57 protein-coding genes (1 of these 57 running past the window's edge) are annotated in these 57,671 nt (G+C 38.5%); 29 read left to right on the top strand and 28 right to left on the bottom strand.

Features of this window, described 5'->3' with window-relative positions; translation table 11 throughout:
* Together K5G00_RS08900 and K5G00_RS08895 are read left to right on the top strand one after the other, a co-directional pair.
* Positions 1 to 363 carry the 3' portion of a 3-keto-disaccharide hydrolase gene (locus K5G00_RS08900; RefSeq protein ID WP_238765787.1) on the top strand. The gene continues 351 nt to the left of window position 1, outside the view, so 363 of the gene's 714 nt are visible here — the last part of the coding sequence; its start codon lies beyond the left edge, outside the window; it ends in the stop codon at positions 361 to 363.
* A 122-nt stretch (positions 364 to 485) separates the two neighbouring features.
* Entirely contained in the window at positions 486 to 1,433 is a 948-nt protein-coding gene (locus tag K5G00_RS08895; RefSeq protein WP_238765786.1) for a CPBP family intramembrane glutamic endopeptidase, read from the top strand.
* 497 nt (positions 1,434 to 1,930) lie between these two features.
* On the opposite strand, the gene K5G00_RS08890 is transcribed toward K5G00_RS08895, so the two are convergent.
* The 5 genes from K5G00_RS08890 to K5G00_RS08870 form a co-directional block, all read right to left on the bottom strand.
* Positions 1,931 to 2,671 (bottom strand): hypothetical protein, encoded by a 741-nt coding sequence (locus K5G00_RS08890; protein ID WP_238765785.1) that lies wholly within the window; start codon positions 2,669 to 2,671, stop codon positions 1,931 to 1,933.
* A gap of 143 nt (positions 2,672 to 2,814) precedes the next feature.
* Positions 2,815 to 3,576: a succinate dehydrogenase/fumarate reductase iron-sulfur subunit gene (locus tag K5G00_RS08885; RefSeq protein ID WP_238765784.1), complete on the bottom strand. Its 762-nt coding sequence runs from the start codon at positions 3,574 to 3,576 to the stop codon at positions 2,815 to 2,817.
* Positions 3,577 to 3,613: 37 nt separating this feature from the next.
* Positions 3,614 to 5,554 (bottom strand): fumarate reductase/succinate dehydrogenase flavoprotein subunit, encoded by a 1,941-nt coding sequence (locus K5G00_RS08880; protein ID WP_238765783.1) that lies wholly within the window; start codon positions 5,552 to 5,554, stop codon positions 3,614 to 3,616.
* A gap of 20 nt (positions 5,555 to 5,574) precedes the next feature.
* Complete coding sequence (locus K5G00_RS08875) at positions 5,575 to 6,255, bottom strand: succinate dehydrogenase cytochrome b subunit (protein ID WP_158867756.1); 681 nt, start codon at positions 6,253 to 6,255, stop codon at positions 5,575 to 5,577.
* A gap of 239 nt (positions 6,256 to 6,494) precedes the next feature.
* Positions 6,495 to 7,394: a CobW family GTP-binding protein gene (locus K5G00_RS08870; RefSeq protein ID WP_238765781.1), complete on the bottom strand. Its 900-nt coding sequence runs from the start codon at positions 7,392 to 7,394 to the stop codon at positions 6,495 to 6,497.
* 170 nt (positions 7,395 to 7,564) lie between these two features.
* Between K5G00_RS08870 and K5G00_RS08865 the strand changes: the two genes are divergently transcribed.
* From K5G00_RS08865 to K5G00_RS08840, 6 genes are all read left to right on the top strand, one after another.
* Positions 7,565 to 8,053 (top strand): hypothetical protein, encoded by a 489-nt coding sequence (locus tag K5G00_RS08865; RefSeq protein WP_238765780.1) that lies wholly within the window; start codon positions 7,565 to 7,567, stop codon positions 8,051 to 8,053.
* Between the two features lie 64 nt (positions 8,054 to 8,117).
* A complete protein-coding gene (locus K5G00_RS08860) occupies positions 8,118 to 8,804 on the top strand; it encodes a hypothetical protein (RefSeq protein WP_238765779.1) in 687 nt (228 codons plus the stop codon).
* Entirely contained in the window at positions 8,770 to 9,216 is a 447-nt protein-coding gene (yidD, locus tag K5G00_RS08855) for a membrane protein insertion efficiency factor YidD (protein ID WP_238765778.1), read from the top strand. Before K5G00_RS08860 ends, yidD begins: the two co-directional genes overlap by 35 nt.
* The gene (locus K5G00_RS08850; RefSeq protein WP_238765777.1) at positions 9,164 to 10,036 is read left to right on the top strand and encodes a hypothetical protein; all 873 of its coding nucleotides are present in this window, start codon (positions 9,164 to 9,166) and stop codon (positions 10,034 to 10,036) included. The genes yidD and K5G00_RS08850 overlap by 53 nt, the downstream gene beginning before the upstream one ends.
* Positions 10,002 to 10,856 carry a tetratricopeptide repeat protein gene (locus K5G00_RS08845; protein ID WP_238765776.1) on the top strand — a complete coding sequence of 285 codons (855 nt, stop codon included), beginning with the start codon at positions 10,002 to 10,004 and terminating at the stop codon, positions 10,854 to 10,856. The genes K5G00_RS08850 and K5G00_RS08845 overlap by 35 nt, the downstream gene beginning before the upstream one ends.
* Positions 10,853 to 11,590, top strand: coding sequence for a hypothetical protein (locus K5G00_RS08840; RefSeq protein WP_238765775.1), 738 nt, complete (start codon positions 10,853 to 10,855; stop codon positions 11,588 to 11,590). Before K5G00_RS08845 ends, K5G00_RS08840 begins: the two co-directional genes overlap by 4 nt.
* Positions 11,591 to 11,632: 42 nt before the next feature.
* On the opposite strand, the gene K5G00_RS08835 is transcribed toward K5G00_RS08840, so the two are convergent.
* Positions 11,633 to 12,514 (bottom strand): homocysteine S-methyltransferase family protein, encoded by an 882-nt coding sequence (locus K5G00_RS08835; protein ID WP_238765774.1) that lies wholly within the window; start codon positions 12,512 to 12,514, stop codon positions 11,633 to 11,635.
* Positions 12,515 to 12,528: 14 nt separating this feature from the next.
* Positions 12,529 to 13,197 carry a cobalamin B12-binding domain-containing protein gene (locus K5G00_RS08830; RefSeq protein WP_238765773.1) on the bottom strand — a complete coding sequence of 223 codons (669 nt, stop codon included), beginning with the start codon at positions 13,195 to 13,197 and terminating at the stop codon, positions 12,529 to 12,531.
* 191 nt (positions 13,198 to 13,388) lie between these two features.
* On the opposite strand from K5G00_RS08830, the gene K5G00_RS08825 reads away from it, so the two are divergent.
* The 4 genes from K5G00_RS08825 (at position 13,389) to K5G00_RS08810 (ending at position 16,798) form a co-directional block, all read left to right on the top strand.
* Entirely contained in the window at positions 13,389 to 14,747 is a 1,359-nt protein-coding gene (locus K5G00_RS08825; protein ID WP_238765772.1) for a GntP family permease, read from the top strand.
* A gap of 9 nt (positions 14,748 to 14,756) precedes the next feature.
* Positions 14,757 to 15,218, top strand: coding sequence for a GNAT family N-acetyltransferase (locus K5G00_RS08820; protein ID WP_238765771.1), 462 nt, complete (start codon positions 14,757 to 14,759; stop codon positions 15,216 to 15,218).
* Positions 15,219 to 15,792: 574 nt separating this feature from the next.
* Positions 15,793 to 16,356, top strand: a complete 564-nt coding sequence (locus K5G00_RS08815; RefSeq protein WP_238765770.1) for a peroxiredoxin — start codon at positions 15,793 to 15,795, stop codon at positions 16,354 to 16,356.
* A 34-nt stretch (positions 16,357 to 16,390) separates the two neighbouring features.
* Complete coding sequence (locus K5G00_RS08810) at positions 16,391 to 16,798, top strand: hypothetical protein (protein WP_238765769.1); 408 nt, start codon at positions 16,391 to 16,393, stop codon at positions 16,796 to 16,798.
* On the opposite strand, the gene rmuC is transcribed toward K5G00_RS08810, so the two are convergent.
* From rmuC to K5G00_RS08790, 4 genes are all read right to left on the bottom strand, one after another.
* Positions 16,795 to 18,156, bottom strand: coding sequence for a DNA recombination protein RmuC (rmuC, locus tag K5G00_RS08805; protein WP_238765768.1), 1,362 nt, complete (start codon positions 18,154 to 18,156; stop codon positions 16,795 to 16,797). The two genes, K5G00_RS08810 and rmuC, sit on opposite strands and share 4 nt — an antisense overlap.
* A gap of 85 nt (positions 18,157 to 18,241) precedes the next feature.
* Complete coding sequence (locus tag K5G00_RS08800; protein WP_238765767.1) at positions 18,242 to 19,324, bottom strand: 3-oxoacyl-ACP synthase III family protein; 1,083 nt, start codon at positions 19,322 to 19,324, stop codon at positions 18,242 to 18,244.
* Between the two features lie 22 nt (positions 19,325 to 19,346).
* Positions 19,347 to 20,102, bottom strand: a complete 756-nt coding sequence (locus K5G00_RS08795) for a UDP-2,3-diacylglucosamine diphosphatase (RefSeq protein WP_238765766.1) — start codon at positions 20,100 to 20,102, stop codon at positions 19,347 to 19,349.
* Positions 20,103 to 20,154: 52 nt separating this feature from the next.
* Positions 20,155 to 21,312, bottom strand: a complete 1,158-nt coding sequence (locus tag K5G00_RS08790; protein WP_238765765.1) for a TlpA disulfide reductase family protein — start codon at positions 21,310 to 21,312, stop codon at positions 20,155 to 20,157.
* Positions 21,313 to 21,482: 170 nt separating this feature from the next.
* Here K5G00_RS08790 and K5G00_RS08785 point away from each other — a divergent pair, with 170 nt between their 5' ends.
* Positions 21,483 to 22,427 (top strand): bifunctional riboflavin kinase/FAD synthetase, encoded by a 945-nt coding sequence (locus tag K5G00_RS08785; RefSeq protein ID WP_238765764.1) that lies wholly within the window; start codon positions 21,483 to 21,485, stop codon positions 22,425 to 22,427.
* Here the strand turns inward: K5G00_RS08785 and K5G00_RS08780 are convergent.
* Positions 22,417 to 23,475, bottom strand: coding sequence for an endonuclease/exonuclease/phosphatase family protein (locus K5G00_RS08780; RefSeq protein ID WP_238765763.1), 1,059 nt, complete (start codon positions 23,473 to 23,475; stop codon positions 22,417 to 22,419). The two genes, K5G00_RS08785 and K5G00_RS08780, sit on opposite strands and share 11 nt — an antisense overlap.
* Positions 23,476 to 23,589: 114 nt before the next feature.
* Positions 23,590 to 24,429 (bottom strand): peptide chain release factor N(5)-glutamine methyltransferase, encoded by an 840-nt coding sequence (gene prmC, locus K5G00_RS08775; RefSeq protein WP_238765762.1) that lies wholly within the window; start codon positions 24,427 to 24,429, stop codon positions 23,590 to 23,592.
* Between the two features lie 41 nt (positions 24,430 to 24,470).
* On the opposite strand from prmC, the gene ribD reads away from it, so the two are divergent.
* Positions 24,471 to 25,517, top strand: a complete 1,047-nt coding sequence (gene ribD / locus K5G00_RS08770) for a bifunctional diaminohydroxyphosphoribosylaminopyrimidine deaminase/5-amino-6-(5-phosphoribosylamino)uracil reductase RibD (protein ID WP_238765761.1) — start codon at positions 24,471 to 24,473, stop codon at positions 25,515 to 25,517.
* On the opposite strand, the gene K5G00_RS08765 is transcribed toward ribD, so the two are convergent.
* On the bottom strand, positions 25,514 to 25,975 hold the full coding sequence (locus tag K5G00_RS08765; RefSeq protein ID WP_238765760.1) for a DUF6146 family protein: 462 nt from the start codon (positions 25,973 to 25,975) through the stop codon (positions 25,514 to 25,516). The two genes, ribD and K5G00_RS08765, sit on opposite strands and share 4 nt — an antisense overlap.
* 66 nt (positions 25,976 to 26,041) lie before the next feature.
* Here K5G00_RS08765 and cls point away from each other — a divergent pair, with 66 nt between their 5' ends.
* On the top strand, positions 26,042 to 27,493 hold the full coding sequence (gene cls, locus K5G00_RS08760) for a cardiolipin synthase (protein ID WP_238765759.1): 1,452 nt from the start codon (positions 26,042 to 26,044) through the stop codon (positions 27,491 to 27,493).
* 139 nt (positions 27,494 to 27,632) lie between these two features.
* Here cls and K5G00_RS08755 read toward each other — a convergent pair whose 3' ends face one another.
* The 6 genes from K5G00_RS08755 to lpxK all read right to left on the bottom strand — a co-directional run bounded on the left by K5G00_RS08755 (position 27,633) and on the right by lpxK (position 32,781).
* A complete protein-coding gene (locus K5G00_RS08755) occupies positions 27,633 to 28,577 on the bottom strand; it encodes a pyridoxal-phosphate dependent enzyme (RefSeq protein WP_238765758.1) in 945 nt (314 codons plus the stop codon).
* The gene (locus K5G00_RS08750) at positions 28,577 to 29,281 is read right to left on the bottom strand and encodes a PrsW family glutamic-type intramembrane protease (protein ID WP_238765757.1); all 705 of its coding nucleotides are present in this window, start codon (positions 29,279 to 29,281) and stop codon (positions 28,577 to 28,579) included. The genes K5G00_RS08755 and K5G00_RS08750 overlap by 1 nt, the downstream gene beginning before the upstream one ends.
* Positions 29,278 to 29,892, bottom strand: a complete 615-nt coding sequence (locus K5G00_RS08745) for a hypothetical protein (RefSeq protein ID WP_238765756.1) — start codon at positions 29,890 to 29,892, stop codon at positions 29,278 to 29,280. Before K5G00_RS08745 ends, K5G00_RS08750 begins: the two co-directional genes overlap by 4 nt.
* Positions 29,893 to 29,909: 17 nt before the next feature.
* Entirely contained in the window at positions 29,910 to 30,854 is a 945-nt protein-coding gene (locus K5G00_RS08740; RefSeq protein WP_238765755.1) for an SMP-30/gluconolactonase/LRE family protein, read from the bottom strand.
* Positions 30,855 to 30,923: 69 nt separating this feature from the next.
* Positions 30,924 to 31,736, bottom strand: coding sequence for a purine-nucleoside phosphorylase (locus K5G00_RS08735; RefSeq protein WP_238765754.1), 813 nt, complete (start codon positions 31,734 to 31,736; stop codon positions 30,924 to 30,926).
* The gene (lpxK, locus tag K5G00_RS08730) at positions 31,681 to 32,781 is read right to left on the bottom strand and encodes a tetraacyldisaccharide 4'-kinase (protein ID WP_238765753.1); all 1,101 of its coding nucleotides are present in this window, start codon (positions 32,779 to 32,781) and stop codon (positions 31,681 to 31,683) included. The genes K5G00_RS08735 and lpxK overlap by 56 nt, the downstream gene beginning before the upstream one ends.
* Positions 32,782 to 33,175: 394 nt before the next feature.
* Here lpxK and K5G00_RS08725 point away from each other — a divergent pair, with 394 nt between their 5' ends.
* The 4 genes from K5G00_RS08725 to K5G00_RS08710 are packed head-to-tail and all read left to right on the top strand — an operon-like array spanning position 33,176 to position 37,344.
* Positions 33,176 to 34,324, top strand: a complete 1,149-nt coding sequence (locus K5G00_RS08725; RefSeq protein WP_238765752.1) for a hypothetical protein — start codon at positions 33,176 to 33,178, stop codon at positions 34,322 to 34,324.
* Positions 34,325 to 34,341: 17 nt separating this feature from the next.
* Positions 34,342 to 35,586: a quaternary amine ABC transporter ATP-binding protein gene (locus K5G00_RS08720; RefSeq protein WP_238765751.1), complete on the top strand. Its 1,245-nt coding sequence runs from the start codon at positions 34,342 to 34,344 to the stop codon at positions 35,584 to 35,586.
* 1 nt (position 35,587) lies between these two features.
* Positions 35,588 to 36,448, top strand: a complete 861-nt coding sequence (locus K5G00_RS08715; protein ID WP_238765750.1) for an ABC transporter permease — start codon at positions 35,588 to 35,590, stop codon at positions 36,446 to 36,448.
* Between the two features lie 23 nt (positions 36,449 to 36,471).
* Positions 36,472 to 37,344, top strand: a complete 873-nt coding sequence (locus K5G00_RS08710; protein ID WP_238765749.1) for a glycine betaine ABC transporter substrate-binding protein — start codon at positions 36,472 to 36,474, stop codon at positions 37,342 to 37,344.
* 83 nt (positions 37,345 to 37,427) lie between these two features.
* Here K5G00_RS08710 and sppA read toward each other — a convergent pair whose 3' ends face one another.
* Positions 37,428 to 39,206: a signal peptide peptidase SppA gene (sppA, locus tag K5G00_RS08705; protein WP_238765748.1), complete on the bottom strand. Its 1,779-nt coding sequence runs from the start codon at positions 39,204 to 39,206 to the stop codon at positions 37,428 to 37,430.
* Between the two features lie 299 nt (positions 39,207 to 39,505).
* Between sppA and folK the strand changes: the two genes are divergently transcribed.
* From folK to K5G00_RS08665, 8 genes are all read left to right on the top strand, one after another.
* Entirely contained in the window at positions 39,506 to 39,991 is a 486-nt protein-coding gene (folK, locus tag K5G00_RS08700; protein WP_238765747.1) for a 2-amino-4-hydroxy-6-hydroxymethyldihydropteridine diphosphokinase, read from the top strand.
* A gap of 104 nt (positions 39,992 to 40,095) precedes the next feature.
* On the top strand, positions 40,096 to 41,472 hold the full coding sequence (locus K5G00_RS08695; protein ID WP_238765746.1) for a hypothetical protein: 1,377 nt from the start codon (positions 40,096 to 40,098) through the stop codon (positions 41,470 to 41,472).
* 46 nt (positions 41,473 to 41,518) lie between these two features.
* On the top strand, positions 41,519 to 42,349 hold the full coding sequence (locus K5G00_RS08690) for a sugar phosphate isomerase/epimerase family protein (protein ID WP_238765745.1): 831 nt from the start codon (positions 41,519 to 41,521) through the stop codon (positions 42,347 to 42,349).
* A gap of 1 nt (position 42,350) precedes the next feature.
* The gene (locus tag K5G00_RS08685) at positions 42,351 to 44,030 is read left to right on the top strand and encodes a rhamnogalacturonan lyase family protein (protein WP_238765744.1); all 1,680 of its coding nucleotides are present in this window, start codon (positions 42,351 to 42,353) and stop codon (positions 44,028 to 44,030) included.
* A 37-nt stretch (positions 44,031 to 44,067) separates the two neighbouring features.
* Complete coding sequence (locus K5G00_RS08680; RefSeq protein WP_238765743.1) at positions 44,068 to 45,213, top strand: Gfo/Idh/MocA family protein; 1,146 nt, start codon at positions 44,068 to 44,070, stop codon at positions 45,211 to 45,213.
* A 59-nt stretch (positions 45,214 to 45,272) separates the two neighbouring features.
* On the top strand, positions 45,273 to 46,043 hold the full coding sequence (locus K5G00_RS08675; protein ID WP_238765742.1) for a 3-ketoacyl-ACP reductase: 771 nt from the start codon (positions 45,273 to 45,275) through the stop codon (positions 46,041 to 46,043).
* A gap of 32 nt (positions 46,044 to 46,075) precedes the next feature.
* On the top strand, positions 46,076 to 46,291 hold the full coding sequence (locus K5G00_RS08670) for a hypothetical protein (RefSeq protein ID WP_238765741.1): 216 nt from the start codon (positions 46,076 to 46,078) through the stop codon (positions 46,289 to 46,291).
* Between the two features lie 100 nt (positions 46,292 to 46,391).
* A complete protein-coding gene (locus tag K5G00_RS08665) occupies positions 46,392 to 47,780 on the top strand; it encodes a sodium:solute symporter family protein (RefSeq protein WP_238765740.1) in 1,389 nt (462 codons plus the stop codon).
* Positions 47,781 to 47,788: 8 nt separating this feature from the next.
* On the opposite strand, the gene K5G00_RS08660 is transcribed toward K5G00_RS08665, so the two are convergent.
* The 7 genes from K5G00_RS08660 to K5G00_RS08625 all read right to left on the bottom strand — a co-directional run bounded on the left by K5G00_RS08660 (position 47,789) and on the right by K5G00_RS08625 (position 55,104).
* Positions 47,789 to 48,658 (bottom strand): CHAD domain-containing protein, encoded by an 870-nt coding sequence (locus tag K5G00_RS08660; RefSeq protein WP_238765739.1) that lies wholly within the window; start codon positions 48,656 to 48,658, stop codon positions 47,789 to 47,791.
* Between the two features lie 103 nt (positions 48,659 to 48,761).
* Positions 48,762 to 50,036 (bottom strand): serine--tRNA ligase, encoded by a 1,275-nt coding sequence (serS, locus tag K5G00_RS08655; protein WP_238765738.1) that lies wholly within the window; start codon positions 50,034 to 50,036, stop codon positions 48,762 to 48,764.
* Positions 50,037 to 50,165: 129 nt separating this feature from the next.
* Positions 50,166 to 52,433 (bottom strand): tetratricopeptide repeat-containing sensor histidine kinase, encoded by a 2,268-nt coding sequence (locus K5G00_RS08650; RefSeq protein WP_238765737.1) that lies wholly within the window; start codon positions 52,431 to 52,433, stop codon positions 50,166 to 50,168.
* Between the two features lie 265 nt (positions 52,434 to 52,698).
* The gene (rpmA, locus tag K5G00_RS30330; RefSeq protein ID WP_449566824.1) at positions 52,699 to 53,277 is read right to left on the bottom strand and encodes a 50S ribosomal protein L27; all 579 of its coding nucleotides are present in this window, start codon (positions 53,275 to 53,277) and stop codon (positions 52,699 to 52,701) included.
* A gap of 16 nt (positions 53,278 to 53,293) precedes the next feature.
* The gene (gene rplU / locus K5G00_RS08635) at positions 53,294 to 53,680 is read right to left on the bottom strand and encodes a 50S ribosomal protein L21 (RefSeq protein ID WP_238765736.1); all 387 of its coding nucleotides are present in this window, start codon (positions 53,678 to 53,680) and stop codon (positions 53,294 to 53,296) included.
* A 180-nt stretch (positions 53,681 to 53,860) separates the two neighbouring features.
* Positions 53,861 to 54,598 (bottom strand): hypothetical protein, encoded by a 738-nt coding sequence (locus tag K5G00_RS08630; RefSeq protein WP_238765735.1) that lies wholly within the window; start codon positions 54,596 to 54,598, stop codon positions 53,861 to 53,863.
* Positions 54,599 to 54,606: 8 nt separating this feature from the next.
* On the bottom strand, positions 54,607 to 55,104 hold the full coding sequence (locus tag K5G00_RS08625; protein ID WP_238765734.1) for an RNA polymerase sigma factor: 498 nt from the start codon (positions 55,102 to 55,104) through the stop codon (positions 54,607 to 54,609).
* 226 nt (positions 55,105 to 55,330) lie between these two features.
* Between K5G00_RS08625 and K5G00_RS08620 the strand changes: the two genes are divergently transcribed.
* The gene (locus tag K5G00_RS08620; RefSeq protein ID WP_238765733.1) at positions 55,331 to 55,972 is read left to right on the top strand and encodes a bifunctional nuclease family protein; all 642 of its coding nucleotides are present in this window, start codon (positions 55,331 to 55,333) and stop codon (positions 55,970 to 55,972) included.
* A gap of 11 nt (positions 55,973 to 55,983) precedes the next feature.
* On the top strand, positions 55,984 to 57,444 hold the full coding sequence (locus K5G00_RS08615; protein ID WP_238765732.1) for a NupC/NupG family nucleoside CNT transporter: 1,461 nt from the start codon (positions 55,984 to 55,986) through the stop codon (positions 57,442 to 57,444).
* Positions 57,445 to 57,671 lie beyond the last annotated feature (227 nt).

Below are 57,671 nucleotides of genomic sequence, written 5' to 3'. Positions count from 1 at the left end.
GCGATTTCTGAATCAGGTCCGGAATACCAGTTGATAGATGATAAAGGATGGCCGGGAGAATTGGAAAATTGGCAAACTTCGGGGGCAAATTATGGTATGAATCCTCCGGAAGATGCAGAAGTAAAACCAATTGATGAATGGAATACGGCCCGGATTGTTGTTAAAAATCCACATGTAGAGCACTGGTTAAATGGCAAAAAAGTAGTTGAATACGAACTGTGGAATGACAATTGGAAAGCCAATAAAGCTGAAGGGAAGTGGGCAGAAGCGCCACATTACGGAGAAGCGAAAGCCGGCCACATCGGCTTACAGGATCATGGTGGCCTTACGATGTTCAGAAATATTAAAATAAGGGAATTGTAAACATTAAAACTTTGGTTTCTCCAAAGAAAACCTCATCGATCTTAAAGGGCTCTCACCTCAACGGGGAATGACAATCAGAATTATTCAAAAAAACTATCTTTGTCGGAAAAATAGATAGAAGCATGGCTTTTTCTGCATTTCGGGGAATGAAACCCTTTCCGCAATTGATGTTCTCAATTTTTGTAGTTGTTGTTAGTTTTCTTGCTTTTTTTGTATTATCACTAATCATAGCTGTCCCGGTTTTTGGCATCGACTCAGTGTTAAATATGCCAGGTGTAAATGATTTAAACAATCCTCAAAGCATTACCATTTTAAAATATTTTCAGATTGTTCAGTCATTGGGTTTGTTTATTGTTCCTCCAATTATTTTAGGCTGGCTTTATTTGGGAAATATCTCAGAATATTTGTTTTTGAATAAATCCACCACATTATCGTCAGCTTTAATAGTGTTGATTTTGATGTTTATTGCTACACCGGCAATAAATTTAACGGGTGAACTAAACGCAAAAATGCAACTGCCTGACTGGTTAAGCGGGATTGAACGATGGATGAAGCAAACGGAAGAAAGCGCGGCGCAGTTAACGGAAGCCTTTTTGAATGTAAAAACAACAGCCGGACTAGTGTTTAATATTTTTATGGTTGCCTTTTTACCTGCCATTGGTGAAGAATTTCTTTTCCGGGGTGTTATTCAACGCTCTTTTACACGAATGACAAAAAGCCACCACTGGGGTATTTGGATTTCAGCAATTTTTTTTAGCGCTTTACATATGCAGTTTTATGGTTTCCTGCCACGCTTACTTCTAGGAGCACTTTTCGGGTATTTGCTGGTTTGGAGTGGTTCGATGTGGATTCCAATTTTGGCTCATTTTTTTAACAACGCTTTTGCGGTTATTTCTTTGTATATGATTGACAACAATTTGATGAGTCCGGAAGTTGAAAACTTTGGTTCCGCTGCCGACAGCATATACTATGCATTTATTAGTCTTGCAATTATCGTTTTATTGCTATTTCTATTCAGAAAACAAAATAAAAAGAATACACTTCCTTCCCCACAAAAAACTGTACACTGAAGATAAAACATCAGCCCCATCGCTTATTCCCAAAACGTTAAGAATCGACAAGCTGATTAAACGACAATGTTGCCAGTAATCCCAGCGTAACTAAAAAACAATAGTTCCATTGTCCCCGGGGACTTAAACTGTAGCAGACGAAGCATAGCATTTGTCAGAGTTTTCGATGGGCACCTATCCTTAATTGTGGAACTTATTCACTTTCTTGCAAATTTTATCTCCCGGGGTAAAACCACTTTCCCTTTTTTCGTGGATTTCGTTCAATATAAATCACTCAAAAAGAATTTGTCATTTATCACTTTTTACCATTATTTGACGGAGATTATTCAATTGGATATTCCGACTTTACAGGCACTTGGCAGAAAACACTGGTAACCATGCCGGGTTTGAGTCTCAGACAATCAGCCTTCATCTCAAATAATTTCTGAAGCGACACAAAATTCAGGTGGTAATTTAATTCCAATTAAGTGGAATGAATCCTATATTAATTAAATAGCCTAAGCGTACTCGAACAGCAAATCAACCTGCAAGTCGACGGCTCTGAGTTTTTTCTTCTCCTTTCGTCTGAAAACATAAACAATCCCATATTCCTGTGCTTGTTGGCGTTTATGTTTTGGAGAATCTGAATTTACATGTTCCTCAATTTCATTCCATAGCTTGCTAATAAAATCATTGGTTGAAATACGAATTTCTTTCATTCGCTCGAAAGAACGGTTTGATATCCTTCTCATATTTTGCATAAAAATTGCAATGTCCTTAAAATCCTGCAGTCTTATCTTCACCAAAGCAATAGAAGGGCTATAAATTGGGCTTCCTCCGCTTTGAATCCTTTTTTGCTCACCACTAACTACTTTTTCTCCCCACTCTATGATGTCATTTTCAGTATTTAAGGGCGGAAGCTTACCATTTAGTGAATCCAGTTCATAAAATTTAAGCGTCTCTCTCTTAGTTTCTTCTCTTTCAACACTCATATACAAAGCCTGTACGAAGTGGGAAATATACATTACAGCTTTTTCCATTACAACTTTGTATTCCTTTTGTTTATTTGCCTGTTTCTGGAGGTCGGAATCGTACTGTAAAAGTGTACTTTCGAAAGCTATTTTTACCTGTTTTAGCTGTTGATATGTATAACGGGAAAAGGCCAGCTTTTCTTCACTGGTTTTATCTGCCAGTTTAAGGGCAGATTCCATTGCCCTGATTCGGGCTTTGTCTGTTGTTGGTAATCTTCTGTATGGCATAATCTTCAAATACTTTAGGCGAAGTTAATAAACAGGAAAGTAATTTGTGGTTGTTCGCAACCTGAATTATGCACAGCCTGTTGTGAATTAAAAAAGCCTTCTCATTTCTGAAAAGGCTTTTCCTATTCTTTTTGCAACTAATATTACCTGCTTAACCGTGATACTAAATATTCCCTGTTCAAACGTGCAATGTTTGTTATGGAAATACTTTTGGGACATTCTACCTCGCAGGCGCCGGTATTTGTGCAACCGCCAAAACCAAGTTCATCCATTTTGGCAACCATATTCCGGGCACGTTTTTTTGCTTCAACCTGCCCTTGCGGCAATTTTGCCAAGTGCGAAACCTTAGCCGAAACAAACAACATTGCGGATGAATTTTTACAGGCTGCCACGCAAGCACCACATCCAATACAAGCAGCGGCATCCATCGATTCCTCGGCATCTTCATATGCAACAGGAATTGTATTTGCATCAGGTACGCCTCCGGTATTTACCGAAACAAATCCACCGGCCTGTAGTATTTTCTCAAATGCAGTTCTGTCTACAATGAGATCTTTTATAACAGGAAAGGCTGCTGCACGCCATGGTTCAACAGTAATGGTTTCCCCGTCTTTAAATTTGCGCATGTGTAACTGGCAGGTGGTAACTTCAGTATCCGGTCCGTGTGGACGTCCATTAATGTAGAGACTACAAGTTCCGCAAATACCTTCGCGGCAGTCGTGATCGAAAGCAATTGGATCAATTCCTTTTTCAATCAGTTCATTATTTAAAATGTCCATCATTTCAAGAAAAGAAGATCCGGTAGAAATATTCTCAATTGTATAGGTTTCGAATTTACCTTTACTGGAAGCATTCTTCTGCCGCCAGACTTTTATATTTAGTTTTTTCAGAATTTTATCAGCCATAATCTTAAAGATTTATGATTTATAAATTTTCGATTGATTATTTGTAAGAACGTTGTGTCAGTTTAACATTCTCAAATACCAAATCTTCTTTATGCAGCGTTGGTTCTTCACTTTCTCCTTTATATTCCCAGCAAGAGACGTAGGTGAATTTTTCATCGTTACGTTTTGCTTCACCTTCTTCGGTTGCTGATTCTTCGCGGAAATGGCCACCACATGATTCATTTCTGTCGAGTGCGTCACGAGCCATCAGTTCTCCAATATCGAGAAAATCGGCAACACGGCCTGCTTTCTCCAATTCGGGATTAAGGTTATCCAGATCTCCCGGAACTTTAACATCTTTCCAGAAGTCTTCCCGAATTTCCTTAATCATTTCAATGGCTTTTTTCAGGCCTTCGGCGTTACGTGCCATTCCAACATAATCCCACATAACCTGGCCCAATTTCTTATGGAAATAATCCACCGATTTAGAACCTTTGATGTTATATAGTTTTTCCAGTCTGCCGGTAACTTCTTTTTCTGCTTCTTCAAATTCAGGTGCATTGGTATCGATTTTTGGTGTCATTATTTCGTCAGCCAAATAATCGCCAATCGTGTAAGGAAGCACGAAATAACCGTCCGCCAACCCCTGCATCAAAGCTGAAGCCCCCAAACGGTTTGCACCGTGGTCAGAGAAGTTTGCTTCTCCAATGGAATAAAGTCCCGGAACAGAAGTCATCAGGTTATAGTCGACCCAGGTTCCACCCATTGAATAATGGATAGCCGGGTAAATCATCATCGGATTTTTATATGGATCTACGTCCGTAATTTTTTCATACATCTGGAAAAGGTTTCCGTAGCGGGCTGCAATTACATCTTTTCCCAAACGATCGATGGCGTATTTAAAATCAAGGAACACTGCTTTTCCTTCCGCATTCACTCCAAATCCGGCATCACAACGTTCTTTAGCCGCACGTGAAGCTACATCACGCGGAACAAGGTTCCCGTATGAAGGATATCTTCTTTCCAGGTAAAAATCACGATCTTCGTCCGGAATATCATTCGGACCAATTTCACCTTTTTGTAATTTTACTGCATCTTCTTTTTTCTTGGGAACCCACACACGACCATCGTTACGCAATGATTCTGACATTAAAGTCAACTTTGATTGCTGATCACCATGAACCGGAATACAAGTCGGGTGAATTTGCACAAAACAAGGATTCGCCATAAAAGCACCTTTTTTGTAACATTGCCATGCGGCAGAACCATTACTTCCCATTGCGTTTGTCGACAAGAAGAAAACGTTTCCGTAGCCGCCGGTAGCTACAACTACAGCGTGTGCTCCATATCTTTTAATTTCTCCGCTTACTAAATCGCGGGCAATAATACCACGGGCTTTTCCGTCAATTTTTACAACATCCAGCATTTCATGGCGGCTGTACATTTCAACATTTCCTTTTGAAATTTGGCGGTTTAAAGCCTGATAAGCTCCCAGCAGCAACTGCTGTCCGGTTTGTCCGCGTGCGTAAAACGTACGACTAACCAGCACACCACCAAACGAACGGTTGGCTAACAAACCGCCGTACTCACGACCAAACGGTACACCTTGTGCCACACACTGGTCGATAATATTAGGAGATACTTCGGCCAACCGATACACATTTGCTTCCCGTGCACGATAGTCACCTCCTTTAATTGTATCATAGAATAAGCGGAAAACCGAGTCATTATCGTTCTGATAGTTTTTAGCAGCATTAATACCTCCCTGTGCGGCAATCGAGTGCGCACGACGTGGGCTGTCCTGATAACAAAATGCCTTAACATTATAACCCAGTTCAGCAAGAGAGGCAGCAGCGGAAGCGCCACCAAGTCCTGTTCCAACAACAATTACTTCTAACTTGCGTTTATTCGCCGGACTTACCACCTTTATATTTGCTTTGTGCTTACTCCACTTTTCAGCCAAAGGTCCTTCCGGTATTTTTGAATTCAATATACTCATAATCAACTCCTTTCTAACATTTAAAATTTAACGAGAAAATACAACGGGATTGCAGCAAAGCCAATAGCAACAATAATTGCGTACGCATAGCCAATAGCCTGCCATCTTTTCATCCAGTACTTATTGTTTAATCCCAATGTTTGAAAAGCCGACCAGAATCCGTGCGAAAGATGGAATCCCAGAAGCAAACCTCCCAAAATATAAAAGAAGCAATAAGCCACACTTCCTTTAAATAAATCGGCAACAAGGGTATAAGTATCTTCCATTTCTTCCCCCCCAATAACAATGGTACTCATGGTGTGGGGATCAAACTTAATTACCCAGAAAAAGTTGATAATGTGGATAATAAGGAAAACCATAACCAAAGCACCCAAAACGAGCATATTGCGCGACGCCCAACTACTGGCTCCGCTCATGTTCTTTTTGTCATACTTTACAGGTCGTGCTTTCCAGTTTTGAAACTCCAGATAAAATGACCATAAAATGTGGATTAAAAAACCTAATCCTAAAAGGGGCTCCATTATTTTAATGGCCGGGTTTGTTGCCATAAAATTTGCACCCAAATTAAAAAGCTCACCGCTGTCATCAAAGATCAGCAATAGATTCAAGGTCAAGTGAACTGCGATAAAAGCAACCAGGAAAAGCCCGGTGATACTCATCAGGAACTTCCGTCCAATTGACGCCGCTAAAAACTTACTCATAGATTTTCTATTTAATTTTGGTTTAATTCAAAAAAAATTTAAACGGCACAAAAGTAGATGAACCGATTTTACCCCCAAAAAGAGAAGCTCTAAATTTAGCTAATTTATATCGTTTCTACGAAGAATTTAATCCATTATTAACTTTTGAATCTTGCTTAATAGAAATCCTGTATTTTGGACTTTATGTAACACCGATTGTAAACCAGAACTCACAAAGCAGGAGAAAAGCTTATATTGGCTTATTTCAGTTTTTTGAATGCTTTGCTCCATTCATGTAAAGAAAACGCAGTAGTTAATGCAATCAGCTCACCCGGCTGCGACAGATTTTCGATATATTTCAACTCCACAGAACCAAAGGTACACTGAACTGCAACTGATTTTCTGTTGCTCAGATTAACAAAACCTTTTATTCTTAAAGCTTTTGGCGACCATTCATTTAAAAAGCTTAACAATGCCTGTTCCGACAGCTTTTTGTTGCTTTTTATTACCATGGAAGAAATATCAGGCCGGGGAAGTGCTTTTTGGTCTGAAAAATACAACTTATCTGTAGCAGCCCCGCCTAATTGAAAATCGACATTGCAAAAACTGGCCTCTTTTATTTCAGCAAAAGGATTAATACTCCTTATCTCCGTTTTTAATTCATCTGTTCCGTTTTTTATCAAATCGGTTTTATTAATTACAACCACATCCGCCATTCTCAGCTGATGGACTACGCGTTGTTTTTGCAATCCAACTTTTGAAAAATTTACGGCGTCGACAATACACCAGTTGGATGCCAAAAAAATTTTCTCCGACAAAGTACCGGAAGATACAACCTCCGCAACCGAGGTAGTATCCGAGAGACCGGAAGATTCAATTATTATGGCTTCCGGTTGCACTTCATCGACAAATTTCTCCAGTGAACGAACAAAACTCCCCATTAAACAAACACAAAAGACCGAACCATTTTTTATTTCGAGAAGGTGAATACTTTTTCCATCTTTTCTGAGGCCGGCTCCATCAATATTTGCAGGTGCAAATTCATTCTGGATAATTCCAATTTTGGTATTATCAGAATATTTTTCTATAATCTTTTTCAGAAGAGTAGTCTTCCCACTCCCCAAAAAACCGGAAATAATGTGAAACGGAATATTCTGCATATTGCCAACAAAAATATTTAAATATATTTTTCGATAAAACAGAAAAAGCAGTTAACAAACCAAAACCGGTTTCAGAATATAATTTATATTAAATATAAACTTACAGAAGGAAATCTTTTAGTACATTTACAACTTATTACAATCAATCTTTAACCTAAAAAATTTCAGAAATGAAAAAATTTATCCTCAAAAGTGCGAGTATAATTTTGGCTATTTCGCTGCTCTCTGCACAAAACTACAGCATATACGCCAGAGATATAACTACCGCAACTCCGGAACTCGATGAGTCAGTTTTCAATTACGATGAAGCTGAACTCAACGATGCTTTAAGTGAATTAAATGATCTGGATAATTATCTGGAAAGCAATACAGATGCTACTTTTGAATCACTCTCAGAACAAGAGAGCGACCTTATTACAAATATTGAAAGTACTGCTTCTCCAATGGGAATGTCGGGTCAGGATTCAGAACCTCCTCTCGGAATCCCGTCATTTTTATGGGGATGTGTATTTGGTATTCTCGGATTACTGGTAGTTTATATTGCCACCGACAATGACAAGGAAGAAGCCAAAAAAGCCATGTGGGGATGTTTGGCAGGAACAGCAGTTTCAGTTGTTATTTATGTCATTGCATTTGCCGCAGTTGAGTCGTCAAATTAAAACGATTTCGTAACAATAAAGTCAAAAGGCTGTTTAATTATTTAAGCAGCCTTTTTATCTGATTATGATTCAATATATAAACAGACTTTTATTCCTGGCTTTTTTTATTGCAGGCCTGAACTCATCAGCTCAGGACTATTACAGAATGCGTGCTGACTTCACCATTAAAATAAAAAGGGCAGAAGGTCAATCAAATTTGACAAAAGGAACGATATATTACGATAAATATGCCAAGGAACTCATTTACGACATTTCATTTCCTTCGAAAGAAAAATGGGTAGTACAGGATTCCAGAATTTACAAAATCAAATCAGGTGAAACATATTTTACAGAAGAAATTCCATCGGTAAATGAATTTACGGTATTTCATCTTGCCCTGAATTCAAGCCTCGAATACTTTGGTTTAAAAGAAGCAAATTTTGCTGTTGACAAAGTAGAGAAAAAAGGTGATTTGGTGATTTCGTACTGGAAAATCCCTATGCAAATTCAAAAAATGATTAGTAATATTGCGCTGGCTAAAAAAGGAAACCAACTTCACAGTGTGGTAATAATGGGCAAAAATAATCAGATAATTAACCGTCAGTTTTTTAAAGACTATATTAAAATTGATGGTTTTGAGTTTCCCGGCACAATCGTTCAGATCTTTTATGAAGAAAACCAGCAGGAGAATTACCAGGTTATGGAATTTGAAAACATTGTTTTAAACGATACGGAAAATGACTCGGAATACCATTATGAACTGGAGCGTTAGTAAAGTTGGAAATATTCTGATACTGCTGTTTGCCTTTCTGTTATTTGCAGGAAAATTAAACGCGCAAAATAACGACCCCTACGGTTTTAAAAACTTAAAGGGACTTTTTGAAGCGGGCGAACATGTGATACCTAAATATTCTTCAACCGGCGATAAACAAAAAAATGAACTGGAGTTTATTCTGGCAACCGGGTTTAATACTTACAAAGCTTTTTTTTCATCGCAGGATAACCCCAGTTGTGTTTTCTACCCTTCATGCTCGGTATATTCTGTTGAAGCATTTCAGCAAAAAGGATTATTCCTGGGGACGCTTTATACATTTGACCGACTTTCCAGGTGCCATCGTTTAGTTAAAGCAAATGAGTATATTTATAATCCCGAGAAACAACGATTTTATGATCCGCTTAAATAAAACGACACTCCTTTTCTGCTTTATTCTTTTTTTTCATGTTGGAAATACACAAAACCTTTTCAATACCGAAAATCTGAAAAAATTTGCCGCTTATCTTCAGAACACACGCCAATACGATTTGGCGGCCAGCGAATATGAGCGAATTTTGAGCATAACTCCCTACGATGTAACGGTTTATCCTGAACTTTTAACCGCTTACCGATTGGGGAACAATTGTCAGAATTCGTTTCAAACGCTTGAAACATTGAAAGTCAATCGTTTTTTTGAGAATTCTCCGGTTGCTTCAGAATATTTAAAACTGACATTGACGTGTAACTGTTGTTACGAAAAACCATTATTCACGGAAGCTCTTTCGTCGCTCGATGCAACAGAGAGAGCTTTTTATCAGTTAGGACACTATATCTTTTCCAAAAAAGAAGACGCTTTGATTTCTTTTACTTCCAGCAATGCCGATATTTTAAACAACAATTTTCCTGATATCTTTTCGAATGCACTTGATATTCAAATGATGAAGGAGAAAAGCCCGTTTGTGGCAGCTTCAATGTCGGCAATAATTCCCGGAAGCGGGAAAGCCTATTCCGGATACTGGGGGGATGCAGTAATGTCATTGCTTTTTGTATCCACAAACGCATGGCTTTCCTACCAGGGATTTAAAAAGAAAGGAGTTAAAAGTATAACGGGATGGATTTTTGGATCAATTTCTTTTGGTTTTTATACAGGCAATATCTGGGGTTCGGCAAAAGCCGCTAAGAACCGTAACACAGCAGCATACAACAAACTTTACAATGAAGCTAAAAATAATTATTATAAGCGTTTTTAGTTTGTTTGTGTATTCGTTTTCAGTGGCGCAAACCATTGATGAAACGTATGACTTTGCAAACCAGCAATTCAGGCTTGGAAATTATCAAAAGGCGCTGGTTGAATTTCAGCGTGTAGCTTTTTTTGATTCACAAGACAAGTATAACGATGTTTATCAAAAAATTGGAGACTCATTTTTTGCGTTGAATGATTACAATATGGCGGCACAAAACTATAGTGTGGCCATAAGAATAGCGCAAACTGACAGTTTACAAATCGAGCTGATTTTCAAAAAAACAAATTGTTTTTTTAAACAAAAGAATTTTTTGCTTGCACTAAACGAGCTATTTGTGATTTCCGAACCGGAATCGGCTTACCTCAAAAACAAATATCATCTGTACCTCGCTACCAGCTATTTCGGAATTGGCGATTATAACAGTGCCCTTAATTACTTCGGAGAACTCATCCCGCGGCAGATGAGCGAGGAACTTGCGGAAATTTTTGAGGATTTTGAGAATTACAACCAACGTTTCAGACCGGATAAAATTAAAACGATGAGCATGCTGTTGCCCGGGCTGGGACAATTTTACACCGGGAATATTTTAAAAGGATTAAACTCTTTTGTTCTTATTGGAGGAATTGCCGTTGCAACGGTTTTTATTTGGCAGGCCTATGGTTTTCTCAACGCTTTTTTATCAACAAGTTCATGGTATTACCGTTATTATACCGGCGGATATAAACACGCCAAAGACCTTGCGGTGCATAAACTGGAACATAAAAGAGAAGTGGTTTATCAGTCTGTTCTTCAACTTATAGAAGAAAATATCGATAAAGTGAAATGAAAATACTTCTTTTAGTAAATCTGTTATTTTTAACTACGCTTTCAAAACCGGTTTTTTCTTCAGAGAACGACAGTATTGTTACAAATGTATTTTCGCATATTTACAATGAACAATACGCAGAAGCGCATGCTACAATCTCAGCAAACAGGGCCAACCTGGAAAGTTTTTATACCGATGTGTTAACCATTGATTTGTTTTGGTGGGAATTTGTACAGGCAAAACAAAACAATGAAAAACAAAAAGTATTTTTATCATTCCTTGAGAAATTTGACAGCACCTATGTAAACGACGCAGAATTAAAACAGAGGCAGCTTATTAAAAATTCTTATCAGATTCGGTACGAATTCAAGCGGTTTAACATTATCGGTGCAATAAATACAAGGGCAACAATAAAAAAGTTGCTCGACGAAATTACCTCTGAAAATCTGGATTATCCTGAAAACCGAATGAAATTGCTCAGTCTCTACAGCTCCCTTTTCCAATATTTCGATAATCTGATAAACCCTCTTTTTAGTAAAAACAGAAGAGAAATCCGGGCAAAAGCTCTTGTTGAAGTTGAAGGTTTTACCGGAGAGAATGATATTATCGTAAAAACGCTCTCTCTGTATTTCCTCGGGAGAATATATTTGAATATCGAAAAGGACGATAAAAAAGGTATACGTTATTTTACTGAATTATCAGAATATTATCCCAAAAATAAATTATTCAAAGAGGTTTTGGAAAAACACAAATAAATATATCTTCCCCTCCGTGATATAAAATTTGGTATAAAAATATCATTTCCCATCCACTATTTCCCTCACCTTTTGAATATGCTCCGGTGTTGTGCCGCAACAACCTCCAATCATATTTGCTCCGGCGGAAATAATTTTGGGAATAAGCATAGCCATCTCCTCCGGGCTTTCAGGAAAAACTGTTTCTCCGTCTTTATACACCGGCATTCCCGCATTTGCATGTACCAAAACCGGAATATCTTTATTGATTCGACGAATTTCTTCAACAATCCCAATCATATTTGCGATTCCATTTCCACAGTTTGCGCCTATCAACTCAGCACCGGCGTCAATAATGGTAGTTACCATATCAGTTGGTGACACCCCCATCATCGAACGAAACGTACCATCCACTGTTTTTTCAAACGTCATTGTACAAAACACTTCCATTTTTGTGTTTTCTTTTGCAGCCCGAATGGCTAGTCGCGCTTCATCCAAATCGGTCATAGTTTCAATCATAATTGCATCGGCGCCGCCCGCTTCCAATCCTTTGGCCTGTTCTTTAAAAGCATCGTACAATTCTTCTTCGGTAACATCTCCCATCATCAGAATTTTACCCGTAGGGCCAACCGAACCCAATACAAACTTATCTCCGGCAGCTTTTCTGCTAATTTCTGCGGCTGCCTTGTTTAGTTCAAAAACTTTATCACCCAGACCATACTTTTCAAGCTTAAAACGAGTACCACCAAAACTGTTTGTCTCAATCAAATCAGAACCGGCATCAATATAACTCTGCGCAATTTCCAGCACTTTCTCAGGATATTTACTATTCCACTCTTCAGGACATTCTCCAGGCTGTAAACCCATTTGCTGAAGAAAAGTTCCCCAGGCACCATCGGAGACAAGTATTTCTCCTCTCTTTATCAGTTCTACTATTTTCCCCATTTTTTTAATTTCGGTTAAGCGACAAGTGAATTTAAATATTCCACCAGTCCTTGAGGATCAGGAGAGTAGGCGTCAGCGCCTATTCTTTGCCTGAAATCGTCGTTTACCGGTGCACCTCCAACTGCAATTTTTGCAAACGGCATAGCTTCTTTTATCGCTTTTGTAATTCGTTCCATACTTACCATCGTTGTTGTGAGCAACGCGGAAAGGCCAACAATTGCATTTTCATTTTCCCGGAGGGCTTCAACAAATTTATCAGCAGACACATCGGTGCCTAAATCCACGACCTTCCAACCGTTTCCTTCTACCATCATCGAAACCAGGTTTTTCCCAATGTCGTGCAAATCTCCTTCAACAGTACCAATAATTAAAGTACCTTTTTGTTTTACTTCCCCGGTAAGAAAATAAGGCTTTAAGTGTAGCAAAGCAGTACTCATTGCTTTTGCCGACATAAGAACCTGGGGAACAAACACTTTATTCTCTCTGAATTTGACACCAACTTTTTCCATCCCAGGCATCAATCCCTCTGAAAGTATTTTTTGGGCAGAAATACCGGAATCCAACGCCTGTCTGGTTAGTTCATCGGTTCCATCCATATCTTTCATTTGAGGCGGATAAGGTGCGGCCTTATTGATTTTACCAAATTCTATACAATCTGAAATTTTGGTTAGTAGATCACTCATATTTTGGTCTTTTAGGTTATTTAACAAAAATACCATTAAATATTTGCAGACAAAATAGTTATATTTCAATTCTTACAAACCGTTTTAGAAAAATTCACATCATATAAAAGTTTAGTCCAAAATAGACGTGCCGGTTTGTAATCCACAAGTTAAATTCTAACTTTAAAGCTGAAAATCCTAAACTAAATTAAATGTCAACACCGTTTCTGATTTTTATTGTTATTTCAGCAGTTGCGCTTTTACTTTTAATGGTTTTAAAATTAAAAATCAGCGCATTTATTTCTTTATTAATAACAGCCATTTATGTAGGAATTGTGGCAGGAATGCCGCTTAATGGGATAACACAGGCTATTCAGGATGGAATGGCAGGAACACTTGGTTTTGTTGCAACAGTGGTGGGGCTGGGAGCTATTTTTGGGCAAATGCTGGAAAGTTCAGGGGGAGCCGAATCGCTGGCGCATTACCTGGTGAAAAAATTTGGGACAGACAAAGCCTCATGGGCAATGGTAATCACAGGTTTTATTGTGGCCATCCCGGTGTTTCTCGATGTTGGATTTATTATATTGGTGCCCATTATTTATGCACTTTCCCGCGACACAAAAAAATCGCTGTTGTATTATGGAATTCCGCTGCTTGCAGGGCTGGCCGTAACCCACAGTTTTATTCCTCCCACGCCCGGCCCGGTAGCAGTGGCCGATATTATTAATGTTCAATTGGGGTGGGTCATTTTACTGGGTGTTATTTTGGGATTTCCAACTGCTGTAATTGCAGGCCCCATTTGGGGAAAATTTATTTCAAAAAAAATCTACATCGAACCTCCTTCGGAAATTGATATTCAGCAGAAAAAAGATTACGATGAAAACAACCTGCCTTCATTTCGTTTAATCGCCATAATCATCGCGGTTCCTTTATTTTTAATTTTAGTCAATACATTTACCGGTCTAGCTGTAAGTAAAGAAGTTGTTGAAAAATCAATCTGGACAGATATTTTTGAATTTGTAGGACACCCGTTTTCAGCGTTAATTATTGCAACTTTAATAGCTACATACTTTTTATGTATTCGCCGCGGATTAGAGAAACAAAAAATCCTTGACCTTAGTACAAAGGCACTTGGCCCGGCCGGAATTATCATTTTAATTACTGGCGCAGGTGGTGTACTAAAACAAATTTTGGTAGATAGCGGTATTGGAAAAATCATGGCAGAATCGATGGCCGGTTCAGCCCTCCCTCCAATTTTACTTGCATGGCTGCTGGCTGCTGTGGTAAGGGTAACTCAAGGTTCGGCAACCGTTGCCATGATTACTGCTGCCGGAATAATTGCTCCGGTTTTAGGAGAATTTGGGTTGAGCGACCCTGAAAGAGCGCTTGTGGTTTTGGCTATCGCTTCCGGGGCAACACTTCTTTCACATGTTAACGACAGTGGTTTCTGGCTGGTTGGGAAATATTTTGGGATGAATGAAAAACAAACCCTGCAATCGTGGACAGTTATGGAGTCGATAATTGCTATTTGCGGATTGGTATTTACACTGTTAGCCAGCCTTTTCTTTTGATTTTAGCCTATGAATTTTGAGTTTAAATATTTTAGTGAATTATCACTGGAAGAATTATACGAAATACTACAACTCAGAGCTGAAATTTTTGTTGTTGAACAAGATTGTATTTACAACGATTTGGATGGTTTGGACAAAAATGCTGTCCACCAATTTCTCCGGGAAGATGGAAAAATTGTTGCCTATTCGAGGTTACTAAAACCCGGAACACGTTTTTCTGAGTATTCCATTGGAAGAGTAATCGTCAAAAAATCGGAAAGGGGCAAGGGAATTGGTTGTCGTATGATGAAGGATGCAATGTCATTTATTTTAAATAACTGGAATGCCACTAAAATAAAAATCAGTGCACAAAAGTATCTGCAAAATTTTTATGAAAGCCTGGGATTTATAATTGTTACAGAAGAATACCTTGAAGACGGAATACCTCATTATGGAATGATATACCAAAAGAAAAACCGAAAGAATTCCTAAGCCCACAAGAGCTGAGCGGATTGATTCAACTGAAAAGTTTTTTTGTGACATTTTGGGCAAACGGCCATTTGCAGGCGATGAATATTTGTGCGTCGTAAACGTGCCTTGCAGGAGTTACACCTGAATTCGCTCCTATGAAGCAACTCCGTATCTTTTAAAATTTTCACTTCAACTTTATCCGATAATATTTTACACCTTGGACAAATATACACCTCAAAACCAGCCTTAATAAAAAGATGATTGTACTTTTTTGAAAGCTCTTTAATTAGTCGGTGTGTCTTATAGTGAAAATACCTGGTCTTTTGTTTTAAATATTCACTTGCAGGCTGAGAATGAATTAAAAACCCGTGACCGCGATTGAACTCTTCTTCATAGCCACAAAAAGTACAACGATATGCATGTGTGTGACCCATTTTAAATTGAATTATGGAATAATATACGGATTTTTAACCTGATTACTAGCTCCTTAAAGAAAGAATAAATTCACATCTTATCAACCAAATTGAAGCGTGGTTGTTTATGATGTACAGAATGTGTATAAAAAAAATTCAAACAAATATTAAAATTAATTAGAATGAAAACACTGGTTTTTACATTTGTCCTGTTTCTAGGATTTACAGCACAAATTTTCTCAAAAGATCTTCATGTGGGGGATAAAGCGCCGGATTTTACGGCAACATCGGTCGACGGCACGAAATGGAACCTGGGTGATCACCTTGGGAGCAAAAATATTGTAGTTTATTTTTACCCGGCTGCCATGACAGGAGGATGTACCAAACAGGCATGTGCTTACCGCGACTTTAGCAGCGATTTAGAATCTGCCGACGCTTTGGTTGTTGGAATTAGCGGAGATAATGTAGAAGGATTAAAAGTATTCAGAGATTCTTATGATTTAAATTTCCCGTTACTTTCTGATATGTCAGGTGAAATTGCAGGTAAATTTGGAGTACCAACCAGAGACGGAGGCACCATAGAACGTGAAATCGATGGAAAAAACGTTGAACTCACCCGAGGAGCAACAGCAAGCCGATGGACATTTATCATTGACAAAGAGGGAAAAGTAATTTATAAAAATGAAGATGTTGACGCAAGTGGTGATCCGAAAGATGTGCTTACTTTTTTAAAAAATAATTCTTAGGTTTGTCGCTGATTGAAAACCAAGAATTAAAAAAATGAAAAAATTAGCCTTATTAGTCCCTGTAACACTGCTATTTTGTCTTTTTTTATCTCCTTTTTCAGGTAGTGCAAAGGAAGATAAATCCGGAGCCCAACAGGAAAGGCTGGCTGTTTATATCGAAATAAAACTGGACAATGGCGAAACTGTCGGATTTTTTGGAGAAGGAACAACAGTTGAGACCTCAAGCTCTGTCTTCCTGAAGACGTACAAAATTAAGCTCCCCGGGGAAGCTATGGAGCAAATTGATTTTGGATATTTTGCCAACAAAATTATAGGAGCTGTAGTAACACTCAGCAACGAAGAAAAAATAGTTGGTGTCGGGTTTCTGAACAAAGCCGGATATCTCAATTTTACCGTTCATAAAAATGGTTCGGGAGGCTACTTCCCAAAAGGTTGGTTTTAATCATCCAACTCATTTTCAAGTAAATTACCCGGAATTTCTTTTGTAGTTTTTGCCCCCAACTTCTTAATGTTCTCGGCACGGCGAACTAGGTTTCCTGCACCGGTATGAAGTTTATTCATGGCCAGTTCATATGTTTTTCTGGTGGTTTCAAGGTTTTTACCCATATTTTCCATATCGCCTATAAAACCAACAAATTTATCATACAAAGCACCTCCCTGTCTTGCTATTTCCAGCGCATTTCGGTTTTGATTTTCCTGTTGCCAGATGGAAGCAATTGTACGCAGGGTTGCAAGCAGAGTTGACGGACTTACGATTACCACCTTCAAATCCCAGGCAAAAGAAAACAGTTCCTGATCTTCCTGAACAGCAACACTAAACGAGGCTTCAATGGGGATAAAGAGCAATACAAAATCAGGTGAGTTCAGATTTTTTGCAGTTTGATAATGCTTTTCGCTTAGTCCCTTTATATGTGTTTTTATACTCAAAAGATGTTCCTTGATAAACTTTTGCCTTTCGTCTTCGGCAGAAACATTTACTGCCCGTTCATAAGCTACCAAAGAAACTTTTGAGTCGACAATAATGTGCTTGTTATCAGGAAGATTAATTATAATATCAGGCTGAATACGTTTTCCATCCTCTGACGTATCACTAAATTGTTTCTGATATCCCTGTTCGCCTTCGTTTAAGCCCGAACGCTCAAGAATACGTTCCAAAACTACTTCTCCCCAGTTTCCCTGTTTTTTTACATCGCCTTTTAATGCTTTGGTCAGATTACTTGCTTCCTCGCTGATTTTTGTATTTAATTCATGTAATTTTTTTAGCTCTGCCCGCAAATCGGTCTGGTCTTTTAATCCTTTCTGATAAGTGTCTTCCACTTTCTTTTCAAAAAGCAGAATTTTTTCCTTTAGGGGATTTAATACCTCACCGATATTTTTTTGATTGGCTAACGTAAATTTTTCACTGTTCTTTTCCAAAATTTTATTGGCAATATTTTCAAATTCAGTCGTAAATTTTTTCTGAATTTCGTCAAGCTCAGCTTTTTGTTCCTGCAGTTTTTTCTCCTGATTCAAAAACTGAACCTTGGCATTCTCAAGCCTAACGTTTAGCTGTGTATTTTCCTCCCTGGTTTTTACCAAATCTGCTTTCCACTCTTCTGCTTCTGCTTTTAACGCTTGATATCGTTCTTCCCAAACCAAACTTTGTTTTTCAGCGGCTACCTTTTGTTCATCAATTAATTTTTCCTGATTCTGAAATTCAAGTTGAATCTGCGATTGTTTTTTCTGACTCTTCCAGTTCAAATACAAAAAAGCGATAACCAACCCAAGCGCTACTCCTGAAAACAAATAGATAAATTCCATTTAGATTTTAATTTAAGGCATAAAAAAACTGGTACAATTTAACTAAAACGTACCAGTTATAAGATATTTTTGCAGACAGAAAAGTTTACCACTTATAAACAATGGAATTTATATTCATTCCGGCTCCAACAGAACAAATAATACAGTGATCGCCCGGGTTTATTTCCTGTCCTTCCATTTTTCCTTTTAAAACCAAATCAATTACTGTTGGCACTGTAGCCGTTGAAGAGTTCCCCAGTTTACGGATACTCATCGGCATAATTCCCTCAGGTATATGCTTTTCACGATACAGTTTGAAAACGCCATTCAAAATCGCTTCATCCATTTTTTCATTGGCTTGATGGATAAATACTTTTTTGATGTCACTTAAATCCAGTCCGGCATTTTCGATACTTTCCCGAACTACTCCCGGGACATTGTTGATGGCGTAAATGTATAACTTATGCCCGGCCATTTTTATAAACAATTCATTTCCTTCAAAGTCAGGATTGCTTGAGGGACCTAGCGTGAGCAGGTTTGCATAACTCACCGAATCAGAACGACTTGAATGAGATAAAATACCTGTTGGTTCTTCACTTTCCACAGCCTCAACAATGGTTGCACCGGCGCCGTCTGCATAAATCATTGAATCGCGATCGTGAGGGTCAGAAATACGTGAAAGTACATCAGCACCCACGACAACTCCGCGTTTCATAAAACCACTTTTAATGTATGCATCGGCAATTATCATTCCCTGCGTCCACCCCGGGCAACCTGACACGACGTCGTGCGCTATACAGGAAGGGTTTTTAATGTGAAGTTTCATCTTCACTTTGTTTGCTAGAGCCGGCAAAACATCAGTTCTGATATTTCCTTCAAGAATATCGCCAAAATTATGTGCTACAATTATAAAATCAAGACTTTCCTCATTTATCTCAGCCGATTTGCAGGCATCCTTTATAGCCAAAGCTGCAACATCTGAAGTCACTTGGTCTTCCGCAACATAACGTCTTTCTTCAATATTGGTAATTTCCTTAAATTTTTGAATGATTTCTTCATTCGGTTTTTCAAGTAATTTCTTTGATGAAAGATCGTAAAATTTGTTGTTTAAAAAATGACTGTTTTTTATTATTCTGGGAGGAAGATAACTTCCTGTGCCAATAATTCTGGTATAAATTTCTTTTGTCATAATATCCTTCTTCAACTTCGCATTAAGCAAGTTCCTTGTATTTCTTTAATTCAAAAGTTTCGCCATCAAAAACCCCGTAGGAATAATTGTTAATCCAATCGCCCAATAATATAAACCGGGTTTTGCTGTCCATTTTTACATTCACCAGTTGATGACGATGCCCAAAGATAAAATAATCTGTGGACTCCTTCTGTAAAAATCTTTCTGCGAATTTATACATTTCGTCATTCTTAACCTTAAATTCTTCTTCCAAACCCATTTTTGCAAGCCTGCTCGATTTCGACCATTTATGTGCAAGTAAAAGGGCAAAATTGGGATGTATCCTGGAGAATAACCACTGCAGGGTTTTATTTGTAAATATTTTCTTCAGAATGTAATAACCTCTGTCTGTGTCATCTAGACCATCTCCATGTGCGAGATAGAATTTCTTTCCGTTGATTTGTGCTATAAATTCGTTTCTGTGTAAAATTATCCCCGTTTCTTCGGGCAGATAATCAAAAACCCAAACATCGTGGTTTCCGGTAAAAAAATGCACCGGGATTCCACGATCTGTCAAATCAGCTATCCGTCCCAGAACTCTTGTAAAACCGCGAGGAACAACCTTACTGTATTCATACCAGAAGTCAAAAATATCGCCAAGGAGATAAAGCTCTGAAACATCCTCCTTAATTTCATCCAGCCACCGGACAAAGATCATTTCACGTTCCCGGTTATTTTTCAAAGCCGGCGCCCCCAAATGGACATCAGACACAAAATATATTTTCTTTTTTCCCGGCAATCTTTTTGATTTTATGTTGAACCCCGTTGTTTGAACAGGTTGTCGGTTTGCATTAATTTAAAATTTTTGAAAGTGCCCTATCCAAGCCCGGGCCTTTTAAATTTTGTGCAATTACAACCCCATTTTTATCGAGTAAATAGTTGTAAGGAACAGTTTGAATATTATAGGTTTGCACAGCTTGTAGACATCCTTTCATATCTCCTACGTTTATCCAGTCTAAATTATCCTGATCGATGGCATCCACCCATTCAATGCGGTTGTTATCCAGACTTACCTGGTAAATCTCGAAGCCTTTATTTTTATATTTTCGGTATGCCTCAACCAGGGCGGGGTTTAAAACACGTGAAGCCCTATCTTCAGCCGCCCAGAAATGTAACAATACAACTTTTCCCTGAAGCGAAGAAAGTGCAATTTCTTTTCCATTCGGATCCGGTAAAATGATTTCAGGGCTGTTTTGTCCGTTTTCCTGGATAAAACGCTGCATTTTCCGGTTTTCCTCATTTTTAAGAATTTGCAGCGTATTGGCATAAAGCGCTTTTACATGCCCCGAGTTTGGATAAATAGAATTTAAGGCGGAGGCTGCCACACGCATGGTTTGTAAATCGTTGATTACAAAACTCTGCCTGTTGTCAAACGTTTGATATAAAGCCAAAACACTGGCCATTGAAAATGGGTTATCCATTACAAACTTCGTTGAATAATCAACTTGTTCCTGAACAACCTGACTATATTCTTCATCCCACTGTGCCTTTAGGTTTTCATAATCCGGGTTTCCAACATACATATCGTTTAACGAGCGCAATGAATCAAGTTTTTCAATCGTGCGGTTTAAATGTGTAGCTAAATCTTTAACTAACTTTGAACCGGGCGATCCCTCAACATTATATTCGTATGAGAAATTGGCAAAATCTGCTTCAACATTAATCTGTTCAGCGGAATCAATCAAAAGAGTAATGTGTTTTCCCACATCAAATTTTAATAAATAGTAAGTTGGTAAACTGGTTTCTCCTTTGAACTTAAATTCCCCGTTGCTTCCAATTTTCATCGAATCCACCGGTTTTGTACCAGATACCAGCAGTTCTTCCAGGTAAATTGTTCTATCTTCAGCATGTGTAATCTTCCCGCTAACAACAAATTCATTGCTCTTTTTACAAGCGTTAAAAACCAATGCTACTAAAACAATAATTACTAAAAATCTGAAAATCTTCATACTGTACAAATTAAAGCCCGTAAAATTAACATTTTCCGGTATACCTAAAATAACATTTGCAGAAAATAACATATTTTAAACAATTCCATTTTAATTCCTTTTTTTTATTCCATTTTTGCAGTCTTTTCAGGAAAAAAGTTTATGTTCGTCAGTATTCAATCTAAAAGCAGGTGAAAACATACGAGGAGCTATCAAAATTTAATGCTAAAAACCCGGTGGTTACCATCGGGACATTCGATGGTGTGCACCTTGGTCACCGTATTGTAATTGATCGATTAAAAGCCTATGCTAAAAAGTATGGTGGCGAAACAGTAATCTTTACATTTTATCCTCATCCGCGGCTGGTTACAAAACCCGACGAAACAAACTTAAGATTGCTAACTACCCTCGAAGAAAAAAAACAACTTTTTGCCAGCCTGGGGATAGATCATCTGATTGTATATCCCTTCACCAAGGAATTTTCGGAACTCACCTATACTGAGTTTGTTAAGACGATTCTGGTAGATAAAATCAAAACCCATTGTTTGGTTGTTGGCTACGATCACAAATTTGGAAAAGACAGGCAGGGTGGTTTTGAATACCTTAAAGAATGTGCACTAAAATACAATTTTGAGATTGAAAAGTTGGAGCCGTTGTTATTGAATGATATTCATATCAGCTCAACCAAAATAAGAGAAGCCTTACAAAAAGGAGATGTAAAAACTGCAAATAAATACCTGGGCTATGAATTTACTTTACATGGCACCGTAGTGGAAGGCAAACGACTGGGGCGACAAATAGGTTTTCCTACGGCAAATATTGAGTCGTCAGATATTCACAAACTCATACCCGGCTACGGCGTTTACGCAGTAAAAATATTTTCGGAAGGTATTGAACACACTGGAATGTTGAATATTGGCACTCGTCCTACCTTTAACCAGAACGCCGACAATAGAAGTATTGAAGTAAATATTTTTGATTTTGAAAAGGATATTTACAAAAAAGAAGTCACTCTTACTTTTGTAGATAAGATCAGGGAAGAAAAAAAATTCCCGGGAGTAGAAGCGCTGGTAGAACAACTCAAAAAAGATAAAATTTCCGCCTTAAAAATACTTTCTGCAAATCCTAATTTTTAATCAGTTCACATGAAACCGGCAAGTGATCTGAAAGTCTGAAGTCATAAGTTTTAAAATTAAACGACTGAAATCCAGTACTGTAAAAAATATTATCAATTCGAAAAGAAGGTAGTTTTCCCACATAAGTCCTGCCAATGCCTTTTCCTGAAATAACAAATGCATCTTTTAATTTCCCCCGTAATTTTTGATACGAAAACGAAGCCGGTGTATCGTTAAAATCGCCACAAACCAATACATGATAAGGAGACGCATCAATGTGTTTTCGTATTTCGCGAACCTGAGCTGCCCGCAACTGAAATGCTGTTTTAAACTTTAAGCCGATTTCACGCATTTCACGAATATTTTCTTCTTCTGTAAAATCAGGAGAATCGATTACAGTATATCGGTTTGGATCGATTTGGTACGACTGCAAATGAACATTAAAAATTCTGACCGTATCTTCACCAATCAAAACATCGGTATAAATACTCATATTCGTTGTATTTTCAAACCTGATTTCACCCATGTTTATTATTGGGAAGCGGGTCATTGTAACCGAACCGTAAGTTGTACTCGATCGTGCAAACTGGTAATGATTTATCGTTCCCAGTTTTGCTACTGTATTTGGCAAATTAAAAATGCTGTTTTTTCGCAAACGGGCTTCCTGCAGGCAAATGATATCGGCGTTTTGTTCTTTCAGAAAATCCACAATTTTATCCGCCGTTTTTTTCTGGCTGCCTCCTTCTCCATTGAAGTATTGCACGTTGTAGGACAAAACTTTAACATCTCCTTTTTTAATGTTTTTCCCTTTTAGTTGAACATAGCGGGAAACAAAGCCCCAGCCAATCAAAATGGCGACCAATGAAACAAGCATGTATTTGGGTTTTATCAACAGCCAAAGAATAATAAAGAAAATATTTGCTGTAAGAATAAAAGGATAGGCTAAACCAAAAAATGACGGAATCCACCACTTATCGGGTGGAATATAGATAGATAAATACGATACCAACAAACAAACTACGGCTAAAATATTTAACCCTGTTAATATATACCTTAGTGTCTTCTTCACTTCTACTAACTGTCTTCGCTTTGAATGCAAGATAGGAAAATCCTGTCATTTTCAGAAAGATTGTTTATCCAGTTATTAACAAATGACAAAAAGAAAAGCATACAAAGACAGCTGTTACCTCTGACAACAAAGCATTCGCTCTTTCCCGCGAATGTCTGTTCTTATCTCAATATTTTTGAATCCCTGTGCGGATAACAATTCAGCCATTTCCGTTCCCAAATTTTCGTTAATCTCAAAAAAAAGAAAACCATCTTTTCTTAAGTTTTCTAAGGAAAACTCTCCAATTCTTCTGTAAAAAACAAGCGGATCAGCATCGGATACAAAAAGTGCCAGTTCAGGTTCGTAATCCAAAACATTGGCTTGCATTTTCTCTTTTTCCATTGTTCTTACATAAGGCGGGTTACTAACAATAATATCATACTGTTCCCACTTTTGCCCTTCCCAGTTTAAAATATTACAATTCAAGAGTTGGATATCAAGCCGGTTTATTTTTGCATTCTCCTTTGCGGTTTCCAATGCTGTTTCAGAAATATCGATTGCTGTAAGAGTTGCTGCGGGCAATTCCTTTTTCAAAGCCAATGCAATACATCCGCTTCCGGTTCCTACATCCAGAACAACCGGTGATGTTAACTTATTTGTTTGCAAAATCCATTGCACCAACTCTTCTGTTTCCGGGCGGGGAATCAAAACAGCGGGATTTACTTTTAACTGAAGCCCGTAAAATTCCGTTTCGCCTAAAATATATTGAATCGGTTCAAAAGTCTTTAATCGTGTTACAATTTCTTCCATCTTCTCTTTTTCTTCCGGGCTGAGAATTTTATCGCGACTAAGCAGCAATTGAGTGTAATTCAATTCACAAACCTGCTCAAAAACTAAACGGATAAAACTTCTGATTTCCTCCGCCGGGTACAAACCCTTTAATTCTTTTTCGATATATTGAATAAGCGACTGCATTGTGTTATTTTTGACACGACAAAGTTAATTTTTCTCTTTGAATGAATGTGAACAAAAAATACATGCTCCGCGCCTTGGAGCTTGCCCAGCTGGGAATCGGTGAAGTATCGCCAAATCCAATGGTGGGTTGTGTAATTGTTTGTGAGGGAAAAATCATTGGCGAAGGTTTTCATCAGAAATACGGTGATGCCCATGCAGAAGTAAATGCTATCCATGCAGTGAAAGATCAGGAATTACTTCCCAAAAGTACACTTTACGTTACGCTTGAACCTTGTGCGCATTTTGGATTAACGCCGCCATGTTCCGATTTAATTATCAGAAAGCGAATCCCCAGAGTGATTATTGGTACTGTTGATCCGTTTGCTGAAGTGGCCGGAAAGGGGATAGAAAAATTAAAAAAAGCCGGTGTTGAAGTGGAAGTTGGTGTTTTGGAAAAAGAATGCCGTAATATCAATAAACGTTTTTTTACATTTCACGAAAAGAAAAGACCCTATGTAATTTTAAAATGGGCACAAACACAGGATGGTTTTATCGACATTGAGCGCAGTGTTGAAAATTATGGCGAACCAACCTGGATTACCGGCAATTTGGCTCTTCGGCTCGTACATAAAATACGGGCTGAAGAAGGCGCTATTTTGGTTGGGAGAAAAACCGCTGAGAAAGATAATCCTTCCTTAACAGTGCGGCACTGGTATGGAAAAAATCCGTTGCGTGCTGTCGTTGACAACGAACTGAAACTTCCCAAAACACTGAATGTTTTTGACCAATCAGAAAAGACAGTTGTATTTAATATTCTACAAGACAAAGAAGATAACAAGCTGACTTATGTAAAATTGAACAACACCCAAAATCCAATACAAGAAATTCTTTGTCAACTGTACAAAGAGAATATTTTGTCGGTTATTGTGGAAGGTGGGCACCGGTTGTTACAAAGTTTTATTTTGGCAAACTTATGGGACGAAGCTCATATTTTCACCGGGAACAAGTTCTTTTCAAAAGGTGTAAAAGCGCCTCAAATTAATGGTAAACTGATAGCCGCAGAGCAGTTGGACAACGACTGGTTGTATATTTTAAAAAACCAGGATTAAAACCTGACAACATTCGGACCATTGGGGATTATTCTGATTCTGAGTACATTTTCAACATATTGAAAATAATAAAACAGTTCGTGGTTGAGCTCAAAACCATAATCTTCATGTGGATCGTATCCTACAATCGATTCAAAAAATGAGCTTTTGCCCGGCGTCATGGCATTTATATTCCAGGCAGAAACATATTGCCTGTTCCACGATTCGTAATACTGTTGCGAACGGTATTGCGAAGGATTATCATGTAACTGGTACCAGGTTTCAAATTTGGTATCAAAGGTCTCCAGATCGTATTCCAAACTGTCTTCTGCCATCTCTGCTTTTTCAACCTGTGGCACATGTGCAACCTTTTTTTGTGATGAGCAAGCCACAATAAACGCTAAAATTCCTATTACAAAATATATCTTTTTCATTTTTCCTCCTTTGTAATTTGTTATATTATCTGATACGAATTCCATACCAAAATTGTTTTTCATATTAATTTTGGTGAAATTTATTCTGTTAATTTTTTGAAAAATTACGCAATGATTGAGTGGAGTGAATTTTGGCGAATCTTTTCACTGGTTTTTCTTCTCACTGCAATTCCGGTTGCAATAATGATTGTTTGGGAAAAACGCTCGCCGTTTAAAACTGCAGCCTGGATTTTGGTTCTGATTTTGCTTCCCATTTTTGGTGTAGTTTTTTATCTGATTTTTGGGCAGGAATACCGCAAACGAAAGCTGTTTTCGCGATCGGGAATAAAAAGCCTTGGGAAAATCAGGAGGCTTTCAACGAAACAATTGCGCGAATTTGAACAGAGCCATCTGCACCTCGATAAAAAAATCCGGGAAAAAGAAAAAATTATTCGCCTGCTTCTTAATAACTCAAACGCACTGCTAACAACCGGAAACAAATTAAAAATATTAAATGGCGGGAAACAAACTTTCGACGCCATTTTTGAAGCGATACAAAACGCCAGTCATCATATTCACCTGGAGTATTATATTCTTGCCGATGATAAAATCGGACGGCGACTGAAAGATTTACTGATCGCAAAAAGCAGACAGGGGGTAGAGGTTCGTATAATAATCGACGATGTTGGAAGCTGGGGGCTGGGAAATAAAAACATTGAAGAATTTAGAAAAAACGGAGTGGAAATTTATCCGTTTATGGAAGTTCGTTTTCCGCGTCTCACCTCACAGGTAAACTTTAGAAACCATCGGAAAATTGTTATAGTTGACGGAGAAATTGGTTTTACAGGGGGAATAAATGTGGCCGATCGATACATTGAGGGAATTAAAAAAATTGGTCCCTGGCGCGATACACACTTGCAACTGGAAGGCGACGCTGTGGCCTGTTTACAGGTTGTTTTTGCTGCCGACTGGTATTTTGTAATCAATGAAAACATAAACGGACGAAAATATTTTCCTGCCTTTTCAGAAGCTCCGGGAACTGCTGTACAGATTTCGGCCAGTGGCCCCGACTCTGATTGGGAAAACATCAGTCAGGCATTTTTTGCAGCCATTACCAATGCCCGGAAGCGGGTTTATATTGTTACTCCTTATTTAATGCCACCACCCAATATTGTTTCCGCGCTAAAGATGACTTCATTAAGCAATGTTGATGTTCGGATTATCATCCCTAAAAAATCGGATGCGATAATTCCGCGCTGGTGTTCATTTTCTTATGTAGAAGAATTAATGGAGGCAGGAATCCGGATATTTTTTTACGAGGCCGGATTTATCCATAGTAAATACATTATTGTTGATGATGTTTTTTCAAGCGTGGGAACCACCAACCTCGATTTTCGAAGCCTGGAAACCAATTTTGAGGTAAATGCTTTTATTTACGATGAGGAGTTTACAGCAGAACTTGAAAAGACCTTTACCGTTGATTTAAAAAACAGCTATGAAATAACATTGGAAGAGTGGCAACAGCGCCCATGGCATAAAAAATTTCGCGAATCGCTGGCGCATATCTTTAGCCCGATGCTTTAATTATAATTGATTAAGATCCAGATCCACTGTGAAATGAATCTAAAATTTTATTCATCTTGAAAAGAGGTAATTCAAAAGCCGCCTTTTTAACAACCTCCTTCTTCGACTTGTACCTTATTAAAATTTGATTTAAAAACATTCAAAACGGCAACTTTTCCAAATCCATATTGCCGCCGGAAAGAATAACTCCAATTTTTTTATTCTGAATGTCAATTTTTCCTTCCAGAATGGCTGCCAGCGGGACGGCAGACGAAGGTTCAATAATTATTTTCATACGCTCCCAAATCATCCGCATGGCTTCTACGATTTTTTCTTCTGAAACGGTGAATATATCATTTACTTTCTCCATAATTATTTTGAAATTTCGCTCTCCAAGCGAAGTCAATAAGCCGTCGGCAATGGTTTTTGGATTAACTGAAGGAATCAGCTTTTTTGCATAAAAAGAACGAAAAGCATCGTCGGCGCCAGCTGGTTCGGCTGCTATTACCCTGCAATTGGGGAGCAAATGTTTTGTAGAGATAGCTGTTCCGCTCAACAAGCCCCCTCCGCCAACTGGAGCCAAAATAATATCAAATCCCCCCTGTTCTTCAATCAGTTCTATGGCAGCAGTTCCTTGTCCTGCTATCACAAAAAAGTTATTGTAGGGATGAATTTCTGTTGCACCGGTTTCTTCAATTACCTTCTTCAGCGTGCTTTCGCGTGCCTCCAAAGTAGGTTGGCAAAAAGTGATTTTCGCCCCATAACCTGACACCGCTTTCTTCTTAATTTCCGGCGAATTATCGGGCATTACAATGTGTGCCTCCACTCCCCGCATTTGTGCAGCCAGAGCAAGTGCTGCCGCATGGTTGCCCGAAGAATGCGTTGCTACGCCCTTTTGTGCATCTTCTTCCGAAAGCGAGAAAACAGCATTACAAGCACCTCTGAATTTAAAAGCCCCTACTTTTTGCAGGTTCTCACATTTGAAAAATAACTGCCCGCCAACTATTTTGTTTATACTTTGCGAGGTCAAAACCGGTGTTCGGTGAGCGTATTTTTGTATTATCTTATGTGCCTTTTCAACATCGGAGAAAACGGGAATATCCATTACTGTTTTTTTGTAAATTTTTCGTTTAGTAAATCGTAATCGGTATTAAAAATCGACTGGTCGGATAAGGTTTTGATCCTTTTTAACGCTGAAAAATAAAGGAAAACGACAAAAGCAATCCAAAAAGCCAGCAGCCAGTTGTAGCCCGTCATCAAAATAAAATCGTAAACACCGTGCAAAAGAATGGGCATTCCAATGGCTTTTCTGAGTAACTCCTTTTTTTGTTTGTCGTAAAAACGAGCCTGTCCGACATAAAATCCCATAGTAACACCAAAAACTGCGTGTGCCGGAACAGCCGTAATCGCCCGTGTTATTCCGGTAGAAACGCCATACTGTAAAACATACATTACATTTTCAACACCGGCAAACCCAAGCGAAATAAAGGTGGCGTAAACAATTCCGTCAAACTTCTCATTAAAAGTATTGGCTTTCCAGAATAAGAGAAACAAAGCCAAAAATTTAAACGACTCCTCGGTAAATGCAGCCACCACAAAACCGTGGTAAGCCGGATTCAAAATTCCCGGGAAAAAAGGTAAAAACAAAGATAAAAGCTGTTCCACAAAAATCACCGGAATTACAATGAGTGCTCCGGCCAGCAAAGCTTTCCACAAAAGTTGTAGTGGTTCTTTATCGTATTTATCACGGTAGTAAATGTAACCACCAATAATAAAAACAGGTGCCAGCGAAAGAAGTAGCAAATTCATCTTCCTCTAATTATTTTTCTGTTTTCCAGTTCTTCAAACAAAATCTCCAGTTCCGAACGGGAAATAAATTTTTTGCTGTACATCCAGTAAAAAGTTTGTTCCTGATTTTCGTAGGGTACAAGGTCGTCAATTTTCATATATTTTTTCCGAATATAATTTCTTTGAACCGATTTTAGCTCTTTCAGAAACCAATCAACCTCATCTTTTTCTTTTTTATTGTAGAAAAAAAACAAATTCTGCTGTCCTTTTATTATTTTTTCTTTTTCCTTTTTGAAAAACTGAAGCGCCCAAACACTTAAGCCGGCAACCACACCGATAATCATCCCGGAAAAGGCTGCCGCTTCAATAAAGGAAGTATTCTGGTATAGCAAAAAACCAATGAGCAAAAGGTTTATGGCAACCGAAATAAAAAAAGCAATTTCTTTTGACCCTGATTTTTTTGTTATCAGCATTTCATTAAACTCGATTTCCTCAAAAGGAATAGAAAAAGATTGAGATTGCCCGTTGGAAGAAATTTCAGTATCTAAACCGGTTTCTGAAATTGTATATTTCCGAATATCTTTGCCCCTCTTCTGGAAAATTTGTTTTAACTCCTGTTTTGCATTTCTCATTCCAGGCAAATTAACGGTTAAATATCATCAAAATAGTATGCTTTAACACCCTTTATTCCGGGATTGGTTTTGAATACACCTCCTGCATGAGGAAATCTCACCAATTCTTCTTTTGTGGTACTTTGCCTGGCTGTAGTAATATAAAGTGTTTCCAAATCATCACCGCCAAAAGCACAGGAAGTAACATTTTTTGCCGGGACTTCTATTTTTCGGAGCAGCTTACCGGTTTCAGGATTCCAGCATCCAACTGCGGAACCGCCCCAAAGCGCTACCCACAAATTGCCATCTGCATCAATGGTCATTCCATCGGGAGAACCTATTTCTGACGGAACATTAACTGCCACTTCGGGATGGCTGATATTTCCGCTTGCATTATCATAATCGTAGACCATAACTTTCTGGGTAGGAGTATCTATATAATACATTTTTTTATAATCTTGCGACCACACAATTCCATTTGAGATACTAACATTTTTGACCATTGTATGCACCGAACTGTCAGAATCGAGACGGTACAGAGCCGCTGCCCCCGATTCTCCGTTTAAACTCAATGTACCTGCCCAAAAACGTCCGGACGGATCACATTTCCCATCATTAAATCGATTGGTTGCAATATCTTCTTCGGGATCAACGATCAACGATTTTGTTCCGGTTTCGGGCTCAAGCGAATAAATTCCATTTTGCAGCGCAACCAAAACTTTTCCCGATTCAGTAGGAACAACCGTTCCAATCATCTGCCCGGTAAACATCTCTTTATTATTTCCCGTTTTTGGATTATAGAAGTTTAATATTTTGCCCGTAATGTTTATCCACATTAATTTACCGGTTCTGTAATCCCAAAGAGCTCCTTCTCCCAAATCCGATTGCGAGTCAATAACCAGTTCCACATCATTTGTTTTTTGTGTTGAACAAGCAACCGCTATAAATGCAGCCAGTATAAAAATCGATATGATATTTTTCATCTTACTTTTTTTGAATAACAATTATTGAAAATAAAAAACCTGCAACGGTAGATCCCGGTGATATAATATCTAAATACTTTCAATTAACTTTTTTAGAATCAGTGTCATTTTGGGTTCTGCTTTCATCGCAACTTCCTGCACCTCCTCGTGAGATATTTCAACAATCTCACCGGGGACACCGCTGTCGGTAATAATTGAAATTCCAAAAACTTTCATCTCCATGTGCCGGGCTACAATCACTTCCGGCACTGTTGACATTCCAACCATGTCTCCTCCTAATATGCGGAACATTTTGTATTCGGCAGGAGTTTCAAAAGTTGGTCCTGACACTCCAACATAAACCCCTTCTCCAACCGTTATACTGTTTTCCAATGCTATTAATTTGGCTCTGTCTCTTAACTTCTTGTCGTAAGGTTTACTCATATCAGGAAAACGCGGTCCTAGTTCATTTTCATTTTTCCCTCGTAAAGGGTGTTCCGGGAAAAAATTGACATGGTCGTTGATGATAACAATATCTCCCACATTGGAATCGGGGTTAAGCCCGCCACTTGCATTGGAAACAAACAGATGAGTGATTCCAATAAATTTAAAAACACGCACAGGGAAAGTCACTTCTTTCATCGAATAGCCTTCATAAAAGTGGAAACGTCCCTGCATGGCAAGCACCTCTTTATCCCCCAGCTTTCCGTAAATTAATCTTCCACTGTGCCCATCGACCGTTGAAACCGGAAAATTTGGAATTTCTTTGTAGGGAATTGATTCCAGAATTTCAATTTCGTTTACCAGACCACCAAGCCCGGTACCTAATATTATTCCATATTCAGGACTAGCCTGAATTCTTTCTTTTATGAAGTTCGCGGTTGCTTTTATTCTCTCCAACATAACCTAAAATCTTTTTATTAAATAACCTCCCCTCCTCATCGAGGAATTTTATTTTTACCGGAAGGTAATACAATGCTTCCTTAAATTCAACCGTCAGGTTTGATATATCTTTGAAATGCATTGCATCTTTTTCAGTAGTAACAATTATTTTCCTGGTTGAGTTTATTTTTTCAAACTTACGAAATATAAGCCGTAAATCATTTTCAGAATAATGGTGATGGTCGGGAAAAGTTAAGGTATCCAACGAGCTTGTATATTTCCCGAGATACTTATATATCAACACCGGAGATGCGATTCCTGTTACTACCAGAACTGCATATTCTTTCTTCTCAAAAAAGTGCTCGTCCAGATCGGGCCCTGAAAAAACGGGAATAATTTTATCGTAAACCAATGTTGTAAAAAATAATTCCTGGTAGGGTTTCAACCGGACTTCCTTTTGCATTATCCTTCTAACAATGGGAGTAATTTCATTGGGACATTTGGTAAAAATGATAATGTTTGCCCGCCTCATCTGGTAGCTCCCTTCACGTAATCTTCCGGCAGGCAAAAGCATATCTTCTTTAATTTGTCTGTTGTAATCGATAAGCAGGATATTAATACCGGGAGTTATCCGACGGTGTTGAAAGGCGTCGTCCAAAATAACTACATCAGGTGTTTTCTCATTTTTAGGCTCCAGTATTTTTTCTACGCCGGTAACCCGGTTCTCACACACCGAAACGGTTATCTCCGGAAACTTTTTCTTTATTTGCAGAGGCTCATCACCAACATTAACTACCGGAGAATCGGTCTCCACTTTTACAAACCCTCTGGTTTTTCGTTTATATCCGCGGCTTAATGTGGCTATTTCAAATTTCTCTTTTAAAAGATTAACAATATACTCTACATGTGGAGTTTTCCCTGTTCCTCCAACAGTAATGTTTCCGATCGAAATTACCGGCACATCAAATTCCGTCGACTTAAAAATATTTAAGTCGTACATCCGGTTGCGGATGTATACGATAATTCCATAGAGCAGGGAGAACGGGTAAAGAAGAATTTTCAACATAAAAGCCCTTTTTTTAAGAGGAGCTAATATACGAAAATGAAGCAAACTAAAACCGGAAGGCGCCTCAGCAAAGTACAAAAATACTATCTGTTAACAAGTCTTCCGGTTTCAAAAAAATAAAACCGTCCCTCATTAACCTAAAAAGAAGAATCGTTAACTGTATTTTATTAAAATTCAGGTTTTTGACTACTGGTTCGTTAAACTACCACAATATTGTAACTTTGCCCCAATGAATTGTAAAAACATTAAAAACCACGAACGGAGAAATATGAGGGTTTTTACAGCCTTCAACCTTGTCTTTCGAAATCAATCAGACAGATTTATTCCGCCGTGCCGTTAAACTGCATTTGTTTTCCCCTCTTCGTTTTAATTCATTCTAACAGAAAATAATTTTATGGTATCAAAATTTAAGATGGTATTGATATTTGTTTCAATACCCGTTATTTCATTATTTGCGCAGGATAAGCCTGAGCTACATGTAGGAGGAGCACTCCGTTTTAATTATAATTTATCATCGTGGAAGGAAGGACAGAAAACACGCGGTGGTGATTTTGGTTACGATCTTTTTCGTATTAACGCAAAATCAAAATACAAGGGTGTAAAATTAAACGCCGAGTACCGTTTATATTCTCAAGGATTTGGAGGAGGCATGTTAAAACAAGGTTGGGTGGGTTATGATTTTACGCCTGAAAATAATCTGCAAATTGGGTTAACGCAGGTTCCTTTTGGAATTACACAATACAATTCTCATAATTGGTTTTTCAGCATTAATTATTATCTGGGTTTGGAAGATGACCACGATATGGGATTAAAATATACACACAACAGCGAAAACTGGTTGTATGTATTTGCTTTTTTTAAAAACGCAGAAGAACTAAACTTTGGAAATAATTCTGACGTCTCCAATAGCCGGTATTCGTACGATGTCAGCTCTTCAGGCGATGGACTGTACCGCAATAAGGAAATCAACCAGCTTAACTTTAAAGTTGTGCGTAAATTTTCAAACGGAGGTGCTAATCATATGCTGGGAGTTTCTGCACAATATGGAGGAATTTACAATCTGGACACAGAAAACACAGGAGATCACTACGCATTGGCTGGCCATTATGAGTTGGATTTCGGAAAACTTAACGTAAAAGCACAGGTTTCAAAATACAATTACAACACAAAAAACCCTGTAGGCCAATCGAACGATATGATTGCCATGACAGCGTACGGTGCCCCTTACCTCGTGGCATCAGAAGGCACAACCTACACTTTGGGTGTTGCATATTCTGTCCCTGTTGAGTGGGGGCCCATATCAAACCTTCAATTTTACGACGACTTTGGTTTTATGGACAAAAAACTCAATGATTTTCACGATTCTTATATGAATGTAACCGGAGTACTGATTACTGCCGGAAACGTTTACACATACGTGGATGCGGCACAGGGAAAAGACCAACCCTGGCTCGGGCCGGTTTGGGGAGGAGCCTTATCGGAAGGAACTGCCAACGCAGACTGGGAGATGCGATTTAACATTAATATCGGTTATTACTTTTAATTCTAAAGCGCAGAGTTATGTCAGACAAAAGAAAAATAAAAATTCATGTTGAGGATCTAACGCTGATTTTTGGAAAACGAAAACAAGAAGCGTTAAAGTTACTGCAACAAGGGGTTTCAAAAGAAGAAATCCTGAAAAAAACTAAATGTACTGTCGGTGTTAACAAAGCCAATCTAGAAATTAGAGAAGGGGAGATATTTGTAATCATGGGACTGTCGGGCAGTGGAAAATCAACATTAATCCGTTGTTTAAATCGTTTAAATGAACCAACAGCAGGGAAGGTGTATTTTGACAGTCATGACATAACCCGCGAAACAAACAAAGAATTGCTCGAAACCAGGCGTACCAAAATGAGTATGGTTTTTCAGAAATTTGGACTGCTTCCCCATCATACCATTCTGGAGAATGCTTCCTTTGGACTTGAAATCAGAGGAGAAGAAAAAGAACAACGAGAGGCACGGGCAAAAAGAGCTTTGGGAACGGTTGGATTAAAAGGCTATGAATCGCAATATCCTGCAGAATTATCTGGTGGAATGCAACAGAGAGTAGGGCTGGCTCGTGCGTTAGCCAACGATCCGGAAGTGCTGCTGATGGACGAAGCCTTTTCGGCACTCGATCCTTTGATTAAATCAGATATGCAGGATGAACTTTTACAAATTCAAAATAAACTGCATAAAACCATTGTATTTATTACGCACGATTTGGATGAAGCTATAAAAATTGGCGACCGGATTGCAATTATGAAAGACGGGGTTGTGGAACAAATCGGAACGGCAGAAGATATTCTTACCAACCCGGCCAGCGACTATGTAGAAGCTTTTGTTGAAAAAGTGGACAGAAAAACCATAATAACAGCAGAAACGCTGATGTTTGAGAAGTTTACTTTCGCCGAAATCAATAAGGAAGGACCCAAAAGTATAATAAGAAAAATGAGGACCGTAGGGATGGATGTTCTGCCGGTTGAGGATGAAGACAAAAAATTTCTCGGATATGTCAGGTTGCAGGAAATACTGAAGCTGGAGAAAGAAAAGGAAACCTCAATAAAAAAAGTTTTAAAAACAGATGTGCCCAGCGTGTATAAAACATACACAGTTGAAGATATGCTGCCACTGATTACAGAAACCAGGTACCCGCTTGCAGTGGTTGATGAAGAGAATGGCAAATTACTTGGCATTGTTTCTCAAACGTCGCTGATTATTGAAGCTACACGCTTTGAAATGGAGGAAGTGATTGAGTTAAAAGAAAAAGCTAACGAAATTTGATATGGAAAAGTTAATAGATATAGGAAAATACATTGAAATCGGAATCAATGCGCTGGAAGAAAATTTCTCAGGTCTGTGGAGAGCTATAGATAATATAATATCGTGGACAGTAGACAGTATAAACGACATATTCCTGGTAATTCCGTTTTATGTAATCATTATTCTGGTAACAGTTGGCGCCTACTATGCAAAAGCTGGAAAAAAATCGTTTAAAAAAGAGGGGATAAAAGACGGTGCAAGTCTGGCTCTCTTTGTTGTTCTGGGACTTATTTTAGTTTGGGCGATGGGTTACTGGGAAGAAGCCGTTCAAACCACAACCCTGGTGATTGTATCTACATTTATCGCGCTTATTTTTGGCATTCCGTTGGGAATTTGGGCTGCCCGCAGCAACACCGCAAATGCAGTTATTCGTCCAATACTTGACTTAATGCAAACGATGCCGGCATTCGTATATCTCATTCCGGCCATATTCTTTTTTAGCGTAGGAAACACTCCGGGAGTGATTGCCACGGTTATTTTCTCGTTGCCGCCGGCTGTTCGTCTAACCAGTTTGGGTATACGAAATGTTCCTTCGGACGTAATTGAAGCCGGCTACGCATTTGGCGCTACCGAAAAACAAATACTTTTTAAAATTCAATTACCCCTGGCGAAAACAACAATTCTTGCAGGTATAAACCAGGTCATTCTTCTTGCATTATCGATGGTGGTAATTGCATCCATGGTTGGGGCTAAAGGATTGGGAAGTATTGTTTACCAGGGAATCCAGCAAAACAATATTGCCAAAGGTTTTGAAGCAGGACTTGGGATTGTTGTCCTCGCCATCATTTTAGATAGAATTACACAATCCATTGGAAAAAAATAATAAATAATCTAAATATATATGTTATGTTAAAATTGAAAAAAATTGGAATACTGTTCATGGTTGCTGTTTTAGCGGCAGCGTTCACATCATGTTCGAACAGTGGAAATAAAAAGGAAACAAAAAGTGCTCAGAAAAAAGTTAGTATCCTGTATCCGAACTGGGCAGAGGGAATTGCATTTACTTATTTAGCCAAAGCAGCACTTGAAGGTCACAATTACGAGGTAGAATTAACCAATTTGGAACCCGGATTGATTTACGGAGAATTGTCAAAGACTAACTCAAAAGGAGATGTTTTTTTGGATGCTTGGCTACCCAACACGCACAAAGATTACTGGGCCGACTATGGCAATGACCTGGTAAAGTTAGGAGAAGCATTTAGCGGAGGAACAACAGGATTGGTTGTCCCGTCGTACCTTACAATTAATTCCATTGAAGAATTAAATGCCAACAAAGATAAATTCAATGAAGAAATTATTGGGATTGGCAGTGGCGCCGGGATTCATGCTAACACAATTAAGGCAATTGAAGAATACAATCTTGATTTGGAACAGGTCACCTCAAGTGGACCAGCTATGGTAGCAAGCCTTGAAAAAGCAATAAAGAATGAAGAATGGATTGTTGTTACCGGTTGGAAACCACATTATATGTGGGCAAACTACGATTTAAAATATTTAACCGACCCTAAAGGAGTATACCCGCAGGATGTGTGTGCCATCATTTCGCGAAAGGGATTTGAACAGGATACTCCCGAAGCAGCCAAATTTTTCAGGAACTTTAATCTTGAAGAAGCACAGTTGTATGACTTAATGGCTGAAATAAAAGCCAACGACGAAGAAACGGGCGCGCAAAAATGGTACGAAGCAAACAAAGAATTTGTGGATTCGTGGTTCGAATAGGCGTCTCTTTTACAAAAAAAATACCGATGGAACTGTAAGTAAGTCCATCGGTATTTTTTGGTAATAACCTAAAAGTCAGATTGCTAATTTACATAAATATCGTAGGGCATGCGTGCAAAAATTCCGTTAAAACTTGTAGCTTTCTTCCAGTATTCATAATAACGATATTTTTCGCCCAGTTCATTTTTTAGAAAACGCGCGCGGAGATTATCGGTTCCGGTTTTGAGAAATTCTTCAAACGGATCAGGTAAAAACGGCAGCGAAATAGTACGATATTCTTCAATGCCAGCAATTTCAGCAGCCAGCTCAACAGCATCTTCCAGTCCGCCAAATTCATCAATCAAACCAATTTCTTTTGCGTTTTCACCACTCCAGACACGCCCCTGTCCGATAGCATCCACATCTTCTTTTGTCATCCCGCGTCCTTCGGCTACGTGCGCAAGAAAAGTATCATAACCCTGCGCAATGTAATTTTCCAGCAATTGTTTTTCATATCCCGTCATAGGGCGGGTTAAAGTCAGCAAATCAGAATTTTTGTTGGTTTTAACTACATCGGTGGTAATTCCCAGCTTGTCGTTCATTAATTCACCAAAATTCGGGATCGTTCCAAAAATTCCTATGGACCCGGTAATTGTATTGGGTTGGGCAACAATTTTGTCGGCAGGACACGAAATATAATAGCCACCGGAAGCTGCAACATCGCCGAATGAAACAACAAGTGTTTTTTCTTCAGCAGCCAGTTTTGCCTCACGCCAAATTACTTCAGAGTCGAAAACTGCACCACCGGGAGAGTTTACACGCAAAACAATAGCTTTGTACATGCTGTCCTGACGAACTTTACGAATTTCGCGCCCCAGTTCGTCTCCAAAAATAGCTTCGCCTCCCATCGACATTCCAATATCGCCACTGGCATAAATGACTGCAATTTTATTTCTGCTGTATTTTTCTGAGAATCCTTTTACTTCAACATCTGCATAATCGGTTACGCTAACTATAGGGATGCCTTTTTTTCCGCTTATTCCAGCAATTTCACGCATATCATCCAGCACTTCATCTTTATATTTTGCGTAATCAACCAGTCCGATATCAACAAAGCTGGCACCCTGCCTGAACGTCTGTACTTCATCGGCAAGTGTATTTAGTTTATCAACAGAAATATTACGGGTTTCTGAAATTCCTGTTAACATATGGTTCCACAAACTCGACATATACTTGAGTTGCTGTTCCCTGTTTTCATCGCTCATTTGTTCAAGCATAAAAGGCTCAACTGCCGCTTTAAATTTATTGTTAGGCCCACGAACAACCTGTATCTCAACTCCTATTTTTTCAAGCAAATTTTTGTAAAACATCATTTCTCCTCCAAGCCCTCTGAAATCTACTGAGCCCAGTGGATGAATCACAATCTGGTCTGCTACTGTTGCCAGGTAATATGATTTCTGATCGTAACTGTCGCCATAAGCATAAACCGGCTTATCGCATTTTTCTTTAAAATCAATCAGCATGTTTCTGATTTCTTCGATTGAGGCCATTCCTCCACCGGCAGCCGAGAGTTTTAAGTAAACTCCTTTAATGCGGTCGTCATTTACGGCTTTATCAAGTGAAGTTTTTATATCATCCAAACCAACCGTTTTAGCTACCTGAAATCCCGGAATATCCAAATCTTCAAACGGATCATCCGGATTCCGGTCAACAATCTGACGGTCGAGTGGAATAACCAGCATCGAATTATTCTGTACGCTTACCTGTTTTTCGGTTGATGAAATCAAGACACCAACAATCATAAACATGAGAAAAAATCCGATGATTGAAACCGCTACAATTCCGACTACCGTTGCCAATACATATTTAAAAAACTCTTTCATTTGAACAAATTGTATTTAATGTTATAAACTTCAAAATTTAAAATCTTTGTTTTGGTATTCGTTTAGTCTCCATACTTTTTTTGTGAGAACAAAATCACATAAACTAAAAAATTTTGAATCATATTCTTTTCATAATATGGGTAAATTCTTAATGTTTGCTTTTATATTTTTGAGACGATTTTGTTTTCGTTTTATTTTAACCACGTTTTCAACGGTAAGGGATTTCATTAAATTGTTTTCCCTACCTTTATATTGAATTGGTAGGAAGAAAACATAGAAAGTTACAAATATACAACTCTATGCATAAGGTTTTTTTAGGAATAGGTGGAAATTTGGGAAATAAAAGAGAAAACTTCAAAAAAGTTTTTCCTCTTATTGAGAAGCGCCTTGGAAAAATAATTCAAAAGTCGTCTGTTTATGAAACACCGCCCTGGGGATTTCATGCTCAAGAAATTTTCTGGAATCAGGTATTAATTATTGAATCAGAACTAAGCCCGGAAGACCTACTCAGAAACATTCACTCAATTGAAGAATCGTTTGGAAGAAAAAGGGGAAAAGAAGGATACAGCTCGCGGGAGATGGACATAGACATTTTATATTTTGATGATACATATATTGAAACCGATGAATTATTTATCCCTCATCCGCATATACAAAAGCGCTTATTTGTTTTGGTTCCGCTGGCTGAAATTGCTCCGGATTTTAAACACCCGCTGTTCCGGTTGACCAGCATTCAGATGCTCGAAAATTGCAAGGACAAATCGGTAATTAAAAAACTAAAATAAATTCAATTTAATCGTTACTATTTTCGGGACAAACCTGTAAAACTGTTTTAAAAATCAACCTCCTTTTGTACCTTTCGGCAGAATTAAACCTAATTAATCATTGCATGATAAAAATTGATCTAAAACTTCAGCCTGAACATTTAAAAAAGAAACTGGATCTGTTTTGGGAACTTTCCGCGGAAAAAATAAAGTTGATTGACAAAAACTATGATGTTTTAAAAGGTTCGCCTGTTTTTACCGTAAATGGAAAGTACTCAACACGAGGCTGGACAGAGTGGACACAGGGTTTTCAATTTGGTTCAGCCATTTTACAGTTTGATGCTACCGGAGAAAACTATTTTCTGGAAACCGGGAGAAAAAATACGCTTGAAAAAATGGCGCCGCACATCAGTCATACCGGAGTTCACGATCACGGTTTTAATAATTTAAGCACCTACGGAAATTTGCTTCGTTTAATGAATGAAGGAAAAATTCCTTTAAACGAATGGGAAAAAAACTTTTATGAACTGGCTGTGAAAATCTCAGGAGCTGTGCAAGCCCACCGCTGGACAAATATAAAAGATGGTGGTTTTATTTATTCATTCAATGGCCCGCATTCATTATTTGTTGATACGATACGTTCTGTTCGGATTTTAATGGCAAGCCACTTGCTAGGACATGTTTTTCAGGGAGAAGGAGATGTGAAAATTTCTCTTTTGGGAAGAGCCATTCAACATATTACAGCAACAGCAAATTATTCTGTTTTTTATGGCGAAGGACGCGACAGTTATGATGTTTGGGGGAGAACAGCTCACGAAAGTATTTTTAATACCAACGACGGAAACTTTCGCTGTCCGAATGCACAGCAAGGTTACACTGGTTTTTCAACATGGACACGTGGACTAGCATGGGCAATGCTGGGTTTTGCTGAAGAACTGGAACTACTAAATCAAATTCCCGATAATAGTTTAATAAACTTTGGAGGAAAGGCTGAAATTGAAAAAATGATGCTCAAGGCAGCCAAAGCTACCTGCGATTTTTATATAAGTAACACGCCGGTTGACGGAATTCCATATTGGGATACAGGGGCTCCTAACCTGCATAAAATGGGAGATTACCTGGATAAACCATCCGACCCGTACAACAGCTGGGAGCCAGTTGACAGTTCGGCTGCAGCAATTGGCGCACAGGGATTGCTGCGCCTGGGAAAATACCTTTCTGAAAACAAAAAGAAAGAAGAAGGACAAACCTACTGGCAGGCCGGATTAACTGTAATGAATTCATTGCTTGATTATCCTTATCTGAGTACAAATCCGGAACACCAGGGAATAATCCTGCACAGCATCTACCATCAACCCAACGGCTGGGATAATGTTCCTGAAGGGCAAAAAATCGCCTGTGGGGAATCTTCGATGTGGGGAGATTACCATGCGCGGGAAGTGGCTCTTTATTTGAAAAGAATTATCGCCAACGAAAAATATTATACCTTTTTTAACTTGTGATTTTTAGCAACCGGGTCACTAAAGAAAGATCCTAAAAAATAGAAACATGACAACTAAACTGACTGATTTTTCAAAATTGTGTGTCCATACACTTACAACCAAACCCTGGAATTTAAAAGAATGTGTCGAAAATTTTAATGCAGTCGGGATTCATGGAATAACAGTCTGGAGAAATGTTCTGGAAGGACTAAATCTAAATGAAGCCAAATCATTACTCAATGACTTTGGGATGAATGTAGTTTCAGTAGCCAGGGCCGGTTTTTTTCCTTCAGTGGAAGCAGAAAAACGACAGGCTGCCATTGACGATAATTTATGGGCTATTGAACAGGCTGCGGGTATTGGGGCACCTGTTTTGGTTTTGGTCTGCGGAGCCGATCCGCGCCAACCGCTTGAGAAGTCAAGGGAGCAAATAAAAGAAGGAATTTCCGAAATTCTGCCTCAGGCAAAAATGGCAGGAGTAAAACTGGCAATTGAGCCGCTGCATCCGATGTATGCCGGCGACCGTTCTGCTATTGTTACTCTTGCACAAGCCAATAATGTTGCAGAAGAAATTAATTCGGATTTTGTTGGTGTTGCCATTGATGTGTATCATTTGTGGTGGGATAATACACTTCGCGAAGAAATTATCCGCTGTGGAAAAAACAAAAATCTATTCGCATTTCATGTTTGCGACTGGAATGCCCCAACTGTTGATTTTCTGAACGACAGAGGTTTAATGGGAGATGGATGTATTAATGTACCACAAATAAGAGGCTGGGTAGAAGAAACCGGGTTCAACGGTTTTAACGAAGTTGAAATTTTTTCCGACAAATACTGGGCAATAGACCAAAATGAGTATCTTGAAAAAATAAAATATGCGTACCTAAACTGTACTTAAAATGAAACGGTTTATTTTGTTTACTTACATTTTTCTCCCCCTTCTTTCCATTTCCCAGGTGCAGGAAAACATCGACCGCGGCATAGTTGCTTTGTGTGAAGGTGAAAAAGCAGTTTTTGTGAGTTGGCGTTTGTTAAAAGACGATCCGGAAAACGTAACATTTAATATTTACAGGCAGGATATTGGATTGAACGACTATGTAAAAGTAAACGATAAACCTGTATCCAATTCAACAAATTACCTTGATGACTCAGCAAAACCCGGGCATGGTTATAACTACAAAGTAAAAAAAATAGTTGGCTCAACAGAACTTGATACACCAGGCGAAGCCTATGTTTTTACGCGAACGGGAAGTCAACCCTGGATTTCAATTAAATTAAAAGACCAGGTTACATTAAAAAGAATCGGAATTGGAGACCTGGATGGCGACGGTGCCTATGATTTTGTGTTGCAACATCCCGATTTTAACGTAGACCCATATTATCGTCCGGGATATTGGAAACGCAGCCCCGAATCGTATAAATTGGATGCCTATTCATCAAAAGGAAAATTTTTGTGGCGGCATGACATGGGCTGGGCCATTGAAACCGGAACATGGTATTCACCTTACATGGTTTTTGACGTGGATCAGAATGGAAAAGCAGAGGTATATGCCAAAGCAGGCGAGGGAGACCCGCGTGAAATGGATGGCCATGTTTTAAACGGACCGGAATATCTGGTAAAAATAGATCCATTAACAGGCAAAATATTAAAAAAACAAAGCTGGATTTCAAAAGAAGGGTTTGAATCCTACAACTACTGGAGCCGTAATTTTCTCACCGTTGCCTATTTGGATGGGGTCAATCCGTCGCTCGTAATGCAGCGGGGAACTTACACGGTGATTAAAACAGAAGCGCTGGACAAAGAACTTAAGCCAATCTGGAAATGGGAAAGTACCGGCAAAGACGAAAAATACAAAGGACAGGGTGCCCACGCCATTATGACCGGAGATATTGACGGGGACGGTAAGGACGAGCTTGTTTTTGGAACATCAGCACTTGATGACAATGGAGTTCCAATGTGGCACACAGGATTGGGACACAACGATGCCGGATATATTGCTGACATTCTTCCCGAGCGTCCGGGGTACGAAATATTTTACGGGATAGAAAGCCGATCTCCTCAAAACGGTGTTTGTCTGGTGGATGCCAAAACAGGTGAAATTATTTGGGGTTATGAAGGAAGCACGGTTCACGTACACAGCCAGGCAATGATTGGCGACATTACTGATGAATATCCCGGCATAGAATGTTATGCAGGAGAAGCAAAAGGTGGCGACAAATTCTTTCTGTATACTGCTGATGGGAAACGGCTTTCGGATAAAAATCTTTGGGGCCTGGCACCAAAAGCCATTTGGTGGGATGCCGACGATTTGAAGGAGATTTGTTTCCAAAATGAAGTTTTTGACTACAATGGCGAAACCCATTTAAAAGTTGAAGGAAAAGTATTAATTGTTGCTGATATATTGGGTGACTGGCGTGAAGAAATAGTGACCAGTCTTCCAGGTGAGCTGCGCATTTATTCTACAAATATTTTATCGGATAAAAAGAAAGTTTGTCTAATGCAAAATCATTTATACAGGATGGCCGTTGCTGATGCAACAATGGGATATTACAATACACCACAGGTCGGATTTAAATAATCGCTTAAATTTTAACACGGAATTTTAAACTCAAGATATGATTCATAAAGTAGGAATAATAATGAACGGCGTTACGGGCCGGATGGGTACAAACCAACACTTAATGCGGTCGATAGTGGAAATCATAAAACAGGGAGGAGTGCAGGTAAGCCCTTCTGAATTTATTATGCCTGATCCGGTTTTGGTAGGCCGAAACGAGATCAAGTTAAAAAAGCTGGCCGAAATGTCGGGAGTAGAGAAATGGACTACCGACCTGGATTCAGTAATAAACGACCCGAATTACCAAATATATTTTGATGCACAAACAACCGGGCGCCGCGCTGCCGCTGTAAAACAAGCTGCCAAAGCGGGCAAACACGTATATTGCGAAAAACCCATTGCAACCGATACAGCTACCGCTCTTGAATTATATAAAGTTTGCGAAGACGCCGGTGTAAAACACGGTGTTGTGCAGGATAAACTCTGGCTTCCGGGACTTTTAAAACTAAAACGCTTGATGGAAAACGGGTTCTTTGGCAAGATTCTTTCTATTCGGGGAGAATTTGGGTACTGGGTTTTTGAAGGACACTCTGTTCCTGCTCAGCGCCCAAGCTGGAATTACCGTAAAGAAGACGATGGAGGTATTATTGTTGACATGCTGTGCCACTGGCGTTATGTTCTGGATAATCTGTTTGGTGAAGTAAAAGGTGTTTTTTGTTTGGGAGCGACTCATATTCCTGAACGTGTGGATGAACAGGGAAAACCATACAATTGTACCGCCGACGATGCGGCCTATGCAACATTTGAACTTGATGGCGGAGTAATTGCCCATTTTAATTCATCGTGGGTCACACGTGTACGCCGCGATGATTTGCTCACCCTTCATGTAGACGGAACAAAAGGCTCTGCAGTTGCAGGATTACGCGAGTGTTGGACACAGCATTACGGAAATACGCCCAAACCGGTCTGGAATCCGGATATTTCACAACCCATTGATTTTTATGAAGGATGGAGCAAAGTTCCCGAACAGGAAAATTTTGACAATGCTTTTAAAGCAGAATGGGAATTATTTCTGAAACACGTAGTAAAAGATGAACCCTTTAAATGGAACTTGCTGGAAGGAGCGAAGGGAGTACAACTGGCTGAAAAAGGACTGGAGAGCTGGGATAAAAAAACATGGGTGGAAATACCAAAAATTCAGTGATACTTTTTGAGTGTCATTCCCGGTATTCGGGAATCTCTAACTTCTAAATAAAAAGATAAATGAGAAAGACAGCACTAATAACCGGAGGCTCGCGGGGAATTGGATTCGGAATCGCCCTAGAGTTGGCTAAAGCCGGATTTAATCTCGCATTAAACGGCGTTCGTCCGCAAAAAACCGTTCAACCCATTTTGGATGGGTTAAAAATGTTTGGAGCCAAAGCAATTTATGCGCAGGGGAACATTTCAAAAAAAGACGACAGACAAAAAATATTTGACACAGTAATTTCAGCGTTTGGCCAACTTAATGTTCTGGTAAACAATGCCGGAGTTGCCCCCAGAGAAAGAAAAGATATTCTGGAAGCCTCAGAGGAAATCTATGATGAAGTAATGGAAATTAACCTGAAAGGACCGTATTTTCTTACACAATTATTTGCCAACCATATGATTCTGCAAAAAAAGGAAGATCCTGAATTTTCATGCTGCATCATTAATGTTTCCTCAGTTTCGGCAACAGTAGCTTCGGTGAACCGCGGTGAATATTGTATTTCAAAAGCGGGTATCGCCATGGCTACGAAACTTTGGTCGGCCCGTTTGGGTGAATTTGATATTCCTGTTTACGAAATTCAGCCCGGTATTATTAAAACAGACATGACTTCAGGAGTCACCGAAAAATACGATAAATTGTTTGAAGAAGGCTTAAGTATCCAAAAACGCTGGGGGCTCCCGGAAGACATTGGAAAAGTAGCTACTGCAATGGCCACCGGAATGATGCCCTATTCCACCGGACAGGTCGTTCTTGTTGACGGCGGAATGACTGTTCAACGTTTGTAATATTTGATTTTATCAAAACAAAAAACCTGATTATGAAACAAAAAATATATTGGAGAATTACAGCAGCGATTGCGGTTTTACTGATACTGTTAACTTTTACACCACTTGTAATTGCTCCCGGGAAAACAGATCCAAAATTGTTTTCGATGCCCTACACATTGTGGACAAGTATCTTAATCACAATTGCACTGGTAGTTTTAACCTATATCGGCGGGCGTGTCCATTTGAATGATGACAACGACGACTAAATACTAATCTCTTTGTGAAACGCTGTGCCTTCTGTAGCTAATTTTTATCAAGGGGCCAAGTAAGGTTCAATAAGTGACACAAAGTTTAAAACCTAAAAAAATGTTACATTGGCTTATAATTGTTGGTACCATTTACGTTGCAATTCTGTTCTTTCTGTCGTGGCGTTCGCGTAAAAAAATTAAATCCAACGAAGATTTTATGATGGCTGGTTCAAACGTTGGGCTGGTTCTGGGATTTATGACTTTTGCTGCCACGCTTTTTAGTACCTTTACTTTAATGGGAATGCCCGATTTTTCGCGAACACACGGAGTTGGCGCCTGGATCTTTCTCGCATTCTCCGATGCAGGAATGGTTTTTCTGATTGTATGGTTTGGCTACCATTTGCGCAAGCAAGTTGCCAAAAGCGGATTTAAAGGGATGTCAGGTCTGTTGCAAAACCGCTACCAAAACAAATGGGCCGGGTATATTTATTTCCTTGCGGTATTTATTTTTCTTGTACCCTACGTAGCCATTCAAATCAGGGGAGTTGCTATTTTTCTGGAACAGGCTTTCCCTTCTGCATTGCCGGCCTGGGCATGGTCGCTGATGATTGTAGTAATTATGCTTCTTTATTCCGAGTTTGGCGGTTTAAAAGCAATTATATACGCCGATTTTATGCAAGGCACCATGTTGCTGATTGTTGTGTGGGTGATTGCCCTAACCTGTTTAAATCATATTGGAGGATGGACAGAAATGTTTTCTCAGGTTGAAAATACTGATCCAAAATTATTAAGCACACCCGGACCAAACAGTTTGTTAAGTGCCCAGTTTTTAATTGCCTCCTTTCTTGCAATTTTAATGATTCCGGTTACGCAACCACAACTTTCAACCCGGCTGGTAATTATGAAAAGTACAAAAAAAATGCATCGTATGGCCGTTGCGGTTGGAACTTTTGCCATGCTGGTTATTTTTCCCACAATTATTATCGGATTATACGGCGCAATAAAATATGCCGATGCATCAACTGCTGATTTTTTGGGGAATGTGCTTATTCGCGATCAGGTTGAATTTATTGCTGCAGCGGCAATCATCGGATTATTTGCTGCTGCCATGTCAACGTCCGATTCGCAACTGTTTGCCCTGGGAAATGAACTGCGGGGATTATTGGGGCATAAAGGAAGTGATTCTCTTGCCCCTATCCGGATTGCAATAATCAGCTTTGCAATTGCAGCGCTGGTCTTTTCGCTGGTTAGCTCTGATCAACTGGTACTTTTAGCCCGCACAAGCTTTGCAGGAACAGCAATGATGGGGCCGCTGGTTATTTTGGCTATCCTTTCAAAAAAACCACAAGGTTGGTTTATGATTTTGATGTCGGGGTTGGGATTGGCAGCTTTTGTGCTCTCCGAGGCCGGTGTGTTGCCCAAATTTTTAGGAACAGTGCGAATGGATTTATTTTTAATGATTGTTTTAGCAGTTTGCGGAATGGGAAATTATTTGCTGAAAAAATAAAATTCCGTTTAACTCAATTTAAAAATTTTGCCCAGCTTCCGGTCAAAAATTTCCGGTGGTTCATTAAAAAACTGTTTTAATCGCGGCAGGAGTTTTACCATATTTAATTCACGTTGATGTTGTACTTGGTTGTCCAGGATAAGTAACTCTTCGTTACTAAAATTAAAATCATCGGATTTGAGGTCTTCAAAAAAGACAAACAAATCATGGTCTACACCCAATTGTTCTGTTATTTTATTTAACTGATCCGATTTTAATCTGAAATACCGCGGATGCATAAATTTTACAAAATCAAGCTGGTACCAAAGCCGTTTTAGTATCTTTCGGAGTTCATGCATCACCACAGGGGAAAGCTCAGGTTCAATACTTTGGTAAACTTCATACCCCTCTACAAATGTGGATGAGAGCTGAGTCTTGATCTGAAAAACAGACGGGCAGTTTAACTTCAGGGTAATCAGCTGAACCTGAATGTTTTTGACAAACTGAACAATATCTGAAACAACATTTTTCGATGTAAATTCATCTTCAACCAAAACCCTGTTTTTTTCTAAGAGGGAATCTTTTACCTGTTTTATTTTCCGTTCTGAAATTAAATTGCTCCCAGCTGTAATCTTATCAAAATGCTGCACATTTACAAACGATTCGCGGATAGGGGATAAAATCTTTCCTGCGGCTTTGATCTCTCTTCTGAATTGGTCGGTCTGAGTTTCGTTACACTCCGAAAACAGCTGTAATAAAGCACGCAGTCGTTTATACGATTTTCTTATTTCGTGAACCGCCAGATTAGGCGAAATATTCTCTGCAGAACAAAAATAAATGATTTTTTCTGTCTGTTTTTCAATTGCTGAAATAAGTCTGTTCCCCTTGTCCTGAATCATAGTTCTATTGGTTTTTCAGGCATTACAAAATTAACAATAAAACATAAAAAAAAAAGCTGTCCATTTCTGAACAGCTTTGATTTTAAAATATTTAAGTTATTTCTCAGTCGATTATTTCAAAACTGGTGTAAGGAACCAGAACTTTTGGAATTTTTATCCCTTTGGAAGTCTGATTATTCTCAAGTAAAGCAGCTACAATTCGGGGTAAAGCCAATGCACTTCCATTTAACGTGTGAGCCAGCTGTGTTTTTTTCACCCCTTCTTCTCGGAATCGTAATTTTAACCGATTGGCCTGAAACGACTCAAAATTGGATACTGAACTTACCTCCAACCATTTTTTCTGAGCTGCTGAATATACTTCAAAATCAAAAGTTAAGGCTGCGGTGAAACTAATATCTCCGCCGCACAAACGTAAAACCCGATAAGGCAATTCCAGTTTCTCAACCAAAGAGGATACATGTTTTACCATTTCATCGAGCACTTTATACGATTTTTCAGGGTGAGCTATCTGTACTATTTCCACTTTGTCGAACTGGTGTAAACGGTTCAATCCACGTACATCCTTCCCATACGAGCCAGCTTCGCGACGAAAACAGGCACTGTAAGCAGTATTTTTATACGGAAGGTCTTTTGCATCCAAAATTACATCGCGATAAATATTGGTTACCGGAACCTCGGCAGTAGGAATAAGATAAAGATTATCGGCAGCTACGTGATACATTTGTCCTTCTTTATCAGGCAACTGACCTGTTCCAAAACCTGAAGCTTCGTTTACAACCAGAGGCGGCTGTACTTCTTCGTAGCCTGCTTTTCTCGCTTCGTCCAAGAAGAAATTGATAAGTGCGCGTTGCAATTGTGAACCTTTTCCCCGATAAACAGGAAAACCCGCTCCTGTAAGTTTTACGCCTAACTCAAAATCAATCAAATTATATTTTTGAGCCAATTCCCAGTGAGGAAGAGCATTTTCATCTAAAGCCGGAATCTCGCCTGCCGAAGTAACTACTTCATTGTCCTCCTCTCCTTTTCCCTGAGGAACAGTGTCGTGTGGTAAATTAGGGAGTAAAACCAACAATTCATTCACTTGTTCTTCAATTGCTGAAAACTGCTGGTCAAACTGTTTGATATTTTCTTTTAATTCTGATGTCCGCTCTTTGGCTGCGTTGGCCTCTTCCTTTTTCCCTTCCCGAAATAAAAGGCCAATCTCTTTCGAAATTTTATTCATCTCGGCTTTGGCCTGGTCGGCCTGGCCCTGAAGTTTATTCTTTTCGCTATACAAATCAATAATTTCTCCTACAATTCCGGCAGCATCAAAGTTTTTCGTTTTAAGCTTTTCAATTACCAGGTCCGGATTATCTTGAATGAATTTCAGATTGAGCATGTCTATTTCTTTAAATAAGCTGCAAATTTAATAAATGTTGCGGCATAGTATTAAAATGATAAATGGAAATTGCTATTTATAACGTAAGAAGTTTGGATAAAAAATCAGGTTTACCTGTGATATAAAGTTTTAACCGTTTTGAGGTAAAGTAAACCAAAATTCGGTTCCTTCCTCATCAGAGGATGTCACTCCGATTTCGCCACCATGCAAATGCACTGCCATTTTACAAAACGACAAACCCAGTCCGGTTGATGCAGTGACCCCCATTTCGCGTGAATCGTGTTGTCTAAAACTCTGAAATATACTTGATTGCTGCTCCCGGGGTATTGCGGGACCAATATTATGTACACTGAACCAGGTATTCTTTTTGTCAGTCATCTTCCAGTTTAATGCTATATTACTTCCCGGAGGGGCATATTTTACCGCATTGCTTAATAAATTCGAAAAAATACGCTTTAAAAGCCTTTTGTCAGCATCTATCAATGGGACTTCCGAGCCCGGATAAGATATTTTCAAATCGTTTTCTGAAATATATAATGCAAATTCCATAACACATTCTTTTAACAACTGCGTAACATCAACCTGTGTCCGGATTAGATTTAATTTGGCCTCCTCCAGTTTATAAACATCCAAAATGTTCTGTGTGAGATGCAACATATCATAGCCCGATTGTTTTATTAACTCTTTCCTGAAATTTTCGTCGTCTATATCATAACTGTTCAGAATATTATTTAAAGGGTTTTTTAGATCGTGAACAATCATTCCGGTCATTTTTTCCTTGAATCGAATAAGTTCAGTCAACTCCCGATTGGTTAGCTGCAATTCTTCTTTTTGAATCGATATCTCTTCGTTTTGCTTTTCAATTAATTTATTCTTCTCATCAAGTATTTTATTTGCTTTAATCTTTTGTTTGTAATAGTAGTATATCAATACAACAACAACAACCATTAAAGCGGCCAGTGCAATTAAAAAATTTCTAAAAATCCGTGCATTATTCAGCCTTTCAGTTTGATGTTCCAGTTGATGTTTTTGTTGTTCAATTTGCTGCTCCTTCTCGGTAGCTTTATATTTGCTTTCGGCGTCGGCAACTATTTTTGTCTTTTCATTGTTATAAATTGAATCTTTTCGCTCCAAGAGCAGATCAGCCGATTCATAGGCCTTTTTGTAATTTCTTTTGTGAAAATATGCTTTTTTAAGAACCGACAATGCAGCAGCCTGCTCCTGAATAAGTTGAAGAGAATCGGCCAATGCAAGTGCTTTTTCTGCATAATTTACAATTGTATCAAGCACGTTGGCAGACGAAGGGACAACTTCTTGACTGTTTTCCAACTTTGAAAGGTTCGTCCCTGAAAGATTCAGGTAAGAACCAATAAGATTCCTCTTGTAATTATTTTTTTCATTTATCGTCAGTGACTTTTCAATATATTCTATCGATTTATCAAACTCTCCCTTTATTTCATACAAAGCCGCTATATTGGTGTACAGGAGGGCCAAATTCCTTTCATTGTTATTCTTTAAATGAATATCTACTGCTTTTGTATAATAAAAGAGTGCCTGTTCATAATTTTCCGTGTTGGTATAGCAAATTCCCAGATTATTATAGCAAAAAGATACGCCTCTTTCATCTTCCATCTCCTGAAATATCTGCAAAGATTTTTTATAGCTTTCAATGGCCTTATCGGTAGTACTTTGTTTTCGAAGTATGTTACCTATACTTAAATGACAAATAGCAATACCTCTTTTGTCTTTAGCCCTTTCAAAAATTTCTATGGCAGTGTAATAATTATCAATTGCATCGTCATATCTTCCCTGGTTATTGTAAATCATTCCAAGGTTAAGCAAAGCTTTCGATTGCATTAAACTATCTCCAAGTATCTTTGCAGTTTCCAGCGTGTAACTGTAATTTTTCGACGCCAATGCATATTCACCTTCTTCAAAATACAAAGCACCAATCGTAAGCGTCACATTTCCATGTAAATTCAGATATTTATTTCTTCTGTCTTTTTCCTTTTCGGAATCGATAAGCTCTTTAAAAATATTTGATGCCTGCAAATAATAATTCAGCGCATTGCCTAAGTCAGAAGAATTATTGTAATAAAGCCCTAAACCTTCCAACGCCCCCGCTTTTTTTAACTTTATTTCAACTAAATCATCATTGGAAAGTCGTTTTTGCTGAATGATCTCATCAGCCATTTTTAATGCACTATCAAAATAAAAAAATGAAGAATCAGAATTATTTTTATTAAATTTCTTTGCCTTTAAAAGCGCATTATTCAAACTTACAGTATCTTCTTTCTCTGCAAGATTTCTATCTTCATCAAAAGAAAAAGCACCCCCATTAACAATTAAAGGGACTGCCAGCAAAAACTGAAAAAGGAAAACAAGAGGTTTTAACATATTTCTAACAATTCGCAAGATTATAAAAGTAGTGAATCAAAGCAAAAAAACAAGAGACAATAACGCGAATTTGAAAAAAATATATATATTATTAACCTCTGTTTATCAATCGGTTTCATCAGATTAGACCAAAAAGAAAAAGTATTATTGCCTAATGTTCAAATATCATAATCTTTATTATAGTTCGACAGTTTTAACATCACAAAAAAAACGCCTACCGTTTTCCCGGTAAGCGTCTCAATGTTTTTATAAAAATATCTGGTTCTTATTTTACCAGTTCTTTTGCTTGTTCAATCCATGGAGCAGGATCTTTTGAAGCATAACGGCTTCCTGCAGCTTCCAAAACCTTCTGAATATCTTCAACTGACGCACTTGCAATAGAAGCATAATTTGTAAAACCACCTTCAGCTAAAATTTCAGCCAATTTGGGGCCAACACCTTCCAGCTTTTTCAAGTCATCAGCTTCTTCTGCTTCTGAGGTCTCAGCTTTTGGAGCCTCTTTTTTAGTTGGAGCTTCCTCTGTAACTTCAACTTTTTTTACCGGTTTTTCTTCTGCAACCGGAGCTTCAGCAACTGCTACATCAACGTCTACAATTGGGTCAACCGATACAAATGAACGGTTCTTTTGTCTTTTTCTGAAAACAACTGTTCCGTCAATCAATGCAAAAAGGGTATGATCTTTTCCCATTCCTACATTTTCACCCGGGTAATGTTGTGTTCCGCGCTGGCGTACTAAAATATTACCAGCTTTTGCAAACTGACCTCCGTAAATTTTTACTCCCAGTCGTTTACTTTCCGATTCGCGTCCGTTTTTCGAACTACCTACACCTTTCTTATGAGCCATGGTAAATTTTTTTTAGTTATCCAACAATGGTTTCTACCTGAATTTGTGTAAACTGTTGACGGTGACCATTCATTTTTTGGTAACCTTTTCTTCTTTTCTTTTTGAAAACGATTACTTTATCACCTTTTACATGTCCCAGCACTTTGGCTGTTACTTTTGCACCTTTTACGGTTGGAGTTCCAACGGCAACTTTACCGTCGTTGTCTACCAGTAAAACTTTTTCAAAATCAACCGAGTCGCCTTCTTTGGCGGTAAGCTGATGTACAAAAAGTTTTTTGTCTTTCTCAACTCTGAATTGCTGTCCAGCAATTTCAACAATCGCGTACATAATTTCACTTTTATTGTTACCACCGTCAGGCGGAATTCCCGCTGGATTTCTCTTTTTTGAGCCTGAACGATTCAAAATTCGGACTGCAAAAGTAGTTATTTTAAACTATTTAGCAAATAAAAATAAATTTTCTTTCAATTTAAAAACAGAGGGGTAAACAAAGATGGTTAAACTACTTTTTTTGTTACCGTAATATGTCTTTTAAACTTATCATTCGAATAGCCCCCAACATAAGTTCTCCCTGTAAAATACAGGCTAACCCAACACATTCTTAAAAACCCCGACCAACAATAAAAATCCAATCAAAAGTACTATTCCCAGCAAAAACTGATTTGTTCTGTTCTGTTTTTTCTGTGTTTCAATATTTTGAGATACTATTGTCATCGCATCCTCATTCATGTTCATGTCATTCAAACAAAGTTCCAAATGTTTTATCTGGTATTTAATCAGAACTTTATTGGCAACAAAATTAAAAACAATACCCAAAACAATAAACCCGGCAAATACAACTATATCAGTTCCGTCAAAAGGTCGCACTTTTTCGTAAACCAAATAGAAGTAGATGAGAATTCCGGCTATAAACAAAAATAAATAGGTTATTGAAACAGCCAGAAGTGTAAGGTTGAATTTGGTTTTCAGATAGGTAAGCATTGAAATAAGCGTGTCGCGGGTTGTTTGTCCATGATCCGCAATTTTGTTAAAATGTACAAGCATTCTTCTTTGAAAAAACAATAAGCCTGCGAGTAATAAAATACCGGCGATGCATACAAATGTCACATTTGTTGTGTCGTAATAAAGAATAAAATCTACTCCAAGCGTCACAACAACAAGTGCTTTTACAATCAGATCCATTATAATTATTTTTCGTACTCCCCGGGCAGTACTTTTTGATCTGCCGGAAAGAAACTGTTCAATATCTGAACTTCCGTAACCGGAAATTTCAAATAGATTCTCAGTTTTGTTCCACATTTCTTTTAATTTTTTTTCATTCATGACTTCTGCTAATTTGCATCGTTTATCATTTCTTCCAATTTTCTCTTAATACGCATTAGTTTTACACTTACATTCGATTTTGTAAGCCCCGTAACCGATGCGATTTCGTCATAGCTTTTTTCTTCCAGCCAGAGCAAGATAATTGCTTTGTCAATTAGGTTCAGTTTTGAAACGGCTCTGTATAATTGCAGAATATCCTCGTTATCATCCGCAGGTTCAGCCGGAATTTGTTTATAATTGCCCATGGATTCAAAAGCAAAACTATTTTTGGTTTTCCGTATATTGCTAACAGCCGTATTTAATGCTACTCTGTACATCCAGGTGTTAAACTTCGATTCCTCTCTGAAATTTGGGTATGACTTCCAGAGCTGCAAACAAATTTCCTGGAACAGATCTTCTCTATCGGCCGGGTTATCGACATATATTAATGTGATTTTATGAATAAGTCCCTGATTCTTTTCAAGCAGTTCGCTAAAGGTCTTCCTATTTGGTTTTTGCTTTTTCATTTTCTCATGAATTCCTGATAATTAGTCGAAATAAAGTTCTAAAAACTACATCCGGAGTAAAACTTTAAAACAAAGCCGGCAATTCTATTGGAAAATACCCGATTTAGTTTTTTATCACATGTTATCGAACACTGAAAAAAACAAGATGAACAAAACAAATAGAAAATCAATAACTTAGTTTTATGCAAACCACATTTCCAATTGTGTTATTTGACAATAAACAAAAATGATTGTTATATTTGCTTTCACGGTAAAAAAAGCCTATTATACTAATATGCAAAAAATTCGTTTGAACATTCTGGGGCTTTCAGTAAGTCAAACACAATCAGGAGCCTACGCATTGGTTTTGGCAGAAGAAAATGGAGAGAGAAGAATTCCTATTATTATTGGCCCGGTTGAAGCCCAGGCAATTGCCATTCAATTGGAAGGGTTAAAACCACCGCGTCCGCTTACACACGATCTGATAAAAAACATGGCACTGGCTTTTAATATTGCATTGCTGGAAGTAACCATTTATAAACTGGAAGAAGGCATTTTTTATTCGGAGTTGTTGTGCGAAATGGAAGGGAAAGAGATAAAAATCGATTCCAGAACATCTGATGCAGTTGCGCTTGCCCTGCGTTTCAGATGCCCAATTTACACATCGGAAGATATTTTAAAGAAAGCGGGAATTGTTCTTGAAATCGACGACGAAAATTCGCCGGTAAGAAGCTATGCCGATGAAGAGGAGATGGAAGAGTCAGAATCGTCAACCTATGCCCAATATTCGTTAAACGAATTAAATGAGATGCTTGACGAAGCGGTAAAAAATGAAGACTATGAAAAAGCCTCTGTTATTCGGGATGAGTTAAAGAAAAGAAAAAAATAATGTCACAATAGATGAAACACCTTATAGTATTGCTGGTAATTTTTACCGGCTTTTTATTTGTTCAACCCGCTTTTGCACAACCCGCCGATTCAGAAGATAATCAAACAGAACAGGTTTCTCCCCAGCAAGATAAAACCGACACTTCGGTTCTTTTACTTTCAAAAGAACGAGAAAAGCCTTTTTCAATAACTACTATTTTCAGAGGACTACTTGGAATGACTGTACTTATATTTTTAGGTTGGTTGTTCAGCACCAGTCGTCGGAATATTCCATGGCGTACCGTTTTTATCGGTTTACTGATTCAGGTCTTGCTGGCAATCGGAGTTTTATACGTTCCTTTTATTCGGATAATTTTTGAATTTCTGGGAAAAATATTTGTCAAAATTCTTGATTTCACAAAAGAAGGAAGTACATTTTTATTGGGCGATTTAATGGATGCCGAAACGTATGGATATATATTTTTATTTCAGGTATTGCCTACCATTATTTTCTTTTCTGCACTGACCAGCCTTCTGTTTTATTGGGGAATTATTCAGAAGGTAGTATACGGGTTGGCATGGGTATTTACAAAAGCCCTCAAAATTTCAGGTGCTGAGGCGCTATCGGTTGCCGGCAATATTTTTCTCGGCCAAACAGAATCGCCATTGATGATCAAAGCCTATCTTGAAAAAATGAGTAAATCAGAAATTTTGCTCGTGATGACCGGTGGAATGGCTACTTTAGCGGGTGGGGTTTTGGCTGCATACATCGCGCTGCTTGGCGGCGACGACCCGATGTTACGCCTTGAGTTTGCCAAACATCTCTTAACAGCCTCAGTTATGGCGGCACCCGCTGCTATTATTTTTTCAAAGATGCTTGTTCCTCCCACTGATGCAATAAACAAAGAAATTGAAGTAAGCAGAGATAAAATTGGCAGTAATGTTTTGGATGCGATTACAAACGGAACCAGCGAAGGTGTAAAACTGGCTGTTAATGTTGCTGCAATGTTGTTGGCTTTTATCGCCTTTATTGCAATGTTTAATTTTATTGTAGGCAAAATTGGCGAATGGACATCTTTAAACGAAGTTATCGCACGTGGAACAAATGGCCGGTATGATGGTCTTTCGCTGCAATTTATTCTTGGTTATACTTTTGCACCGCTTATGTGGCTGATTGGTGTTTGCCCTGAAGACATAATCACCGTTGGTCGTCTTCTCGGTGAAAAACTGATTCTTACCGAGTTTATTGGCTACATCAGTTTAGCCGATTTAAAAGCTACCGGCGTATTTACCGAAACCAAGTCGGTAATAATGGCTACGTATATATTGTGTGGTTTTGCAAATTTTTCTTCCATTGGCATTCAAATCGGCGGAATTGGTGCACTGGCTCCTGGCCGGCGCGTATTGCTCTCAAAATATGGAATTCCTGCGCTGCTGGCCGGAACACTGGCTTCTTTAATGAGCGCAACAATTATTGGGATGATACTGGGGTAAAGCCAAAAAACACCTAATATTTGATTACCCGATAACCGGGCGGAGTAGCTACAAAAATATTATCGCTTTATAAAGTAACGACAGTCGATTAAATCATAGGATAAGAAAAAAAATTGGATGTCTGATTAAACCAATAGCAATTAAGAAAATCTATTAAGTTAGTTATTTTAGTTAATAACTAACTTAAACTTTTAAGAAGCCGTCTCAAAGTATGTTTTGAGATGGCT

The organism is Maribellus maritimus (assembly GCF_022267315.1).
Taxonomy (GTDB): Bacteria; Bacteroidota; Bacteroidia; order Bacteroidales; family Prolixibacteraceae; genus Draconibacterium; species Draconibacterium maritimum.
This window is presented reverse-complemented; position numbering and strand designations above follow the sequence as displayed.

Excerpts from the sequence above, each read along its gene's own strand:
- K5G00_RS08895 (WP_238765786.1), top strand. The coding sequence starts at position 486 with ATGGCTTTTTCTGCATTTCGGGGAATGAAACCCTTTCCGCAATTGATG.
- K5G00_RS08890 (WP_238765785.1), bottom strand. The coding sequence starts at position 2,671 with ATGCCATACAGAAGATTACCAACAACAGACAAAGCCCGAATCAGGGCA.
- K5G00_RS08885 (WP_238765784.1), bottom strand. The coding sequence starts at position 3,576 with ATGGCTGATAAAATTCTGAAAAAACTAAATATAAAAGTCTGGCGGCAG.
- K5G00_RS08880 (WP_238765783.1), bottom strand. The coding sequence starts at position 5,554 with ATGAGTATATTGAATTCAAAAATACCGGAAGGACCTTTGGCTGAAAAG.
- K5G00_RS08875 (WP_158867756.1), bottom strand. The coding sequence starts at position 6,255 with ATGAGTAAGTTTTTAGCGGCGTCAATTGGACGGAAGTTCCTGATGAGT.
- K5G00_RS08870 (WP_238765781.1), bottom strand. The coding sequence starts at position 7,394 with ATGCAGAATATTCCGTTTCACATTATTTCCGGTTTTTTGGGGAGTGGG.
- K5G00_RS08865 (WP_238765780.1), top strand. The coding sequence starts at position 7,565 with ATGAAAAAATTTATCCTCAAAAGTGCGAGTATAATTTTGGCTATTTCG.
- K5G00_RS08860 (WP_238765779.1), top strand. The coding sequence starts at position 8,118 with ATGATTCAATATATAAACAGACTTTTATTCCTGGCTTTTTTTATTGCA.
- yidD (WP_238765778.1), top strand. The coding sequence starts at position 8,770 with ATGACTCGGAATACCATTATGAACTGGAGCGTTAGTAAAGTTGGAAAT.
- K5G00_RS08850 (WP_238765777.1), top strand. The coding sequence starts at position 9,164 with ATGAGTATATTTATAATCCCGAGAAACAACGATTTTATGATCCGCTTA.
- K5G00_RS08845 (WP_238765776.1), top strand. The coding sequence starts at position 10,002 with ATGAAGCTAAAAATAATTATTATAAGCGTTTTTAGTTTGTTTGTGTAT.
- K5G00_RS08840 (WP_238765775.1), top strand. The coding sequence starts at position 10,853 with ATGAAAATACTTCTTTTAGTAAATCTGTTATTTTTAACTACGCTTTCA.
- K5G00_RS08835 (WP_238765774.1), bottom strand. The coding sequence starts at position 12,514 with ATGGGGAAAATAGTAGAACTGATAAAGAGAGGAGAAATACTTGTCTCC.
- K5G00_RS08830 (WP_238765773.1), bottom strand. The coding sequence starts at position 13,197 with ATGAGTGATCTACTAACCAAAATTTCAGATTGTATAGAATTTGGTAAA.
- K5G00_RS08825 (WP_238765772.1), top strand. The coding sequence starts at position 13,389 with ATGTCAACACCGTTTCTGATTTTTATTGTTATTTCAGCAGTTGCGCTT.
- K5G00_RS08820 (WP_238765771.1), top strand. The coding sequence starts at position 14,757 with ATGAATTTTGAGTTTAAATATTTTAGTGAATTATCACTGGAAGAATTA.
- K5G00_RS08815 (WP_238765770.1), top strand. The coding sequence starts at position 15,793 with ATGAAAACACTGGTTTTTACATTTGTCCTGTTTCTAGGATTTACAGCA.
- K5G00_RS08810 (WP_238765769.1), top strand. The coding sequence starts at position 16,391 with ATGAAAAAATTAGCCTTATTAGTCCCTGTAACACTGCTATTTTGTCTT.
- rmuC (WP_238765768.1), bottom strand. The coding sequence starts at position 18,156 with ATGGAATTTATCTATTTGTTTTCAGGAGTAGCGCTTGGGTTGGTTATC.
- K5G00_RS08800 (WP_238765767.1), bottom strand. The coding sequence starts at position 19,324 with ATGACAAAAGAAATTTATACCAGAATTATTGGCACAGGAAGTTATCTT.
- K5G00_RS08790 (WP_238765765.1), bottom strand. The coding sequence starts at position 21,312 with ATGAAGATTTTCAGATTTTTAGTAATTATTGTTTTAGTAGCATTGGTT.
- prmC (WP_238765762.1), bottom strand. The coding sequence starts at position 24,429 with ATGCAGTCGCTTATTCAATATATCGAAAAAGAATTAAAGGGTTTGTAC.
- ribD (WP_238765761.1), top strand. The coding sequence starts at position 24,471 with ATGAATGTGAACAAAAAATACATGCTCCGCGCCTTGGAGCTTGCCCAG.
- K5G00_RS08765 (WP_238765760.1), bottom strand. The coding sequence starts at position 25,975 with ATGGAATTCGTATCAGATAATATAACAAATTACAAAGGAGGAAAAATG.
- cls (WP_238765759.1), top strand. The coding sequence starts at position 26,042 with ATGATTGAGTGGAGTGAATTTTGGCGAATCTTTTCACTGGTTTTTCTT.
- K5G00_RS08755 (WP_238765758.1), bottom strand. The coding sequence starts at position 28,577 with ATGGATATTCCCGTTTTCTCCGATGTTGAAAAGGCACATAAGATAATA.
- K5G00_RS08750 (WP_238765757.1), bottom strand. The coding sequence starts at position 29,281 with ATGAATTTGCTACTTCTTTCGCTGGCACCTGTTTTTATTATTGGTGGT.
- K5G00_RS08745 (WP_238765756.1), bottom strand. The coding sequence starts at position 29,892 with ATGAGAAATGCAAAACAGGAGTTAAAACAAATTTTCCAGAAGAGGGGC.
- K5G00_RS08740 (WP_238765755.1), bottom strand. The coding sequence starts at position 30,854 with ATGAAAAATATCATATCGATTTTTATACTGGCTGCATTTATAGCGGTT.
- K5G00_RS08735 (WP_238765754.1), bottom strand. The coding sequence starts at position 31,736 with ATGTTGGAGAGAATAAAAGCAACCGCGAACTTCATAAAAGAAAGAATT.
- lpxK (WP_238765753.1), bottom strand. The coding sequence starts at position 32,781 with ATGTTGAAAATTCTTCTTTACCCGTTCTCCCTGCTCTATGGAATTATC.
- K5G00_RS08725 (WP_238765752.1), top strand. The coding sequence starts at position 33,176 with ATGGTATCAAAATTTAAGATGGTATTGATATTTGTTTCAATACCCGTT.
- K5G00_RS08720 (WP_238765751.1), top strand. The coding sequence starts at position 34,342 with ATGTCAGACAAAAGAAAAATAAAAATTCATGTTGAGGATCTAACGCTG.
- K5G00_RS08715 (WP_238765750.1), top strand. The coding sequence starts at position 35,588 with ATGGAAAAGTTAATAGATATAGGAAAATACATTGAAATCGGAATCAAT.
- K5G00_RS08710 (WP_238765749.1), top strand. The coding sequence starts at position 36,472 with ATGTTAAAATTGAAAAAAATTGGAATACTGTTCATGGTTGCTGTTTTA.
- sppA (WP_238765748.1), bottom strand. The coding sequence starts at position 39,206 with ATGAAAGAGTTTTTTAAATATGTATTGGCAACGGTAGTCGGAATTGTA.
- folK (WP_238765747.1), top strand. The coding sequence starts at position 39,506 with ATGCATAAGGTTTTTTTAGGAATAGGTGGAAATTTGGGAAATAAAAGA.
- K5G00_RS08695 (WP_238765746.1), top strand. The coding sequence starts at position 40,096 with ATGATAAAAATTGATCTAAAACTTCAGCCTGAACATTTAAAAAAGAAA.
- K5G00_RS08690 (WP_238765745.1), top strand. The coding sequence starts at position 41,519 with ATGACAACTAAACTGACTGATTTTTCAAAATTGTGTGTCCATACACTT.
- K5G00_RS08685 (WP_238765744.1), top strand. The coding sequence starts at position 42,351 with ATGAAACGGTTTATTTTGTTTACTTACATTTTTCTCCCCCTTCTTTCC.
- K5G00_RS08680 (WP_238765743.1), top strand. The coding sequence starts at position 44,068 with ATGATTCATAAAGTAGGAATAATAATGAACGGCGTTACGGGCCGGATG.
- K5G00_RS08675 (WP_238765742.1), top strand. The coding sequence starts at position 45,273 with ATGAGAAAGACAGCACTAATAACCGGAGGCTCGCGGGGAATTGGATTC.
- K5G00_RS08670 (WP_238765741.1), top strand. The coding sequence starts at position 46,076 with ATGAAACAAAAAATATATTGGAGAATTACAGCAGCGATTGCGGTTTTA.
- K5G00_RS08665 (WP_238765740.1), top strand. The coding sequence starts at position 46,392 with ATGTTACATTGGCTTATAATTGTTGGTACCATTTACGTTGCAATTCTG.
- K5G00_RS08660 (WP_238765739.1), bottom strand. The coding sequence starts at position 48,658 with ATGATTCAGGACAAGGGGAACAGACTTATTTCAGCAATTGAAAAACAG.
- serS (WP_238765738.1), bottom strand. The coding sequence starts at position 50,036 with ATGCTCAATCTGAAATTCATTCAAGATAATCCGGACCTGGTAATTGAA.
- K5G00_RS08650 (WP_238765737.1), bottom strand. The coding sequence starts at position 52,433 with ATGTTAAAACCTCTTGTTTTCCTTTTTCAGTTTTTGCTGGCAGTCCCT.
- rpmA (WP_449566824.1), bottom strand. The coding sequence starts at position 53,277 with ATGGCTCATAAGAAAGGTGTAGGTAGTTCGAAAAACGGACGCGAATCG.
- K5G00_RS08630 (WP_238765735.1), bottom strand. The coding sequence starts at position 54,598 with ATGAATGAAAAAAAATTAAAAGAAATGTGGAACAAAACTGAGAATCTA.
- K5G00_RS08625 (WP_238765734.1), bottom strand. The coding sequence starts at position 55,104 with ATGAAAAAGCAAAAACCAAATAGGAAGACCTTTAGCGAACTGCTTGAA.
- K5G00_RS08620 (WP_238765733.1), top strand. The coding sequence starts at position 55,331 with ATGATTGTTATATTTGCTTTCACGGTAAAAAAAGCCTATTATACTAAT.
- K5G00_RS08615 (WP_238765732.1), top strand. The coding sequence starts at position 55,984 with ATGAAACACCTTATAGTATTGCTGGTAATTTTTACCGGCTTTTTATTT.